At 60.2% G+C, this 40,702-nt stretch carries 42 protein-coding genes and 1 pseudogene; 29 read left to right on the forward strand and 14 right to left on the reverse strand.

The genetic code is table 11. From position 1 onward, the window contains the following. Together VFL62_RS24145 and VFL62_RS24150 are read right to left on the reverse strand one after the other, a co-directional pair. Positions 1–581: pseudogene (locus tag VFL62_RS24145) on the reverse strand (hypothetical protein); the annotation flags it as partial. Between the two features lie 27 nt (positions 582–608). Next, entirely contained in the window at positions 609–1,403 is a 795-nt protein-coding gene (locus VFL62_RS24150) for an FkbM family methyltransferase (protein WP_325174946.1), read from the reverse strand. A 256-nt stretch (positions 1,404–1,659) separates the two neighbouring features. Between VFL62_RS24150 and VFL62_RS24155 the strand changes: the two genes are divergently transcribed. Both VFL62_RS24155 and VFL62_RS24160 read left to right on the forward strand, forming a co-directional pair. Further along, entirely contained in the window at positions 1,660–2,250 is a 591-nt protein-coding gene (locus VFL62_RS24155; RefSeq protein WP_325174908.1) for an NAD(P)H-dependent oxidoreductase, read from the forward strand. Positions 2,251–2,343: 93 nt separating this feature from the next. Then, positions 2,344–3,690, forward strand: coding sequence for a PLP-dependent aminotransferase family protein (locus tag VFL62_RS24160; protein WP_325174909.1), 1,347 nt, complete (start codon positions 2,344–2,346; stop codon positions 3,688–3,690). Between the two features lie 24 nt (positions 3,691–3,714). Here the strand turns inward: VFL62_RS24160 and VFL62_RS24165 are convergent, their stop codons facing one another. Continuing rightward, positions 3,715–6,171: a TonB-dependent receptor gene (locus tag VFL62_RS24165; protein WP_325174910.1), complete on the reverse strand. Its 2,457-nt coding sequence runs from the start codon at positions 6,169–6,171 to the stop codon at positions 3,715–3,717. A gap of 120 nt (positions 6,172–6,291) precedes the next feature. Then, entirely contained in the window at positions 6,292–7,656 is a 1,365-nt protein-coding gene (locus VFL62_RS24170; RefSeq protein ID WP_325174911.1) for a sensor histidine kinase, read from the reverse strand. Between the two features lie 171 nt (positions 7,657–7,827). Between VFL62_RS24170 and VFL62_RS24175 the strand changes: the two genes are divergently transcribed. The 7 genes from VFL62_RS24175 to VFL62_RS24205 all read left to right on the forward strand — a co-directional run bounded on the left by VFL62_RS24175 (position 7,828) and on the right by VFL62_RS24205 (position 14,040). Then, on the forward strand, positions 7,828–8,448 hold the full coding sequence (locus VFL62_RS24175; RefSeq protein ID WP_325174912.1) for a response regulator transcription factor: 621 nt from the start codon (positions 7,828–7,830) through the stop codon (positions 8,446–8,448). Between the two features lie 31 nt (positions 8,449–8,479). Further along, positions 8,480–9,325 (forward strand): S-formylglutathione hydrolase, encoded by an 846-nt coding sequence (gene fghA / locus VFL62_RS24180; RefSeq protein ID WP_325174913.1) that lies wholly within the window; start codon positions 8,480–8,482, stop codon positions 9,323–9,325. 288 nt (positions 9,326–9,613) lie between these two features. Next, complete coding sequence (locus VFL62_RS24185) at positions 9,614–10,795, forward strand: ABC transporter substrate-binding protein (protein WP_325174914.1); 1,182 nt, start codon at positions 9,614–9,616, stop codon at positions 10,793–10,795. 14 nt (positions 10,796–10,809) lie between these two features. Continuing rightward, positions 10,810–11,778 carry a YVTN family beta-propeller repeat protein gene (locus tag VFL62_RS24190; RefSeq protein ID WP_325174915.1) on the forward strand — a complete coding sequence of 323 codons (969 nt, stop codon included), beginning with the start codon at positions 10,810–10,812 and terminating at the stop codon, positions 11,776–11,778. A gap of 32 nt (positions 11,779–11,810) precedes the next feature. Next, positions 11,811–12,587, forward strand: coding sequence for an ABC transporter ATP-binding protein (locus tag VFL62_RS24195; RefSeq protein WP_414644833.1), 777 nt, complete (start codon positions 11,811–11,813; stop codon positions 12,585–12,587). Further along, positions 12,584–13,432, forward strand: coding sequence for an ABC transporter permease (locus VFL62_RS24200; RefSeq protein WP_325174917.1), 849 nt, complete (start codon positions 12,584–12,586; stop codon positions 13,430–13,432). The genes VFL62_RS24195 and VFL62_RS24200 overlap by 4 nt, the downstream gene beginning before the upstream one ends. Continuing rightward, positions 13,429–14,040 carry a hypothetical protein gene (locus tag VFL62_RS24205; protein WP_325174918.1) on the forward strand — a complete coding sequence of 204 codons (612 nt, stop codon included), beginning with the start codon at positions 13,429–13,431 and terminating at the stop codon, positions 14,038–14,040. The genes VFL62_RS24200 and VFL62_RS24205 overlap by 4 nt, the downstream gene beginning before the upstream one ends. A gap of 13 nt (positions 14,041–14,053) precedes the next feature. Here VFL62_RS24205 and VFL62_RS24210 read toward each other — a convergent pair whose 3' ends face one another. After that, positions 14,054–14,623, reverse strand: a complete 570-nt coding sequence (locus tag VFL62_RS24210) for a PQQ-dependent catabolism-associated CXXCW motif protein (protein WP_325174919.1) — start codon at positions 14,621–14,623, stop codon at positions 14,054–14,056. Then, positions 14,620–15,453, reverse strand: a complete 834-nt coding sequence (locus VFL62_RS24215; RefSeq protein WP_325174947.1) for a substrate-binding domain-containing protein — start codon at positions 15,451–15,453, stop codon at positions 14,620–14,622. Before VFL62_RS24215 ends, VFL62_RS24210 begins: the two co-directional genes overlap by 4 nt. A gap of 177 nt (positions 15,454–15,630) precedes the next feature. On the opposite strand from VFL62_RS24215, the gene VFL62_RS24220 reads away from it, so the two are divergent. Both VFL62_RS24220 and VFL62_RS24225 read left to right on the forward strand, forming a co-directional pair. Beyond that, on the forward strand, positions 15,631–16,575 hold the full coding sequence (locus tag VFL62_RS24220) for a quinoprotein relay system zinc metallohydrolase 2 (protein ID WP_414644834.1): 945 nt from the start codon (positions 15,631–15,633) through the stop codon (positions 16,573–16,575). A gap of 58 nt (positions 16,576–16,633) precedes the next feature. Next, positions 16,634–17,458, forward strand: coding sequence for a quinoprotein dehydrogenase-associated SoxYZ-like carrier (locus tag VFL62_RS24225; RefSeq protein WP_325174921.1), 825 nt, complete (start codon positions 16,634–16,636; stop codon positions 17,456–17,458). Positions 17,459–17,484: 26 nt separating this feature from the next. Here VFL62_RS24225 and VFL62_RS24230 read toward each other — a convergent pair whose 3' ends face one another. Then, a complete protein-coding gene (locus tag VFL62_RS24230; RefSeq protein WP_325174922.1) occupies positions 17,485–17,841 on the reverse strand; it encodes a hypothetical protein in 357 nt (118 codons plus the stop codon). Between the two features lie 109 nt (positions 17,842–17,950). On the opposite strand from VFL62_RS24230, the gene VFL62_RS24235 reads away from it, so the two are divergent. Next, entirely contained in the window at positions 17,951–18,304 is a 354-nt protein-coding gene (locus VFL62_RS24235) for a hypothetical protein (RefSeq protein ID WP_325174923.1), read from the forward strand. 11 nt (positions 18,305–18,315) lie between these two features. Here VFL62_RS24235 and VFL62_RS24240 read toward each other — a convergent pair whose 3' ends face one another. The 4 genes from VFL62_RS24240 to VFL62_RS24255 all read right to left on the reverse strand — a co-directional run bounded on the left by VFL62_RS24240 (position 18,316) and on the right by VFL62_RS24255 (position 20,200). After that, positions 18,316–18,549, reverse strand: a complete 234-nt coding sequence (locus tag VFL62_RS24240) for a hypothetical protein (protein WP_325174924.1) — start codon at positions 18,547–18,549, stop codon at positions 18,316–18,318. Between the two features lie 86 nt (positions 18,550–18,635). Beyond that, positions 18,636–19,520, reverse strand: coding sequence for a hypothetical protein (locus tag VFL62_RS24245; RefSeq protein ID WP_325174925.1), 885 nt, complete (start codon positions 19,518–19,520; stop codon positions 18,636–18,638). Between the two features lie 203 nt (positions 19,521–19,723). Then, positions 19,724–19,804 carry a pyrroloquinoline quinone precursor peptide PqqA gene (gene pqqA / locus VFL62_RS24250; protein WP_072824652.1) on the reverse strand — a complete coding sequence of 27 codons (81 nt, stop codon included), beginning with the start codon at positions 19,802–19,804 and terminating at the stop codon, positions 19,724–19,726. Positions 19,805–19,894: 90 nt separating this feature from the next. After that, entirely contained in the window at positions 19,895–20,200 is a 306-nt protein-coding gene (locus VFL62_RS24255) for an EF-hand domain-containing protein (protein WP_325174926.1), read from the reverse strand. Positions 20,201–20,238: 38 nt separating this feature from the next. Between VFL62_RS24255 and VFL62_RS24260 the strand changes: the two genes are divergently transcribed. After that, positions 20,239–20,673, forward strand: a complete 435-nt coding sequence (locus VFL62_RS24260; RefSeq protein WP_325174927.1) for a hypothetical protein — start codon at positions 20,239–20,241, stop codon at positions 20,671–20,673. A 10-nt stretch (positions 20,674–20,683) separates the two neighbouring features. Here VFL62_RS24260 and VFL62_RS24265 read toward each other — a convergent pair whose 3' ends face one another. Next, on the reverse strand, positions 20,684–21,652 hold the full coding sequence (locus tag VFL62_RS24265) for a helix-turn-helix domain-containing protein (protein WP_325174928.1): 969 nt from the start codon (positions 21,650–21,652) through the stop codon (positions 20,684–20,686). 392 nt (positions 21,653–22,044) lie between these two features. Between VFL62_RS24265 and xoxF5 the strand changes: the two genes are divergently transcribed. From xoxF5 to VFL62_RS24315, 10 genes are all read left to right on the forward strand, one after another. Beyond that, positions 22,045–23,847 carry a lanthanide-dependent methanol dehydrogenase XoxF5 gene (xoxF5, locus tag VFL62_RS24270; RefSeq protein ID WP_325174929.1) on the forward strand — a complete coding sequence of 601 codons (1,803 nt, stop codon included), beginning with the start codon at positions 22,045–22,047 and terminating at the stop codon, positions 23,845–23,847. Positions 23,848–23,944: 97 nt separating this feature from the next. After that, entirely contained in the window at positions 23,945–24,448 is a 504-nt protein-coding gene (locus tag VFL62_RS24275; RefSeq protein WP_414644835.1) for a c-type cytochrome, methanol metabolism-related, read from the forward strand. Positions 24,449–24,472: 24 nt separating this feature from the next. Beyond that, complete coding sequence (locus VFL62_RS24280; RefSeq protein ID WP_325174930.1) at positions 24,473–25,582, forward strand: S-(hydroxymethyl)glutathione dehydrogenase/class III alcohol dehydrogenase; 1,110 nt, start codon at positions 24,473–24,475, stop codon at positions 25,580–25,582. A 35-nt stretch (positions 25,583–25,617) separates the two neighbouring features. Beyond that, a complete protein-coding gene (gene gfa / locus VFL62_RS24285; protein ID WP_325174931.1) occupies positions 25,618–26,181 on the forward strand; it encodes an S-(hydroxymethyl)glutathione synthase in 564 nt (187 codons plus the stop codon). Positions 26,182–26,495: 314 nt separating this feature from the next. Next, a complete protein-coding gene (locus tag VFL62_RS24290; protein ID WP_325174932.1) occupies positions 26,496–26,711 on the forward strand; it encodes a hypothetical protein in 216 nt (71 codons plus the stop codon). Positions 26,712–26,991: 280 nt separating this feature from the next. Continuing rightward, positions 26,992–29,055: a PQQ-binding-like beta-propeller repeat protein gene (locus VFL62_RS24295; RefSeq protein ID WP_325174933.1), complete on the forward strand. Its 2,064-nt coding sequence runs from the start codon at positions 26,992–26,994 to the stop codon at positions 29,053–29,055. 163 nt (positions 29,056–29,218) lie between these two features. Beyond that, positions 29,219–29,782 (forward strand): SCO family protein, encoded by a 564-nt coding sequence (locus VFL62_RS24300; protein ID WP_325174934.1) that lies wholly within the window; start codon positions 29,219–29,221, stop codon positions 29,780–29,782. A 37-nt stretch (positions 29,783–29,819) separates the two neighbouring features. Beyond that, a complete protein-coding gene (soxC, locus tag VFL62_RS24305; protein WP_325174935.1) occupies positions 29,820–31,094 on the forward strand; it encodes a sulfite dehydrogenase in 1,275 nt (424 codons plus the stop codon). A gap of 19 nt (positions 31,095–31,113) precedes the next feature. After that, positions 31,114–31,611: a cytochrome c gene (locus VFL62_RS24310; protein ID WP_325174936.1), complete on the forward strand. Its 498-nt coding sequence runs from the start codon at positions 31,114–31,116 to the stop codon at positions 31,609–31,611. Positions 31,612–31,742: 131 nt separating this feature from the next. Beyond that, the gene (locus VFL62_RS24315) at positions 31,743–33,179 is read left to right on the forward strand and encodes an NAD-dependent succinate-semialdehyde dehydrogenase (protein ID WP_325174937.1); all 1,437 of its coding nucleotides are present in this window, start codon (positions 31,743–31,745) and stop codon (positions 33,177–33,179) included. An 80-nt stretch (positions 33,180–33,259) separates the two neighbouring features. Here VFL62_RS24315 and VFL62_RS24320 read toward each other — a convergent pair whose 3' ends face one another. After that, positions 33,260–33,514, reverse strand: coding sequence for a PilZ domain-containing protein (locus tag VFL62_RS24320; protein WP_325174938.1), 255 nt, complete (start codon positions 33,512–33,514; stop codon positions 33,260–33,262). 265 nt (positions 33,515–33,779) lie between these two features. On the opposite strand from VFL62_RS24320, the gene VFL62_RS24325 reads away from it, so the two are divergent. Both VFL62_RS24325 and VFL62_RS24330 read left to right on the forward strand, forming a co-directional pair. Beyond that, positions 33,780–35,153 carry an MFS transporter gene (locus tag VFL62_RS24325; RefSeq protein WP_325174939.1) on the forward strand — a complete coding sequence of 458 codons (1,374 nt, stop codon included), beginning with the start codon at positions 33,780–33,782 and terminating at the stop codon, positions 35,151–35,153. Between the two features lie 50 nt (positions 35,154–35,203). Next, positions 35,204–35,605, forward strand: coding sequence for a VOC family protein (locus VFL62_RS24330; RefSeq protein WP_325174940.1), 402 nt, complete (start codon positions 35,204–35,206; stop codon positions 35,603–35,605). 273 nt (positions 35,606–35,878) lie between these two features. Here the strand turns inward: VFL62_RS24330 and VFL62_RS24335 are convergent, their stop codons facing one another. Continuing rightward, on the reverse strand, positions 35,879–36,643 hold the full coding sequence (locus tag VFL62_RS24335) for a Spy/CpxP family protein refolding chaperone (protein WP_325174941.1): 765 nt from the start codon (positions 36,641–36,643) through the stop codon (positions 35,879–35,881). Between the two features lie 409 nt (positions 36,644–37,052). On the opposite strand from VFL62_RS24335, the gene VFL62_RS24340 reads away from it, so the two are divergent. The 4 genes from VFL62_RS24340 to VFL62_RS24355 all read left to right on the forward strand — a co-directional run. Next, positions 37,053–38,393 carry an ABC transporter substrate-binding protein gene (locus VFL62_RS24340; RefSeq protein ID WP_325174942.1) on the forward strand — a complete coding sequence of 447 codons (1,341 nt, stop codon included), beginning with the start codon at positions 37,053–37,055 and terminating at the stop codon, positions 38,391–38,393. 128 nt (positions 38,394–38,521) lie between these two features. Next, the gene (locus VFL62_RS24345) at positions 38,522–39,460 is read left to right on the forward strand and encodes a sugar ABC transporter permease (RefSeq protein ID WP_325174943.1); all 939 of its coding nucleotides are present in this window, start codon (positions 38,522–38,524) and stop codon (positions 39,458–39,460) included. Further along, a complete protein-coding gene (locus VFL62_RS24350; protein ID WP_325174944.1) occupies positions 39,460–40,371 on the forward strand; it encodes a carbohydrate ABC transporter permease in 912 nt (303 codons plus the stop codon). The genes VFL62_RS24345 and VFL62_RS24350 overlap by 1 nt, the downstream gene beginning before the upstream one ends. A gap of 5 nt (positions 40,372–40,376) precedes the next feature. Then, positions 40,377–40,702: ABC transporter ATP-binding protein (locus VFL62_RS24355; protein ID WP_325174945.1), on the forward strand; the 326-nt coding region annotated here is incomplete at its 3' end.

A 40,702-nucleotide genomic window follows, 5' to 3' on the forward strand; every position in this document is an offset into this window, starting at 1 on the left:
ATAACGTTGCCCATCGGGCATGGCGAAAAGATCGTGTTCTCAAGAACGTCGTCGAACTCGGACTTGCTGAGCTTCTTACCGCCATCCTTGTATATGGATGTGGTGCCGGTGAGGAAATTCGGCTCCAACGGCGCCAGCGCCGCGGCCATGTTGACGCGAGAAGCCTTGATCTCGCCAGTAAAGGACCAGACGTATTGCCGTTCGGCAACAGGACGCGGCGGGAGTCCGGTTCGCGTGCCGTTCGCGTATCCCTCCGGCACGGTCCAGATGCCTTCGTGTCTTGCGAGAGTTGTTGCGAAATTCCGGATGACCGCATCGAAATGGCGGTACAGTGCATAGCCGCCCGAGAACCACTCGTCGCTGGTATGGAATAGCACCAGGCGACGGCATCGCGCCCGGCACTCGCGAAAGTAATCCTCGTATGCGGGCAGCGGCAGCCAATTGCTGCTGACGACATGAATGCAATCATCATCGAAGCACGTCAAATCAAGATCGGTGCATTCTTCTTCGATCAGATCGCCAAGGACCATCCGCAGCCAGTCGACCTCCAACAGATTGTCGGCGTGCCAGACGAGTTTCACGGGGATGGCGCTCCGAAATCAGCGGACCTAGGCATTCAGAGGACGGGTGTAAAGCGACAAGCCGTTCTGCGGCTGATGGCGATAGCCGAGCGAGGTCATTTGTCGATTGAGCTCGTCGACGTCGTATAAGTCCGACGTGGTTTCGACGATGATCCGGCGAATCTTGCGCGCGTCCACCTCTGCAAGGCCCATCAGGATATCGAATTCCGCTCCCTCGCAATCGAGCTTCAGCAGATCCACCTCGCCGCGAAGTCCACCAAGGATCGTCGGCAGATCGATAACCTCCACGTCGACATGATCGGTGTTCAGCGCTTCGCCAGCATAGAAGCTGTGACCGCCCATGTTGCGTCTGTGGATGAAGAGTTTGGCACGTCCTGGGCGCGCACCGACCGCTTTCTGGAGCGGAAGGACCCCTTCAAGCCCGTTGACGGCGATTGTGTTCTGAAGCTGCGCGAAGTTCGGCGGAAATGGTTCAAAGCACGCGATCTTTGCCGATGGATAGAGTTGTTTGATCCTCAGCGCGAACAGGCCGCTATTGGCGCCGACGTCGAGGATGACCGGCGCGGCCAGATCAAAGTTCAGGTCGTAACAGCGATCGATGAAAATCTCCTTGTAGATGTAAAGGGTCATGAAATCTTGCACTGGAATGACGTGACCATCCGTCAGCGCAAGATATTTCATCTCGGGCGAAAGGCCGGGAACGAGCTTGTTCAGCGCGGTCAGATAAAAGGCGGGGGCCGACCGCAAAACGGCTGAATGCTTGCGATATTCGGCAAGTTGCGCAAATTGGGCCAGCGTCCACTTCAGCCGCCAAGGAACCATCCGCACGGAGTCCTCCCTCAAGTAGGTCCATCAAAATAAAGGGCGAATTGCCCCGATTTGCCGCCTGTCGTGGCGTCCACCCGCGCGATTGTGCGTTGCGGCACGTACCGAACGCGCCGCGACCTCCATTGTTCCTAGATCATGAATCCAGAGTAACTCTTCTCGTGTCGCCCAAGTTGCGAGCGGCTCAAGAATGGTGCTCTTCTTGCGCGTGCCAAGGCGATACATTCACTCTTCGCTCGATCGGAACCCGCCCATGAGCTATCGCATCCTCGTCTTCTACGGATCTTATCGTTCCGACCGAATGGGCATCAGGCTTGCGGATTTTCTTGTCAGCCGGTTGCGTGAACGCGGCGCGGAGGTCGAGCTGATCGATGCGAAAGCCGTCGATCTGCCGATGCTCGATCGGATGTATAAGGAATATCCGCGGGGACAGGCGCCCGATGCACTCGAACGTCTCGCCGGTCAAATTCGCGATGCCGATGGCTTTGTCTTTGTCACCGGCGAGTACAATTGGGGAATTCAGCCGGGCCTGAAGAACCTAACCGACCATTTCCTCGAAGAGTGGTTCTGGCGTCCGGCCGCAATCGCGAGCTATTCCGCCGGGCGATTTTCCGGCGCACGCGCCGCGACCGCCTGGCACGGCATCCTCTCGGAGATGGGCATGGTCGTGATCTCCAGCACCATTGCGGTCGGCCAGATCTCGGGCGCGCTCACGGCCGAAGGTGCGCCTGTCGGCCCGGGAGGCAAGGCGCTGACGGATGCATACCCGCGGTTCGTGGACGACCTGCTGTGGTGGATCGAGGCTGCAAAGGCCCAGCGACAACGAAAGCCCCCGCCGTACTGACGCTCTTTCGAGCTACTCGGTACAATTGGATTGATGTCGGTGCAATGTTCCGATAATGATCGGAGCAACTAGGCCCTCATCCCCGGTACAATCATGTCGAAATCCGAATATTTACGACTGGCGGATGCGATTGCCGGAGAAATTTCCGACGGTACGCTCAAGCCGGGCGACCGCCTGCCTCCCCAACGCAACTTCGCCTATGAGCGCAAGATCGCGGTTTCGACAGCGAGCCGCGTCTACGCTGAGTTATTGCGGCGCGGACTGGTCGTGGGCGAAGTCGGAAGGGGCACCTTTATCTCCGGCGATGCCAGACGGGGTGTTGCGGCACCGAACGAGCCGCGCGGCGTCCGGATCGACTTCGAGTTCAACTACCCGATTCTCCCCGATCAGACCGGAGCGCTGGTCGCAAAAAGCCTGGATGGCCTCGAGAAGCCTTCCGCGCTTGATGCCGCCCTGCGGCAGGCAACCAGCGTCGGGACGCCGGCGGTTCGAAACGCCGCAGCCGCGTATTTGTCTCAAGGCTCCTGGTCTCCCGGCCCTGACCAACTGGTGTTCACCGGTAACGGGCGGCAGAGCATTGCGGCCGCCCTCGCCGCGGTCGTACCCACCGGCGGCCGCTGTGGCGTGGAGGCTTTGACTTATCCTTTCATCAAGGGCATTGCCGCGCGGCTCGGCATCTCGCTCGTGCCGCTGGCGATGGACGAAGGCGGCGTGCGGCCCGACTCGGTACAAAAAGCGCACCGCGAGGCGCAACTCTCGGCCATCTACGTTCAGCCGGCGATGCACAATCCGCTCGGCATGACGATGAGCCCGGCGCGCCGGGCCGATCTGTTGCGCGTCGTCGAAAAACTCAACCTCCCGGTCATCGAGGATAACGTCTATGGCTTCCTCGACGACGAGCCGCCGCTCGCGACGCTCGCGCCGGATCGCTGTATTGTCGTTGACAGTCTTTCCAAGAAAGTCGCACCGGGCCTGACGTTGGGCTTCATCGTGACGCCAGACCGATTGCGCGAAAGCATGATGGCGTCGGTGCGTTCGGGCGGATGGACCGCCTCGGGATATGCATTCGCGGCCGCGCAGCGGATGATGAGCGACGGCACCGTTGCCGAGCTTACAAGATTAAAGCGGATCGATGCGTGCGCACGTCAGAAGCTTGCGATCGAACGCCTCGCGGGTTTCGAAATCCAGACCAACGAAAAATGCTATCATCTCTGGTTGACGTTGCCGGCGCACTGGCGCTCGCAGACCTTTGTCGCAGTCGCAGCCAGGCGCGACATTGCGTTGACGCCCTCGACCACCTTTGCCGCCTCTCCTGGCCATGCACCGAACGCCGTAAGGCTGGCGCTGGCAGCGCCTTCGATGGCTCAACTGGATGCCGGGCTTCGCACTATCGTGGCGATGCTCAACGCCAGCGAGCATGATTTTGATACGACGGAATGACCGGGGACGCAGGGGGCACTTGCTTCAGAACGTCGCTTTCAGACCGGCGTAGAAAGCCCGAGGCCGCGCCGGCGCGAGTGAGCGCGGATCGGTGAAGTTCGCGCTTGGGACGGCGTTGGTATCGAAGAAGGTCGCGTAGGTCGCATAGCGATTGTCGAAGAGGTTATCGATTCGACCGAATAGCTGGTAGTTCTTGTCTAGCTGGTAAGAGGCGTGCGCGCTGAACACAGCATAAGAAGGCAGTTGCGGCGCCTGGTTCGATTCGTCACCGAAGAAGTACTGGCTGCTCACGAATAGTGCGTCGCCGCCGATCTTGAAGTCGTCGGTGACCGAATAGTCGAAACTTGCCTTGATCCGATGGCGCGGAATCGTCGGAACGATGTTGCCTGGCGAGACCTGAATGTCGCCGTTGCTATCGGCGAACGGGCTGTTCGATTGGAGCCGCAGCGAGTCGAGAAAGCGCGCGTCGATAAAAGCATAGCTGGCGCGAGCCTGCCACTTGGCCGATTTCAGGCTGGCTTCCGCCTCGACGCCCTGCCGGCGCGTATCGCCGACGTTTTGGAAAAAGCCGAAGCCCTGCAAGACCGGACTGGGAATTGCAAGAATGTCGTCGGTGTTGGTGGCGCGAAAGCCGCCGACCTTCCAGTCGAGCGTTGCGAAACTGAAATCGTGGGTGCCGCGGAAGCCCGCCTCAAAGGTACGAGACACAACCTGTTTCAGCGGCGGGTCGGAGACCAGAAATGTTGCGATGATGCAGGGCTGATTGGGATTGGCGCAGCCGAGTTCGAGCGGCGTCGGGGCACGGTTGGCCTCCGAGTAGCCGGCATAGGCGGTCAGCCCCGACGTGATCTTGTAGGTCGCCCCGATGATCGGATTGAAGCGCTGGTAGACTTCATTGCCGTTGAGAGCCGTGCCGATCTGGTCCTGCAAGGAAATGCGCGCATCGTTGAAGCGTCCTCCGGCGGTGACCGAGAAGGCTTTGGTGACATCGAAGGTATCGAGCGCGTAGAGCCCGGTATATTGGTTGGTCGTTCGTAGCGAGACCGGTCCGTCCGAGACCGGAACGCCGGACTGGCCGAGAAAGATGCCGCCGCCGCTGACGACCAGATCGTTCCCGATCGTTCCAAGCTCCGCGGTAGCGCCAAAATGCGTGACGCTGGCATCGAAGCTGGTGCCGACGACAAAGCGGTTTTCGTGACCGAATAGCTGGTCGGTGTTTGTGGCCTGCAGCGAGAAACCGCCGGTATTGGTGTTGGTGGTGGTCCGGTCGATCTCTCCAAGTGTCGCACCGGCCGGGAACGGATTGGCAAGCTGTTGCCCGTTGAGTCCGTTGGCAGGCGTGCTGCCATTGCCAAAACAGAGTAGCGTCTGGTTAGGAGGATCGCAGGCCTGCGTTCCCGTCGGATTGCCGTCGACTGTATGCTGATTGAAAGCGCGATAATGGCCGATCGCGTCGATGGTCCATGTGGGCGTGACCTCGAACTTTCCGGTCAGGTTCAGGTAGCCGACCTGGTTTTGCGTAGTTTGCGGCGAGGTATAGATCGCGCCCCAATATTGCTGCAGGAGTTCGATAGGGGTCGTCGCATTGGCGCCGAAATTGTTCTGGGCCGCGCCGACGTTGAGGTGGATTTCGTTGCCGTCATATCGGTAACCGACGTCGCCGTAGAACCGACGCACATCCGACGTCCCGAAACGGCGATATCCGTCGTCGTGCACGCCCTCCAGCGCGCCATAGACCGCCCAATTGCCGTATTGCTGGCCCCACTGCGCCGCGCCCTGGATGCGGCCGAACGAGCCGCCCATGATATCGACCTCCGTGCCGTGATAGTTGAAGCCGTTTTTCATCTGGATCGCGACAGCGCCGCCGAGCGCGTTCAGCCCATAGGTCGGATTGTTGGTCACGACCGCGATCGACTTGATCGCCAAGGTTGGAATCAGGTCCCAATTGACCGTGTCTCCGAAGGCTTCGTTGATGCGGACGCCATTTTGATAGACGGCCAATCCTTGCGGCGTTCCGGAGACAGGGGACGCGACGAAGCCGCGAAATTCGATGTTCGACTGAAATTCGTTTCCAGCGACATTGCTGATATTGACGCCAGCCACGCTCTGCTGGAGCGCGTCCATCACGTTGAGCGAATTGGTCCGCTCGATTTCCGGTGTATTTACGAAGTTAATGCTGGACGGAACCTTGTCGGCGTCGAGCGCAGTCCCCGGCGTGCTCGCCGGTGTCGTTGGAAAGACACGAACCCGCGTGATAGCCGTTGAATGGCCGCCCGTCCCTGAACGCGCTCCGCTCGAGATGGTGGGGGCGGTCGACGCGGCGGGTCGGCGCCGCGGCACAGGCTTGTTTGGATGCTCTGGCGGATTGATTTCGACGGGCGGCAGTTCCGTGGTGTAGCTGCCGCTGTCCTGCGCGGCGAGGACGCTTTCCGCCACCACGGCCGCCGACAGCGAAGCAAGAACCAATACCCGAGCGCGCATCCAGCCCCCAACCCGTCCCAGCCTTTCCGCACCGGTTCGGATTCGCAATACTAATGTCGAGGCTATAGCGCGCCAGCCGCAAAAGGTCCCGAGGCGTTCGGGAATATTCCCGACGCGGTTTTACAACGCTTGCGTCGGAACCATCGCCTCGATCGTGACACCGCCCTCACCCGAAGCCACCGTCAAGGTACCCCCCAGGGCCAGGATACGCTCCCGCATGCCGGTCAGACCCAGACCGAACTTCTGGTCGGCCTTCAGTCCACGGCCGTTGTCACGCACGCGAACCAGCGCGTAGTCCCGAACGCCGTGCGGTCCCATGGGGCGTTCCGCGGGCTCGATACTGACGTTGACGGCCGTAGCGCGGGCATGACGGAATACATTGGTCAACGCTTCCTGCACCACGCGATAGATCGTCAGTTCCGCCGTTTCGCCGGTTTCGCCCAGCGCGGGCGAGATGGTTGTCTCGATCGCAATCTGCGGATTGGAGTCGTTCCAGAGGCGCTGCAGCGCGCCTAAGGCTTCCCGCAGCCCCAGCTCGGCGAGACCGACCGGCCGCAGCCGCTCCAGAATCCGCCGCGTGAATTGCTGCAATTCGTGCACTTGTTCCAAAATGGCGCTGCCATGTTTCCGCACGCCATCGGGGTCTGGCGTCGGCTCCTTCGCGAGGCGCATCAGCGCGCCAGCGTGCACCCGCAGGGCAAACAAATATGGACCAAATTCATCGTGCAATTCCCGAGCAATCTCCTCGCGCTCCAGATCCTGCAGCGATACGGCGCGCTCGGCCAGCTGACGCTTCTCCTCGACCGCCGTGCCCAGTGTCGCTGCCAGGTGATTGAGCCTGGTGCAAATCGCTGCAAATTCGGGCGCGCCGCTCGGCTCGATCTGCACGTCGTAGGAACCGGCTTCGATCTTCTTCATGGCTCGCGCAAGCGCATCCAGCGGCGCCAGCGCCCTGCCGATGACGATCATCGTGATGACAAAAAGCGCCAATGCGACCGCGGACCCAACTTCGATCTGGGTCACGATCCCGTCCCAAATCTCCGCGATCTCGTCGTTTGGAATAGAGGTAATAACGAGCGCGCTGGCTTTGCCGCGGACCGAAATCGGGACACTGACGGACGTACGCTCGGGATGGATCAGCGCGGCAAACCACGCCGGCACCCCGCGCGCTTCGTCGCCGTCGGCGCTGTCGTCGGCGAAGGCTCCAGCCGTCTCCTCCGTCTGCTGCGTAATGCTGACGTGGCGCAGCCGCTTGAGATCGCCGACGATCTGGGTCAAGCGGACTTCCGGGTCAGCCGTTTCGTTCAATCCCGCGACAATGGTTTCGACAAATTCGCGCGCCAGCCGCGTCACGCTTTGGTCTTCGGCCTGGACGCGAGGACCGGCCTCGAATACCAGGCGAGCAACATTTGCGGCCAGTCCCAACGTCAGCACCAGCGCCAGAAGCACATTGATGCGGGAACGCAACGATAATCTCTGCCACATGACGACCCTCATTGCGCCGATTCCAACTCCTCATCAGCAGCGTTGACAGGCCGGGGAGGCCTCTGTCTAATCGAAGCCTATCGTATTGTTGCCGAAGTTGCATGGTTGATTGAATTTTCGCCATCATACGATGCGGTGCAACAACAAGGCGGACCGCGCGAGGCGAGATGCATGCGGATTCTGATCGCTGATGATCACCCGATCGTTGCTTCCGGCTGCCGCACCGTGCTCGCCGATGAGCCCGAGATCGACCTCCTTGAGGCATCCGATGCGGAAAGCGCTGAGCAGCTCTTCCTTGCCCAACAGCCCGACATCGTTCTGATCGACATCAATCTGCCGACGGTGTCGGGATTTGAATTGGCGCGCCGTGTACTGGCGAAGGACCCTCAAGCCCGGATCATCATGTTCAGCATGAACGACGATCCGGTCTATGTGGCGCGTGCGATCGAGGTCGGCGCCAAAGGCTTTGTTTCCAAGACCGGCGATCCCCAGGATCTGGTCGAGGCGATCCGCGAGGTGGGAAAGGGCGGCACGTATCTTCCATCCGCCTTGGCGCGAAGCGTGGCCTTTGCCGGCCCGACCGTGGCCCGGAATCCGCTATCCAGGCTTAATGCGCGCGAGATGGAAATTCTGAGGCTGCTCAGCACAGGCAAGAGCCTGTCCGAGATCGCCTGGCTGGTCCACTCGCCCTACAAGACCGTCGCGAACACTTCGGCGATCATCCGCCAGAAGCTTGGCCTGCGGACGTCGGCTGAGTTGGTGCGCTTTGCCATCGAAAGTGGCGTGAGCTAAGAACAGAACTATTCGATGGTGGAGGCGCAAGATGGCGCTGCAGACGATTTCGCTTAACCGATCTTATGGCGGCACTCAGGGCGTGTACAAGCACGCGAGCGATCAGACCACGACCGACATGACCTTCTCGGTTTATGTGCCCGAGCATCGCGTGGGCGCGAAGCTCGCCGTGGTCTGGTACCTGTCGGGATTGACCTGCACTCACGCCAACGTCACCGAGAAAGGCGAATTTCGCAGCGCATGCGCCCAACACGGGCTCGTCTTCGTTGCGCCCGATACAAGTCCGCGCGGCCAGGGTGTGCCCGGCGATCCCGCCAATTCCTACGATTTCGGACTTGGAGCAGGGTTCTATGTCGATGCCACGGAAGCACCCTTTTCCGTCAATTACCGGATGTGGAGCTATGTGACCGAAGAATTACCCAAGATCGTCGCCGAACATTTTCCGATCGATACCGGCCGCCAATCGATCATGGGACATTCAATGGGCGGACACGGCGCGCTGACCGTCGCGTTGCGTCATCCCGGCCGTTACCGCGCGGCCAGTGCTTTCGCGCCGATCGTCGCTCCCTCTCAGGTTCCCTGGGGCATCAAGGCGCTCGGCGGATACCTCGGTGAGGACAAAAGCAAGTGGCGCAAGCACGATGCGGTCGCCTTGATCGAGGATGGCGCCAAATTCCGCGAGTTCCTGGTCGACTATGGCGATGCCGACCAGTTCCTGACCCAGCAGCTTCGTCCCGAATTGCTTAAGACGGCATGTGAGAAGGCGGGTATCCCCCTCACCTTGCGCCGGCAGAGCGGCTACGATCACAGCTACTATTTCATCTCGACCTTCATGGCCGATCACCTGCGCTGGCACGCGCAGCGGCTGGGGGCCTGACGGCTGCTGCTGGCCTCTGCGGCGCGCCATAGTTGGGAGCAAGCAGTCGTTTCCAGATGAGATGGCGCTGGCGCGCGTCCGGACTCGTCGGTGTTACCGCGCATCTCGGCACTTGCTGCGGCGACGCGGCGCCGTAGATATCAGCATGAAAACAGCACGCTTCGCATCATCGTGACCTGGATCGTCTGTGCCGATCCGATAACAAAAGTAGGCTTGCAAGCCAGGACAATCTGGTCTTGGTTCGAGACAAGAATTCTCCCGTTCGAGGAGAACCGCAAGGGAGACGCCATGATCCGCGCATGGATTGGCGCAATCGGCCTGAGCCTCATGGCAACGCAAGCATTGGCGGCCGATCCGCTCGAGATCGGGGTCGGTTACCTGCGCCATGCCGGCGTCAAACCGACCTTGTCGTTGGTCGCGCAGCCTGCCGCGAATGACGGGGTTGCCGGCGCGCTTCTGGCGATTGAGGACAACAACACCACCGGCAAGTTCCTCAACCAGCATTTTACCCTGACCGAGGTCCGCCTCAAGGAAGGTGAAGATGTCGCGGCCGCCGCTAGCCAACTGGCTGAACACGACGGCTATATCGTGCTGGATCTGCCGGCCGATGAGGTTTTGAAAGTCGCAGACGCACTGCGCGCGCGCGGCACGGTATTGTTCGACGCGGGCTCGATCGACGATCGTTTGCGCGAGCAGGATTGCCGCGCCAACGTGGTCCATGTCGGCCCCAGCCGTTCAATGCTCGCGGACGCGCTGGCGCAATATCTCGTCTGGAAGCAGTGGAAGCGCTGGCTGCTGGTAGTCGGTTCGCACGAGAACGACAAGCTTTACGCGGACGCGCTGCGCCGCTCGGCGTCCCGCTTCGGCGCCAAGATCGTGCAGGAGCGAACCTTCGAGGACACTGGCGGTGCCCGTCGCACCGATAGCGGCGTCACGCTGATCCAGCGCCAGATGCCGGTATTCACCCAACAGGCCCCAGCGTATGACGTGCTGGTCGCGGCCGACGAAAGCGAAGTTTTTGCGGCTTATTTGCCGTACCGAACCTGGGACCCTCGTCCGGTCGCCGGCTCTGCAGGGCTTGTCCCGACCAGTTGGGATGCCGCGCACGACCAATGGGGCGCCATCCAGATCCAGAACCGCTTCCTGAAGCTCAATTCGCGGCATATGACCGCGCTCGATATGCAAGCCTGGACGGCCACCCGCATGATCGGCGAAGCCGTCTCGCGCACAGACTCCGGTGATCCGAAAGTCGTCTTCCAATTTATCAAAGGCAAAGACTTTTCCGTTGCCGCCTTCAAGGGGCAGCGTTTGACCTTGCGGGACTGGAATTTGCAACTTCGCCAGCCGATCCTGCTCGCCGACGGCCGTATGGTCGTGTCAGTATCGCCGCAGGAAGGCTTCCTGCATCAGGTGTCAGAGCTCGACACGCTCGGTGTCGATCGTCCCGAAACCAAATGCAAGCTGCAATGACGGAGAGCGCATCGATGTGGCGTCGTTGGGTGTTGTGCTTATCGCTCGCCTGTCTGGCTCCGGCGAACCCTGCACGCGCCTACACCGCCTTCGTCTCCAACGAAAAGGGCAATACGGTTTCCGTCATCGACACAGACAAGTGGGCCGTTAAGGCGACCATCAAGGTCGGCCAGCGGCCGAGAGGTATCGAATTCACCCGCGACGGCAAGTTCGTGATGGTCGCCGTCGGCGACGACGACACGATCCAGATGATCGATGCTAAGACCATGCAGGTCGTGGACACCCTGCCCTCTGGCCCTGATCCCGAACTGTTCACCCAGGATGCGGCCGGCAAAGTACTTTATGTCGCGAATGAAAACGACAACACCGTCACCGTCATCGACCTTCAGAAGCGAACCCGGCTCGGCGACATTCAGGTCGGGGTCGAGCCGGAAGGCATGACGGTCAGTCCGGATGGCAAGATCCTGATCAACACGTCCGAGACGACCAATATGGCGCATTTCATCGACACCACGACGCGCCAGGTGGTCGCCAATGTGCTCGTCGACTCGCGTCCGCGTTTTGCCGAGTTCAAGCACGACGGATCCGAGCTGTGGGTTTCGTCGGAAATCGGTGGCACGGTTTCGATCATCGATCCCGTCAAGCACGTGGTCACCGGCAAGGTCACCTTCAACATTCCGGGCTTGCGGAGCGAAGCTATTCAGGCGGTGGGAATAGGTATCACCAAAGACGACAAGACGGCGTTCGTGGCGCTCGGCCCCGCCAATCGGATCGCCGTGGTCGATGCAAGCACCCATGCGGTGATCAAATATCTTCTGGTCGGCCAGCGCGTCTGGCATATGGCCTTCACGCCGGACGAGAAATATCTCCTCGTCACCAACGGCGTCTCCAACGATGTTTCGGTGATCGATGTCGCCGCGCAAAAAGTTATCAAGACCATCCAGGTCGGCGAGTTGCCATGGGGCGTGACGATATCGCCATGACAGCCACCAACATATACAGCGAGACTCGGCCATTGAACGATTCGGCCCAGCCTGAAGCCGCGGCGACGCCGGCGCTCTCGATCTCAGGCGTCAGCCACTCCTACGGCACCAGGCGTGCGTTGGCCGACGTCAGCTTCGACGTGCCGCCTGCGAGTTTCACCGCCTTGCTCGGGCTCAACGGCGCTGGAAAAAGCACGCTGTTTTCTCTCATCACACGGCTGTTCGGAATCCAAGCGGGGCACATCGGCATCTTCGGTCGCGACATCGGACAGGCCCCAGGTGAGGCCTTGCGGCTGATGGGCGTTGTGTTCCAACCGCGCACGCTGGATCTTGATCTCTCGGTGGCGCAAAACCTGCTCTATCACGCCGCCCTGCATGGCATTGGACGGCGCGATGCCCGCGCAAGAAGTGACGAAGTGCTGGCGCGGATTGGACTGGCCGATCGTGCCGGCAGCAAGGTCCGCGACCTCTCGGGCGGGCAGATGCGCCGGCTTGAAATCGCGCGTGCCTTGTTGCATCGGCCACGGCTGCTCTTGCTGGATGAGGCAACCGTTGGTCTCGACGTCAAGGCGCGCGCCGATATCCTCGGCCATGTGCGTCAGCTGGTGGCCGCGCAAGGCATCAGTGTCTTGTGGGCCACTCACCTGTTTGACGAAATCATCTCGGACGACAATCTGGTCGTCCTGCATCAGGGCCGGGTCCTTGCCTGCGGTGCGGCCGCGGAGGTTCTGGCGCGAGCTGGCGCGCATGACATCAACTCGGCTTTCATGCGCCTGACCGGCCTTCAGTCGGGGAGCCTCGCACCATGAGCTCTGCCACTTTCGATCGATCCCGTCGCGGCTTTTCTCTCGCCGAATACGCCACTTGCCTCAACGGCATCGTCTGGCGTGAGGCGCTGCGCTTCCTGCATCAACGCGAGAGATTCATTTCGGCGCTGGTCCGGCCGCTGGTCTGGCTGTTCATCTTTGCCGCCGGATTCCGGCAGGTGCTGGGCATCTCGATCATCCCGCCCTACGAGACCTACATCCTCTATGAGGTCTATATTGCGCCGGGTCTGATGGCGATGATCCAGCTCTTCAACGGCATGCAATCCTCGTTGTCGATGGTCTACGACCGCGAAATGGGCAACATGCGCACTTTGCTGGTGAGCCCATTACCGCGCGGTTATCTGCTGTTTTGCAAATTGCTCGCAGGCACTGCGGTTTCGCTGCTCCAGGTTTATGCGTTCCTGTTGATCGCCTGGTTCTGGGACATCACGCCGCTCCCACTTGGCTATCTCACCGTGTTGCCAGCCTTGATCCTCTCCGGTTTGATGCTCGGTTCGCTCGGCATGCTAATTTCTTCGGGAATCAAACAGCTCGAGAATTTCGCAGGCGTTATGAACTTCGTGATCTTTCCGATGTTCTTTGCTTCGTCCGCGCTGTATCCGCTCTGGCGGGTTCAGGAAGGCAGTCCGATGCTCTACTATGTCTGCCAGTTCAACCCCTTCACCCATGCCGTTGAATTGATCCGTTTTGCCCTTTACGGGCAGATGAACTGGATATCGCTGGCGGTCGTCGGCGGATGCACCATAGTCTTCATGGTCGGCGCCATTTTCGCCTATGATCCGTCGCGCGGGCTGGCCCGGCGGGGCCCCGCGGGAGGAGAGACATGATTTCGCGGATTGGGCTCGTGCTGCTTTTATTTGCCGCCTCGACACGATTTAGCGCGGCCGCCGATCCGCGCTATCCCGACTGGCCATGCGCACAGGCGAAGGTTCCTGAAATCTCGCTCGCCGCGGTTTGGGCGGGGCCGTCGCTCGACGACGCCGAGCAGAACTGGAAGAACGATCCCAAAGTCAGCGCACTGGTGGAAAAGACAGCCGCGCGAAAACTCGCCATTGAGGACGCGCAAAAGGCCATAACAGAGTTCCTGGCGACGCCCGGAACGGACAAGGTGGCGGCGGGAAAACTGATCTTTGCCGGTCTGTTCGAACGGCTCAATGCCGAACGCGCGTCGGTTATGAGCGGGCTTGAGCGGGTCACGCGCAAGCAGCGCGAGGCAGCAGAGAAGGTCCGTGCCGACACGATCGCGTTGCAGGCGCTTCAGGATGCTACGCCGCGCGATCAAGCCAAGGTCGATGAGCTCGGCAACACGCTGGTATGGGAGACGCGGATATTCGAGGACCGGCGGCGGGTGGTTAAATTCGTCTGCGAAGTGCCTACCGCGATCGACCAGCGGCTGTTTGCGCTTGGCCGCACCATTCAACAGGAAATCGAATAGCTCTCAAGCTGGCTCATTTGGTGCTTTGCTCCGTCGGCCTCGGCTCCGGCTGGGCCTCTGATGTTGGCAGGTTGGCCTGCTCCCAGCCATCCGTTCCATCAGGGTACCAGGCAACGTTGCCGTAGCCCAACGAGAGCGCGCGCTTCGCCGCGTTCCACGACATCCAACAATCGGACTGGCAATACACGACAAGCAGTGTGGCGCGGTCATCATGCGTGGCGCGGCGCAATCCTTGCCGCAGATAGTCTTCAGTTGCAGGCGCCAACTCGCCGTAACCCGTGTCCGGCAGCCAGATGCTGCCAGGAATATTGAAGCGCGGCTTATCGCGCCAAACAGTGCCTGCAGGAAGGTTTGGCGGCCGTGGTGGCCGCGGCAGGACGTCAACGAACACGGCTGTCTTGGCCCGCCAGATCGCTTCAGCCTCTTTGGTGGATAGCACACGGGCGCCCGCAAGCCTATCCGGAACAGGCGCGCGGTAGTTTTCGGTGCGATAGCCGCTGGGCTCCGGTACAAATTCGTCTGCGCGCGCCGCCCCGGCCAAGATCATGACCGCAAGGCTTGCGCGCGCGATGATGCCCGTCATGGCGACTTGGTAGCCGTCTCCGCTGATATCGGCTGATTGTTCTCGTCCAGCAGCGGGACGCCGTACTCGAACAGGATCTTGTTGATCTCGCCCTGATTCTCCTGGATTAGGCGGTTAAGCAGCCGTTTCCAGTTCTGGTCGGCGCGCCGCACGCCCATGCCGATCCGGTAGATGAGTTGAGGGCCGGTCTTCTCTTCGACCAGCGGCGTCACGTGAAGCGGCGGACTGGACTTCTTGGCATAGAATCCAGCCATTGGTCCCCAGAGAATGGCGGCATCGATCTCGCCCTTGTTCAGATCGTTGATCATGGCCTCGGCCGATGAATCGACGCGGGTGTCGATCATCAGCGGATAAGGCTTTGCATTCGGCATGAGGCCGTTGACGGCCATGTCGGTGGCCGGAGGCGTGCCGGCGACAATCCCGATATGCTTGCCCTTGAGGCGCGCATCGTTCAGCGCGGTGATGTCATCGAGGCCGGAGCCCTGTTTGGCAATCAGCGCATAGGCCGTCCGGTAATAGGGGTTGGTTCCCTGGACGAGGTCGTCGCCCTGCGGGAAGCCCATGATGACATCGCAACGATGCGCGCCCAGCGTCATGCGCACGAAGCCCGTTGCCTGGGGGAAATACATATAGTCGATTTTCTTCTGCAGCTTTGCCGCGAACAATTCGGCGAGCTTGTTCTCGAATCCCTCGCCTTTCTCGTTCGAAAACGGAAGATTGCGCGGATCGGCACAAACCCTCAGCACCTTGGGGTCGACAAGCTCGATCGAGAGATCAAGACCACCTTCATTGTCCGATTGCGCGCGCACCCAATGTGAGCCGGCCACCATTGTGGCAAGCGCCAGAAACGGAATGAACAGGTAAGGTTTGAGCGGGGCATGTATCATCGATTGCTGTCCTCAGCTTGCGCCACTCTCCCATCAAAATGCTATGCTCCTCAATCGGGGCGCGCAACAGGATATTCCGCAAGGAGAATTTCCAGCGCCTGTTGCGGCGCAAACGGAACCATGTGCATCGCCGTCAGAACAAAACTCGTGCTTTTCACCGTGGCGCTGCTTGCGGCGTTAGGCACTTGCTTGCCCGCAGGCGCCCAACCGGCGGCATTAGAGGTAAGTGAGATTGCGCCCGGCGTATTCGTTCACGTCGGGCTCATCGCGCTGATGACGCGGGAGAATGAGGGAGCGATTGCCAATGTCGGATTCGTCATCGGCAATGACGCGGTCGCGGTCATCGACACCGGCGGCAGCGTTCGCGAGGGCCGGCAACTCCTCGCCGCCATCCGATCGCGAACCGACAAGCCCATCCGCTATGTGATCAACACCCACGGCCATCCCGACCATGTGTTCGGCAATGTCGCGTTTTCCGAACAGGGCGCTGTTTTCGTCGGGCACAAGAACCTTCCGGAGGCCCTGCGCTCGCGCGGCCCATTCTATCTGGAAGCCTTCCGCAAGATCATGGGCGACGATCTGATCGGCGAAGTCCGGATCATTCCACCGACGCTCCTGGTTGATGGGACCCTCGAACTCGATCTCGGAAGCCGCAGGCTCAGGCTACAAGCCTGGCCACCCGCTCACAGCGACAACGACCTCACGGTGCTCGACGAGACATCGATGATCTTGTTTGCCGGCGATCTCGTCTTTCTCGATCATATCCCCGTTGTGGACGGCAGCATCCGCGGCTGGTTACGCTTGATGGACGACCTGGGTGACGTGCGGGCGCTGCGCGTAGTACCCGGTCACGGTCCCGTGAGCGCGTGGCCGGAAGCTCTGGTCGATGAGCGCCGCTACCTCGAAAGGCTTGCGACCGACATCAAGGCAATGGTGGCAAAGGGAACCACAATCAAAACGGCCGCGGATCAGGCGGCCACCTCGGAACGGCCGCGTTGGCAGCTGTTTGACGACTACAACGCCCGCAACGCAACTGCAGCATTTTCCGAGATTGAGTGGGAGTAGCGCGCGGAGTAGACTGCGAGCAGATCGCTGCTGCTTCGGACCCGATAAGGAGCGCGCCATGTCCCATCTTCGCTTGCTCTGCGCCTTGACGTTCTGCGGTCTCGCTTTGGGAGTGCACGACGTCGCGCCGATCATGGCTGCCGAACCGGCCGACCCCTGGCCGGGCCTGGTCCAGGACATTTTCAACAACCGCGCAATGAACGACGGCGCCGACGTGCTTGCGATCGAGATGCCGTACCGCGCGGAAGACGCCGCGATCGTGCCGGTAACCCTGCGGTCAAAACTCGCGCCCGACGATACCAGGCGCGTCAAAACCATCACTTTGGTGATCGATCAAAATCCGGCGCCGATGGCGGCGAAATTCGAACTCGGATCCGATGCGAAGGTGTCGGAAATCTCAACGCGTGTTCGCGTGAACAACTACACCAACGTACATGCGGTGGCCGAACTCAGCGACGGTCAGCTCTATATGGTCAAGACCTTTGTCAAAGCGTCGGGCGGCTGTTCGGCGCCGGCAGCCAAGAACCTAGAAGCCGGAAATCATCTCGGCCAGATGAAATATCGCCAGTTCGTGCGCGACGATCAAGGTCCCGCTAGCGGGCCGCGTGAAGCCCAGATTATGATCGGCCATCCCAACAACTCCGGACTGCAGATGGATCAAATCACGCATCTGTACATTCCGGCCTTCTTCATCGATCAGTTGCACATCTGGCAGGACAACAGCCCTGTGCTGTCGATGGAAGGCGGCATTTCCATCTCGGAAGATCCCAATATCCGCTTCACCTATGTCTCGAACGGAGCGAAGACGTTCCGCGCGGAAGCCAAGGATACTTCAGGTCATGTCTTCGCGAAGGAATGGAAAGTCGATAATTCCGGCAGCTGATCCCCGCCTCAGCCGCCGCCCCTATCCTAGAAGCATCTGACTTCGGCCTCGGCCTGAGCGCGCCTCAGATCGTCGAGCGCGCCCTTGGCTTGCTCCGACGAGCGAAACTGGGTGCCAAGATTGCCGCGGACCTGCGACATGCTGAGCACTGTTTCCGCGGTCACGTAACGGTCGTAAGGCAACAGCGAGGCAATGATGTCGATCGAGCAGGAACATTGTTCGATCGATTGCCGGGTTTCCCCGTTGGCCTTCATGCAGCCGAATACATATTCGGAACGCGCCGATGTCGGATAGTCGTTGGCCTCATCGGCACGGGCGATTGCAGCTGTCGCCGCAAAGCCTGCGAATGCAGCGACAAGCAGTATGCTCCTGACCGACGCCATGACAGTTCTCCCAAAGACAAAAGCTATGCTATCGCTGACGAACTGAAAAGCCGACATCTGCAGGAAGCGTCAAGAGACGTCGGCAAGAAGCTGATATGTTGGAGGTCAAATGCGCCACGCGCTGATTGCGATTTGCTTATGCTCAATGGTGCTGCCCTATCAGGCGATGGCCCAGAGCAAAGGCAAAGGCATCCGTTTCTGGAACCTGACGACAGCGACCATTTCGGGCCTCCAGCTATCGCCCGCTGGCAGGAATGAATGGGGTCCGAACCAGACCTTGAATGACAAGGACAAGGAAGTCGACCACGACGAGCGTCTTCGCATCACCGGGGTCGAACCCGGACGCTACGATGCCAAGGTTAGCTACCCCGATAACAGACAATGCGTCGTCCGCGATATCGAAATCAGGGCCGACGCCGTGTTCTCGTTCGCCGACAAGGATCTGAAAGACTGCAGCAAATAGCGGTGACAAGCTCAGCCGGCGGGAATCTCGCCCCGATCGGCCTTCTCGCGGCTGTGCGGATATTCGCAGCGCCATTTCACGGCGGTCCATTTCGGATGCTCCCCGATCCATTGCGCAATGTATGGCGGCGCACGCATTGAGCATTGTTGCAACGAGAAATCCGACGAAAATGACAGGTGACGTTCCTCGCACATGTTCGGCGAGAGAACGGCACAGACCGTGATGATCAGTTCGATCGTATTCATTGCCGTATTCCTCCGGCGCCGTTCGTGTATCGAAAGTTACGAACTGCTCCAGTACGAAGTTTCAACCGAATGCGAGCGGCCGGCCCCTAGAAGTTCACGCCAAATATCAGGCGCGCCTGCTGGCGCTCGAAATTCACGAGATCCAGCGTATTGCCCGATCCGGCAGGACGCCCCCACGCCTGAAAACTCCAGCTTGCCGTTAAACGCGCGCGCTCCGAAAGTTTGAAATAAGCGGTCGGACCGACAAAGAACGCTTGCCCTGAAAGTTCCTCCAGGCCGATCCCGTCATATTTGCGGAAGTAGCGCGCCTCGCCGCCGAGCAAAATGTCTGGACGCACTTGCGCCATGAAACCAAATGCGACCGCCAGTGCGGACTCCCGATCCTGGATGAGCGCGCTGGCCAACTGCGTCCATTCCGGCTGGTAGCTTAGGTTGACTGTAGCGACCGCGAGCCCCGGGATCACATCGCGCTCGAACGCAAGCGTCAGTTCGGTTCCATACTTGCGCGCCTGCGATCCCGACAGGTCGTCGAAGCGGTTTCCGTGGCTCTCAAGGGCGAGCGTCGCGCCGAACGGCGCGCTCTCCCGATCGAGCAGGCGGTAACGCAAATCCAGTGCGGCTCCCTGCCATCCCGAGTCGGTGCGGTTCGCCAAACCAGGAACGGCCGTCATGTCGAATGCCGCAAAGGTCGTCCCGATCTCGACCCGGAAGTTCTTGAAAGGCACAAACTCCATCTCAAGCTGCTGATCCAGCGCGCTGTAGTTGCCGGCCTGCTTGGAAAACCGTCCGGTGGCGGTGGTCTGGAACTCCCGTTCACCGGCATTGCCAACGTCAGATCCGATCATAAAGCCGTAGATATGTTCGGTATCGATTCCTTCCTCGGCGGAGCCGCAAGCGGGTTGCAGCAATAACCACAGCGTTGCCGCCCAGTGTATTCCTGCCGAAATGCTGGTTCGCCTGGCGAAATTCATCGATCCGAATCTGACGGGGCAGACGGAGGACAGCTTAACACGAGCGGCGAACCAGAGATCGCTGCAGGTTGCAAAACCTACGGGATCGAATTTCGTTTGCCGGTGTCTGGTGCGCGTCTGAGTGTCGAATGGATCGGGAGGGTCGCAACGCCTGCCACGGCTCTCGACAGGTGACTGTCGGAGCCGGGCAGAACGCCGTGCAACTACTTGCGCGCTGCGCAAGCGTACATGTTGATCTCCATGCCAACCGGCACTTCAACGATCTTCGGAGTTTTCCAAGACATTTGGCTCTCCTAGGTGGTGATGCGAACACTCGCACCGATGCGAACCTAAAACCGACGGACGTTCGGCGCAAGTGTCGGCGGCGTGATCGGCTACTTCAACAAACGTAGCAGTGCGCGACCGGCAGGTGTCCGCAATTCCTTGGCATCCAATGTTCCATCGTTATCGCGATTGGCAGCGTTGAAGCGCTTCTCCACGACGGCAAGGTATTCATCCAGCGACAACGTGCCATCATGGTCGGGATCGGCGGCTGCGAGTTCGCCTGCGCTCAAGCGGCCGGCCAGTTCGCGCTTGCTAAGCGTGCCGTCATGATCCGGGTCGAGCCGGGCAAATAGTTCCGCAGCAGCCTTTTTGGCCTCTCCGAGGTCAATCGTGCCATCGGAATCGAGGTCGAACATTTTGATCGGTCCGGACGCTGCATTTGCCAGGCCGGGCCATGCAGTCGCAGCCAGGAAGACCGCAGGAAGAAGAAGGGCTGAACGGCGTGATGTCATTGCTAATCTCCGACGTAAGGCTCTTTCGGCAATTGCCTGAAAGGATCACAGGTTTTCAGGTTTCGGGTGGTCGTGGCCATCTCGTATCCGTAAGAAATGGCAAACTTATTATGGAGACATCCATGAGATTGTTACTGCGAGTTTCGGTCTATGCCTTGATGCCGATCGCATTGGAGCCGTGCGCGTTGGCCGAGGATGTAACGAGCACCTCCGCAAGCATGTCGGCGAAGCTGGCGCCCAAGCCGGGGCTGACCGGGAAGGAGCGGCTCGGTCCAAAATGGACCGATGAGCAACGAATCGACAACTGCCATGTTCCGCCCGACAAGCGCGGCAGCAAACATCGCCCGGATAACTGCCCGAGCACACCCTCAAGCTAACTGGATACGATCAGCTCGGGTCCGGCGCGACGACTGCAGCCTGCCCCTTGTGAATGGCTGATGGTGAAACGCCAAAGCACTTCCGGAACACGCGACTGAAGTGCGATGAGCTCGAAAATCCCCAGGAGAAGGCGACGTCGGTGATCGTCTTTCCTCCATAAGACTCAAGCTCCTGGCGGCAATGCTGCAACCGCGCCCGCCAGATGTAATCACTGACGGTGATCCCTCTCTCACTGAACAGCATGTGCAGATAGCGCTTGGTGCAGCCGAGTGATGCAGAGATCTGGTCGATGCACAGGTCCGGGTCGCGCAGATGCTCGCGGATGAAGGCTTGCGCCCGCACATACATCGCTTCGGGGCCGGAGCGGTCAAAGGCCGTGTCGGCCTCGCGCAAAGGCAGCAGCAACAAATCGATCAGCGATTCGGCGACGCTCGCAGCGCTGTTCGCCGAGAGCTTGGCAGCCTCGCCAAACGCTGCATGGACAAAATCGTGGGCGATGCGGCCCGTACCGGTCAGTGCAGACAACTTGCACGCCGACATCTTGTCGAAATTGAACCCGCGTTCTCGCAGCAGCTCCTTCGGTACGATGACGACCTCATGGCGCGTCAAAGCCGGACTGATGATCGTGTGCGGAGAAGAAACGTCATAAGCGAGGCAATCGCCCGGCCTGATCTGAATTTGGCAGCCGTTCTGCTCGAAATACGAAATCCCATAGGTCTGGAACAGGATCTTTACGTAGGGATGTTCGCTGGTATGGCTCGGCGATTTGGCGTGCGCGATCCGATGCTGGCTTGCTTCGATTTGGCACAGTTTCAATTTCGAAACTGTGGTGAAGTTAATTCGTGCTTCCAACGTCGAGGCTTCGAGCGGATCGACAGCAAATTGCCCGCAAAGATCGGTCAGTGCATCTGACCAATACTGGATCTGCCGCTTCGGCCCCAATCCCGCGGTACTCAGCGAATGGACTGTGTCAGTCATTTCCTGTCACCGGTTGATGACCGATCGCGATCTCTCGCAAACAATCACGGATAGGCAATTTCCAAGGCCAAGTTGAGGCAGCCAATTCGGAATCGCCGGACGTTCCTCTCAGTATTGTTGGCTGATCCTCCGTCTAAGTTTTGACGACGTCAAGATAAACCTCTCGCGAGCCGCCAAGGCCGGCATCCTGACGCCCGGCACATCTTCCGGTCCGGACCTCGCTATCCCAACGCGTATGGCGAAAAAGTCGCTTCCGCTTCCCTTTCAAGCAAATGGGATTCTCTCTCGGGCAAGTTTCAGCCTTTCGAAGCAGATAGGGATACAGGTCAACGATAATTCGAAAACTGGGCCGCGCCCGCGGAACCCATAGTTCAAAACTGGGAGGAACCACGATGCGAAAAGTCTTACTCGCGACTGGTCTTGGTGCGATGGCGGCGGTCGCCGCAGGAAGCGCCGGAGCCAACGACGGCCTGAATCGGATGTCGCAGAATCCGGCCCAGTGGGCGATGCCCACGGGCGATTATGCCAACACGCGCTACTCCAAACTCAAGCAGATCAACTCTTCAAACGTCGGCAAATTGCAGGTCGCCTGGACCTTCTCGACCGGCGTGTTGCGCGGTCACGAAGGTGGGCCGCTCATTATCGATAACATAATGTACGTTCACACCCCCTTCCCCAACAAGGTCTACGCTCTTGACCTTTCCAACGATAACAAGATCGTCTGGAGCTACGAGCCGAAGCAGGACCCGAACGTCATTCCGGTGATGTGCTGCGATACGGTCAATCGCGGCGTCGCTTACGGCGATGGCAAGATCTTCCTGCATCAAGCCGATGACAAGCTGGTGGCGCTCAACGCCAAGAACGGCAATGTCGAATGGAGCATCGCCAACGGCGATCCGACCAAGGGGCAAACCGGCACCTCCGCGCCGATGGTCGTCAAGGACAAGGTCCTGGTGGGAACTTCCGGCGGCGAATTCGGCGTCCAGTGCAGCATGACCGCCTACAACATCAAGGACGGCAAGCAGGTCTGGAAAGCCTATTCCGAAGGTCCGGACGATCAGATCCTGTTCGACGACAAGACCACTTCGCTCGGCAAACCGGTCGGCAAGGACTCGAGCATCAAGACCTGGGAAGGCGATCAGTGGAAGATCGGCGGCGGCTGCACCTGGGGCTGGCTCGCCTATGATCCGTCGCTCGATCTCGTTTATTACGGATCGGGTAATCCCTCGACCTGGAATCCGAAACAGCGACCCGGCGACAACAAATGGTCGATGACCATTTTCGCCCGTAACCCGGATAATGGTACGGCGAAGTGGGTCTATCAGATGACGCCCCATGATGAGTGGGACTATGACGGCGTCAACGAGATGATCCTCACCGATCAATCGATCGACGGAAAAGCCCGCAAGCTGTTGACCCATTTTGACCGCAACGGCCTCGGCTATACGCTTGATCGTACCAACGGCGAACTGCTGGTCGCCCAGAAGTATGATCCGAAGGTCAACTGGACCTCTGGCGTCGACATGAACAAGAGCTCGCCAACCTACGGCCGGCCCAAGGTGCTCGACGAATATTCGACCGACAAGCAGGGCGAAGACCATAACGTGAAGGGTATCTGCCCGGCCGCGCTCGGTTCGAAGGACGAGCAGCCGGCAGCCTACTCACCGGACACGCAACTGTTCTACGTGCCGACCAACCACGTCTGCATGGACTACGAACCGTTCAAGGTGAGCTACACCGCAGGTCAGCCCTATGTGGGCGCGACGCTGTCGATGTATCCGCCTCCCGGCGAGACCAACATGGGCAACTTCATCGCCTGGGATAACAAGACGGGCAAGATCGTCTGGTCGAACAAGGAGCAGTTCTCGGTGTGGTCAGGCGCGCTCGCGACCGCCGGTGGCGTCGTGTTCTACGGCACGCTGGAAGGTTACCTGAAGGCTGTCGACGCCAAGACGGGCAAGGAACTCTACAAGTTCAAGACGCCGTCCGGCATCATCGGCAACGTCACGACCTATGAGCACAATGGCAAGCAATACGTTGCCGTGCTCTCGGGTGTCGGTGGCTGGGCCGGCATCGGTCTCGCGGCCGGCTTGACCGATCCAACCGCGGGTCTGGGCGCTGTCGGCGGCTACGCTGCGCTGAGCAACTACACGGCGCTCGGCGGAACACTCACCGTGTTCACATTGCCGCAGTGAGCTGAAGGCTCTCGTTCCGGCGCGTTGGGTTTCGTCCCGCGCGCCGGATCACGCGACATCGACAGCCGAGGACAAGCTCTTGCGTATCGTCTACCTCATGACCGCAGCGGCCATGCTGTTCGCTGCTGGCGGGTCCGCCTTCGCCGATGGTTCGGGCGATCCTGCAGCGGTGAAATCGGAGAACGGAAAGTATCTCGATAAACAGGGCAACCCGACCTACAAGATCCAACAAGACGGCACGGTCGATTGGTACACCTATTCGGGATACCGCCGCTATCACTCCGAGTGCCACGTCTGCCATGGCCCCGACGGCATGGGATCGACCTACGCACCGGCGCTGAAAGACTCGCTGAAGACGATGAGTTACGGCGAATTTCTCGCGACGGTCGCGAGCGGACGCAAGAATGTCAGTACGGCGCAGGAAAACGTCATGCCCGCGTTCGGCGATAACCCGAACGTCACCTGCTATCTGGACGATATCTTCGTCTATTTGAGAGCTCGGGCCAATGATGCGGTCGGGCGGGCACGCCCAGCCAAACACGAAGATAAGACGCCTGCCTACACCCAGGCCGAGAATTCCTGTATGGGCACCAAGCACTGAAGCCGAGCAAAACAGGATCAGACCATGAAGACACGTGCCGCCGTCGCATTCGAAGCCAAGAAGCCGCTGGAAATCGTCGAACTCGATCTTGAAGGACCGAAGGCCGGCGAAGTCCTTGTCGAGATCAAGGCCACAGGCATTTGCCATACCGACGCCTACACGCTCGACGGATTAGACAGCGAAGGCATCTTTCCATCCATCCTCGGTCATGAGGGGGCCGGGATCGTGCGCGAGATCGGCCCCGGCGTCACCTCGGTAAAGGCTGGCGACCACGTTATTCCGCTCTACACGCCGGAATGCCGCCAATGCAAAAGCTGCCTCAGCCAGAAAACCAACCTCTGCACGGCGATCCGCGCCACGCAGGGCAAAGGGTTGATGCCGGACGGCACCTCTCGCTTTAGTTACAAAGGCAAACCGATCTATCACTACATGGGATGTTCGACCTTCTCGAACTTCACGGTGCTGCCCGAAATCGCCGTTGCGAAAATTCGTGAGGACGCGCCGTTCGACAAGAGCTGTTATATCGGCTGCGGCGTTACGACCGGCGTCGGCGCGGTCACCAACACCGCCAAGGTTACGCCGGGCGCCAACGTGGTCGTGTTCGGGCTCGGAGGCATCGGGCTGAACGTCATCCAGGGCGCCAAGATGGTAGGCGCCAACAAAATCGTCGGCGTCGACATCAACGATTCCAAGGAAGAATGGGGCCGCAGATTCGGCATGACCGACTTTGTGAATCCGAAGAAGATTTCAGGCGATATCGTCCAGCATCTCGTCACCCTCACCGATGGCGGCGCCGATTTCACCTTCGACTGCACCGGCAACACGACCGTGATGCGCCAGGCGCTCGAGGCCTGTCATCGCGGCTGGGGCGTTTCCGTCATCATTGGCGTTGCGGAAGCCGGCAAGGAGATTGCCACGCGGCCGTTCCAGCTCGTCACCGGTCGCGTCTGGAAGGGTACCGCGTTCGGCGGCGCGCGCGGCCGCACCGACGTTCCCAAGATCGTCGACTGGTACATGGATGGAAAGATTCAGATCGACCCGATGATCACCCACACCCTCAAGCTCGAGGACATCAACAAGGGATTCGATCTGATGCATGAAGGGAAATCGATCCGCTCGGTCGTCGTGTACTGACTGCCAGAATTACAAACGCAAAGGAGGATAGGCCCATGAACGTTCATATCCATCCCTCGGTCGACAATGGTGTGAAGAAAGGCTCAGGCAGCTTTTCCGGTGGCACGCTGGTCTGCAAATGCAAGGACAGGCCAGTCAAAGTCGGGATCAAGGGTGACGTCGCTCACAACCATGCCTGCGGCTGCACCCAGTGCTGGAAGCCGGACGGCGCGGTCTTTTCGGTGGTGGCCGTGGTCCCACGCGAAAATGTCACCGTGCTGGAGAATGGCGACAAGCTGCATATCGTCGATCCCTCGAAGACTATTCAGCGTTACGCCTGCAAGGCGTGCGGCACGCACATGTACGGCCGCATCGAAAACAAGGGGCATCCGTTCTACGGCCTGGACTTCATCCATCCCGAGCTGTTCCAGGAATCCGGATCGGCGGCCCCGGGATTTGCGGCATTCGTATCCTCGGTCATCGAGTCCGGCGTCAAGCCGGAGCAGATGGATGGCATTCGGGCGCGTCTGAAAGAGCTGGGGCTTGAGCCCTATGACTGCCTGTCTCCGGCGCTGATGGACGCCATCGCCACCCACGTCGCGAAATCCAAAGCGGCTTGAGGTCGACAGCCGCTTGGAGGGCGGCCTGGCTGAAGGACAAGGATCAAATGACCGCGGGACACATCGAAACGAGGTGCCCCGCGCGACTGAAAGGGAAAAAAGCCGGCACTCTCCCAACCGGCAAATCGGGTCTAGACGCAGCCTCCTCCCGGACCCGTAACTGAAGGCCTCGCTTGCAGTGTGCAGCGAGGCCGCCTTTTGCGCGAATCAGCCACGCTCCGTGCTTGTACGGGGCGGGAATAGCTGTGGATTGGCCAATTGGCACGAACGCTGCATGGTAAAACCAGCCGGTTACTTATTCGGATGGAGATTCCATGCTCGTTACCCTCGTCGCGCTTTTGTGCAACGGCCAGGTCTGCCTGGAAAAGGTCGTTACCAACAGCGAACAGTCCAGCATCTCAATGATGGATTGCTCGGTTCACGCCCAGATGGGCATCGCCGAATGGCTTCAGAATGGTCCCTACAGGACCTGGCGCCTTGAAAGCTACAAGTGCGTCTTGGGCAAATACACGCCGAAAGGTCAGGCCTGACGTATCAGGCGCCATCCACTCGTCGAATCAGCTCCCTTCGCCTGAAGGTCGCAAAGTGCCGCATGAAGCTATAGTCGCGGGGCAATTTTCGCGACGTCGAGCCTTGGCCTTTGGTACACCACATGCATGCCAAATCGCCTATCACGCGAAATCCGCCGAGCAAAAAACAGAAATCTTTGCAGTTCAGACTCTTTCAAACAGCATAACTAAAATCGAAGCGCCGACGATACGCTGACCCGAACTGGCCCGAAGGCCGGCACAAAAAAATGGGGAGGCAACAATGCATCGTCAGGCATGGCGGGCGGCCGCGACTCTTATCATCTTCGTCTTGTGGGTTATTGGGCCGGCGCGAGGCGCCGATTCCGAAATAGACAAGCTGCTTCGAAGCCCGGTCGGCAAAGACTGGGTGACCAACGGCGGCAACCTGACCAACAATCGCTATTCCACGTTAAAGCAGATCGACACCACGAACGTCGGCAAGCTCAAGGGCGCCTGGATGACCCGACTGAAAGGGTCGGGCGTTGGCGGCAAATATTCTCTCGAGGCATCGCCACTGGTGAAAGACGGCATCATGTATGTCGTCACCGGCAACGACGACGTCTTCGCGCTCAACGCCAAAACCGGCGAGATCATTTGGGAATACTGGTCCGGCATCGAGCAGAACATATCGACGGTATGCTGCGGCTGGGTCAATCGCGGTCTGGCGATGGGTGACGGGCTGATCTACCTCGGACAACTCGACGCTAACGTCGTTGCGCTTGATATGAAGACGGGCAAGGTCGCCTGGAAGACGGCGATTGAGAAATGGCAAAACGGTTACGGCATTACCAGCGCGCCGCTCTATTACGACGGCATGATCTATAGCGGCATCACCGGCGGCGAATTCGGAGTCCGCGGCCGGCTGACGGCGCTCGATGCCAGGACCGGCGAGATCAAATGGCGCTGGTTCACCCTGCCCGCTCCCGGCGAGAAAGGCAGCGAGACCTGGCCTGCCGGCACCGATCACTCGATGCGCGGCGGTGCCGCGATCTGGAACACGCCAGCGGTCGATCCTGAGCTTGGTCTGCTCTATTTTGCGGTCGGCAATTGCGGCCCCGACTACGATGGCTCGATGCGCGAGGGCGATAACCTGTTCTGTACCTCCATGGTCGCCCTGAAAGCCAAGACCGGGGAATATGCGTGGCACTTCCAGCAGGTGCATCACGACATCTGGGACTATGACGCCGCGAGCCCGGTTGTGCTGTTCGACACCGTCATCGATGGTCAGCCGCGAAAGGGCATAGCCGAGGCTGGCCGCACCGGTTGGGTCTACATCCTCGATCGCACCAATGGCAAACCGCTGATCGGCATCAACGAGAAGCCTGTGCCGCAGGAGCCGCGGCAGAAGACGGCGGCGACGCAACCGATTCCGGTGGGTGACCCCGTCGTGCCGCAATGTGCCGAGAAGATTCCGGGCTACGACGATGTTGGCTGTCTCTATACGCCATTCTGGGAAACCCCCGTGCTGATCCAGCCGTCCGGCGTGGGCGGCACCAACTGGTCGCCAATGCCGTACAGTCCGGATACCGGCTATCTCTATGTGCCAGGCACGGTGCGAACTAGCGCGTTCTTGCGTAACAGCAGCCAGTACACGAACGGACAACGCTACACCGGAGGCAGTCAGGCGGCGCCAATCGGCTCGCCGATGACCGGCACCTTTACGGCGATCGATGCCAAAACCAACAAGATCGCCTGGCAAACCAAGACGCCCTATCGTGTCGGTGGCGGTGGCGGCTCGACCGTGACCGCCGGTGGACTGGTGCTTCGCGGCGAGCCTGATGGCAACTTCCTCGCGCTCGATGCCAAGACCGGCCAGGAGCTGTTCCGCTTCCAGACCGGATTTGGCGCGGACGCGCCGCCCGTTGTCTACGAGGTCGATGGCGAGGAATTCATCGCGATCGCGACCGGCGGCAACCAGATGCAGGGCAGTGCCTACGGCGATGCCATCTGGACCTTCTCCCTGAAGGGCCAGCTGGGCCCGTTGTGGGCGCCGCCGCCGCCGCAGACGGTGGCCGGTCCGACCGGGCCGATCGCAGCAGGGGCCGATACGATCAAGATCGGCGCCAACAATACCGAGTACAGCTTCTCTCCAGCTCGCACGCGGATCAAGAGTGGCACAACGCTGACCTTCACCAATGTCGGTGACATTCCGCATGACGCCAGCGGATTGCAGCCGAGCAACAGTTGGAGCACAGGTGCCTTGGCCCAGGGCGAAACGAAGACGGTCAAGTTCGACAAGCCCGGCATCTACTACTACATCTGCTCGCCACATCCCTGGATGTACGGTCAGGTGATCGTCGAGTGATCAACCGGCATTGAGTACGATCCATGCGCCTTCTCGGGGGTTTCTCGCGAGAAGGCGTTGTTTTTCGGGAGTTCACGGCGTGACGTTGTCCGATCGTAAAGTGCGTTCAACTATTGGAGTGGCGCGCGGACGCATTTGGCTTGCGGTCGCGGCTTGCGCGTTCTTGTCCACGCCTTTGACCGCGAACGAGGCCGCCGAACCCTCCCCGACAGAATTGATCGAGGGCCTGATATCCGGCCGCGCGCCAGTCGGCGGTCCATTCGAACTGACCGATCAGGCGGGACATCGCCGCACCGATGCCGATTTCCGCGGCAAGCTCGTCGTGCTGTATTTCGGCTATACCTATTGTCCGGATGTATGTCCGACCGAACTGCAATCGATTTCGCTTGCGCTCGACAAGCTCGGGACACTCTCCGAGGCGGTGCAGCCGCTGTTCATTACTGTCGATCCCGAGCGTGATACGCCGGCACGGCTTGCCGAATTCGTCTCTTCGTTTCACCCGCGATTGATCGGTTTGACCGGATCGGTTGCCGATATCAAGAAAACCGCAATCGCGTACCGGACGTTCTTTGCCAAGAACAGCGCCACCGCGCCGGGCGAGTACTCGGTCGATCACACTGGCTTCATCTACCTGATCGGCAAGGACGGAAAATATCTCGGCTTTCTGCCGCCCGGCGTGACACCTGACGAAATTGCGGATGCCATTCGCGCGCGACTTGAGCCGTAATGGCGTGACTTGGTGCTTTGCCGATTTGGAGGACATGATGCGCAGGAACAAGCGGCCTAGCGGGGCGGAACAAGCCGCCGGAAACGGACTTCTCCACCGGCGTCTTTTTCTGAGCGCTGGTGCGGCGGCGATCGGAAGTTCGGCGCTGCCCGAGACCACCGCCGCGGCCGAAACACTAGCGATCGAACCCTGGATGAAAACGCCGGGTTCACCCTTTACGGCTTATGGACAGCCTTCGAAATATGCCGGCAAGATCATACGCACATTCGCAAGTGCGCCGGGCACCACAGGAACCGGAACCTCGCGCACGCCGCACCACCTCCTCGAGGGCACGATCACGCCGAATGGGCTTCATTTCGAGCGCCACCATGCCGGCATCCCCGACATCAATCCGGAAGCGCATCGGCTCCTGATCCACGGCCGCGTCAAACGGCCGCTGGTCTTCACGCTCGATTCTCTGATGCGCTACCCGATGGAGTCTCGTGTCGCTTTCATCGAATGCGCCGGCAACAGTTCTGTGCTCTATCAAAAGGAGCCGGCGCAGGCCGGTGTTCAGCCAATTCACGGGCTGCTATCATGCGCCGAATGGACCGGCGTGAGGCTCGCCACGCTCTTGCAGGAGGCTGGTGTTGAGCCGGGTGCGCAATGGCTTCTCGCCGAGGGCGCGGACGCATCCGGCATGAGCCGCAGCGTTCCGCTTGCCAAAGCAATGGATGATGCGCTGATTGCGATCTACCAGAACGGCGAACCCGTGCGGCCCTCCAATGGCTATCCGATGCGGCTGCTGCTGCCGGGCTATGAAGGCAACATGAACGTCAAATGGCTGCGGCGGCTCAAGCTGACCGAAGGGCCGACGATGACCAAGGACGAGACCTCGAAGTACACAATCCTGCTCAACGACGGAAAATCGCTGCAGTTCTGTTTCGCGCAGGAAGCCAAATCAGTCATCACGCGTCCCTCCCCCGGCCTGACCATGGGTGCCGCCGGTCTCTATGAGATCGCGGGGCTTGCCTGGTCCGGCTATGGAAAGATTACGAAGGTCGAAGTCTCCGCGGACGGCGGCGCGAGTTGGACGTTGGCGGCGCTTCAGGAGCCGGTACTGCCGAACGCGATCACGCGTTTCCGTGCGCCCTGGCGTTGGGATGGCGGACCCGCCGTTCTTCAGAGCCGGGCAGCCGACGATTCCGGATATGTGCAGCCGTCGCGGGCCAAACTGATCGCCGACCGTGGCGCCAGAGGCGCCTATCACTTCAACGGGATCACCAGTTGGAGCGTGGCGCAAGGCGGCGAGGTCAAACATGTCTACGCATAAGGCGCGCCTTGCGGCCTGGTTGGCTCTCTTTGTCTGGCACAGTGCGGCGCTGGCGGAGAGCCCCAATCTCGGAAAGGCTGTCAGCGCCGAGGAGATCACCTCGTGGGATGTCAGCATTGGTCCTGATGGTGCAGGTCTGCCGCCGGGCAGCGGTACACCGCAGCAAGGTGAACAGGTCTATGTTGCGAAGTGTCTTGGCTGCCATGGCGAGAAGGGTGCAGGCAAGCCAAACGACCGGCTGGTTGGCGGACCCGACCTGCTCGCGCCGGGCCAGGCGCCCGTCAAGACGGTCGGCAATTTCTGGCCCTATGCCACCACCGTGTTCGATTACGTTCGCCGCGCGATGCCGTTGAACGATCCAAAATCGCTCAGGGATGAAGAGGTCTATGCCGTCGTCGCCTATCTGCTTTGGCAGAATGGAGTGATCGGTGAAAACGATACGATTGATGCCAAGACGCTGCCGGCGGTGCGCATGCCTAACCGGGACGGATTTGTGCGGTTCTCCCGGGGGCAATAACCCCTGCCTGAGGTCCGCATGCGGTCTTCAGGCAGCCGCTTGACGCCGGTCCGGCCCTTGAAATCAGGGCACTGAACGTGTTGTTGTCCCGCGCGGCAGAGGGGAAGCCCAAAGGAACCGGAGACAGCAGAATGACCTACCCGAATGTGCAGTTGTATATCGATGGCAGATGGCGTCCCGCCGCTTCCGGAAAGACCATACCCGTCCTTAATCCCGCAACCGAAGAGGTAGTCGGCACCGTCGCCCATGCCGCGAAGGCCGATCTCGACGAAGCGCTGCAAGCAGCCGAAAAAGGCTTCAAAGCCTGGCGCATGGTCTCCTCCCTCGAGCGCTCCAAGCTGATGCGCAAAGCGGCCGAGTTGATCCGCGAGCGTGCCGAAAAAATCGCGACCATCATGACCACTGAGCAAGGCAAGATCCTGGCCGAGGCCAGGATCGAGACGCTGTCGGCCGCCGACACCATCGAGTGGTTCGCCGAGGAGGGCCGACGCGCCTATGGACGCCTGATTCCGGCGCGCGCCCCCGGCGTCTACCAGATGGCCATCAAGGATCCCGTCGGTCCGGTTGCCGCCTTCACGCCCTGGAATTTCCCGATCAATCAGGTGGTGAAAAAAATGAGCGCCGCGCTGGCTGCCGGCTGCTCGATCATCGTCAAGGCACCGGAAGAGACACCGGCCTCGCCCGCCGAACTGATCCGGGCATTCGCCGATGCGGGCGTGCCGGCCGGCGTGATCAATCTGGTCTATGGCGTGCCGTCCGAAATCTCCGAATATCTGATTCCGCATCCGGTGATCCGGAAGATCTCCTTCACCGGCTCGACCACCGTCGGCAAGCATCTCGCGGCCATGGCGGGTCAACACATGAAGCGCGTAACCATGGAACTCGGCGGTCACGCTCCCGTCATCGTGTTCGACGATGCCGACGTGGAATCCGCCGCCAAGATCATGGTCGCCGCCAAGTATCGCAACGCCGGTCAGGTCTGTATCTCGCCGACGCGCTTCCTGGTGCAGGAAGGCGTCTACGACAAGTTCATCAAGCAGTTTGTCGATGGCGCCAAGGCGCTCAAGATCGGTAACGGTCTCGACGCCGGATCCACGATGGGGGCGCTTGCCAACGACCGCCGCGTCGCGGCGATCGAGACCATGGTGCAGGATGCCGTCGGCAAAGGTGCCAAGGTTGCGACGGGCGGTAATCGCGTCGGCAACAAGGGGTACTTTTTCGAACCCACCGTCGTGACCGACGTGCCGAAGTCGGCCCGCGCGATGAACGAGGAACCGTTCTCACCATTGGCACTCATCTCGCCGTTCTCGAAATTCGATGACGCCGCGGAAGAAGCCAACCGTCTGCCGTTCGGCCTGGCATCCTATGCCTTCACCAAATCTGCCAAGACGGCGACCGCAATCGGTGCGGCGGTCGAGGCGGGCATGATGTCGATCAACCATTTCGCTTTGGCGCTGCCGGAGACGCCGTTCGGTGGCATGAAGGACTCTGGCTACGGTTCGGAAGGCGGCATCGAAGGGCTCGACGCCTATCTCAGCACCAAGTTCATCACCCAGACCGGCGTGTAAGCCGATAACGAGGAGCAAGCCACCGTCGGGTGGCTTGCTCCTCATCAACGATCATGCGGACAGATGCTGGAAACGGCCAGCTATTGAGCGGCGGATTTTGTGAAGGCGACGCCGATCCGCTTTTCGCGAATCCAGATCACGCGGCAGTTGTGGGTCGAGGAGTCCTTTGCCATCACCAGGCGAAATTGACCGGGAACGAAGGCAGGATTTTCGACATCAAGCGCGGCCCCGTCCGGCGAGATATTCCGCACCACGCAACGCATGACCGATCCGCCAGCCGACACGTAGGCTGGTTCGTTGATCTCAGTTCGCTGGTGTTTGCGCTTCTCTTCCATGGGTGCCGTCAGAATCCCTCTAACTCGCCAATCTAGCTCCAAAACCTAAAGAAAATATCCGTAGTGATGCGGGCCTGGCCGCGAGCCCCGGTCCCAAGGTCAGGTCCCGCCCGATCGCAGCGCTGCCGAATAGCAGAATTGAGGCGGCTTGGCTTCCGCGAAGCGGATCAGCGAGCTAGCCTTTCGACCCCGGCCGGCACTTCAGGCGCAATCCCGGTTCGGCAAAAACAAGCGCCACGGAAACGCTGCTCCCCAAGGAGATGCCATGTTCGAGATTCTCGATCGGCAGACGCGCCTGACCGGCAATCAAATCAAGATTCTTGTCGCAGCCATTTTCGGCGATGCGCTCGAATTCTTCGACTACTTCCTCATAGGCTTTGTGCTCGCATTCCTGATTGGCCCGTGGAAACTGACGTTCGGCCAGTCGGCAACCGTGCTGATGAGTTCGGGGATCGGCGCCATCGTCGGCGCTTTCGGTTGGGGCTGGCTCGCTGATCGCATCGGCCGGCGCAAGGTCTTCATCGGCACGGTTCTGAACTTCTCGTTTGCGACCGGCCTTCTGTATTTCACGCCAGACAACGGCTGGATCTATCTCGCGGTCATGCGCTTTTTCGTCGGACTTGGCGTCGGCGGGCTTTACTGCGTCGACCTGCCGCTGGTGCAGGAATTCATGCCGTCATCGAAACGCGGCTGGACCGGAGGTCTGGTGACCTGCGTCATCCCGCTTGGCGTCGGCCTCGGCGCGGTGCTGGGTTCCGCAATCGGCTCCGGCGAGTGGCGGCTGCTGTTTGCCATCGGCGTGTTGCCTGCGCTGCTGGTACTTCTGGTTCGTGTCTGGGTTCCGGAATCGCCGCGATGGCTTTGCCGACAGGGTCGCTACGAAGAAGCGCGAAAGTCGCTGGCCTGGGCCCTACGGATAGACCCCGCATCCTTGCCGTTGCCGACCGCGGCGGACGCCGGATCAATCCGCCGAAGCAATTGGCTTGATCTCTTCAAATACCCACGAAGCCTGCTGGTATCGTGGCTCGGCAATGCCGGAGCACAGACCGGCGTCTATGGCATCACGCTGTGGGCGCCTGCGCTGTTCGTGCTGCTGCTGAAGGTCTCGCCACAAGAGGCTGCAAAGATGATGATCCTTTTGAGCGTGTTCGGTTTCGTCGGACGACTCTCGTTTTCGTTCTTCTCGGAATGGTTCGGTCGACGCACTGCCGGCGGACTGCTCGGCTTCGGCGCCGGCCTGCTCACGATCCTCGCCGGCTACAACTACGACGCCACGGTGATGGGAATTTCTCTGTTCTGGCTGTTGCTCGCTGCAGGCTTCTTCTTTGCAGATGGCGGTTTTGCGCTCGTCGGTCCTTATGCAGCCGAGGTCTGGCCCGCGCACCTGCGGACTTCCGGCATGGGATCCGCCTACGGCTTTGGTGGAATCGGCAAGATCATTGGTCCGGTCGGCCTCGCTTTGATCGTTGGCAGCGGCAATTATCTCAAGCCTGACGTACCCTTAACCCAGATTCCTCTGGCTTTCCTTTATCTCGGATGCTGGTTCTTGATGGCCGGCTCGGTGTACTATTTTTTCGGCTTGGAGACCCGTGGCAAATCTATTGAGCAGATCGATGCGGAACTGGCGTTGAAGGCCTGACGCGCGCTCGCTCATGCGAACCAAAAAGAACACTTCGAAGGAGAACGACCATGCCGCTCGGCGGACTACAGCATTACACGATCGAACCTGCAGACCTCGAACGCACCAAGGACTTCTATTGCGATGTGCTTGGACTGGAGAACGGCGATCGGCCGCCGCTCGGTTTTCCGGGCTACTGGCTCTACTCGGGAGGCGTCGCGACCGTCCATTTGATGGGCACGCGCCAGCCACGCGAGGGCATCGTCGTTCGCGGTACCGAGAAGAAATTCGAGAACACCGGGCGGCTGGATCACATTGCGTTCGCGGCGTCCGACGTCGAGGGTATGCGCAAACGTTTACAGTCCAATAACGTCAAATTTCGCGAAAGCATCGTGCCGCGTACCGGAGACACGCAATTCTTTCTCTACGATCCTGACGGTGTCGGCGTGGAACTGAATTTTCCGAAGGCTTGACGCTGTTGCGAACGCCAACCCCGCTCCGCTGGCCACGAGATTCCTGGTTCTTCCTTGAATCCAGACAAGGTCATAAGGCGGCCATATCTCGGGCGCGAAGCGGTCAGCTTTTCCTCAATTTTGCATGACGATTTGGGCTCCGCCGCCGCTGCGGCAGGATAGCCGGGTGCCTAGCCTTCCACCTACCCCAGGGCCTGAGTACCCGGCTATTCGCCGCCGCTTGAAATGGAAACGGCGGCAGATCCTTCTGCCGCCGCGATGTCCGTTGATGGCCTAGTCCAGCCCACGTTCGTGGCTTAGCCGCACCATTTCCGCAATGAATGTCGTTTTCTGCCTGTCGTCCAGGCTCATGAACAAGGGCTCGGCGGCGTCCGCCACCGCGCGCTGGTCAGCGGCACGGTCCACCAAAAACTGGGCCTCATTGCGCATCTGTTCCACGATATCGTCTGGTGGATCGCGCTTGGCGCGAGCAATCCGCAGATTAAGGCGCTCGGCGCCATTGTGGCCGAGATAGTGCATGGCGCTGTTGAAAGCCGACCAGTTCTTTTCCTGCTCCGGCGTCAACTTCAGTTCTGCCTTGATCCGGTCAATATAGGCGTCGCTGTTGGCCACAATCTGCTCGGCAGTCAATTCCGGCTCGCCGGGCTGTGTCAGGACCTCAATCGGTTTGGCCGAAGCGGTCGTGGCCGGCACCGGCACTGGAGAAGCCTTGGCGGTTTTCGTGGCTTTCGGTTTTGCCGACGTGGCTGGCTTGGCGGCATTGGCGGAGGGTTGTTGTTGCTGCTGCGGGGGCTGGTTCTGCGGCCTTTCATTGCCCACGCCCAACGCGCCACCAAAGACTCCGCCGATCGCGCCGATCGCTCCTCCCAATACGCCGCCAACAGGGCCGGCTGCCTTGTTGCCGGCCTCCGCGCCCTCCTGCATGCCCTTGACCAACCCTTGGGCAGAGGCCGCTTGAGGCGTACCCAGAAGCAGAACAACGATGGCCCCAAGGAACAATCCTGGTCGCAGATGCGTGGCCGGAATTGCGCGGATCATTTCGGACTCCATTTGATCGGCGTCGGGTGATGCGGATGATTGACTTTGAATCATCCACGATGACCGACATTATCGCTACCAGCGCAGACAAGTCCACGGTGGCCCAGGCGCCTGGGAGTCCAAGTTAGGTCGGCGGCCCCGACCAGCTCTGATGCACTTCCGAAAGCGCGCGCTCCGTGGTTTGCGGCGCAACAGGGCGCCGCTTGCCCGACGTGACCGTCGAAGCCGGCGCTGCAGGGGTGCGGCGAAACGCAACGATAGTTCTAGAGGCTCCGGTAGCCTCATTTCTCGACACCGGCTGCCAATTCTGGTCTGATCGGTCAAAACTTCGCGCCGACTTGTGAATGCAGGACCCGCCAGTGGTCTCGGCCAGACGAAGAAAAAACAGCAGAACATTGGAGGGAATGCGATGTCCAGGAGAAGGCTTTCTCGGCGGCAGTTCGTAGCCGCCACTGCGTTGTCATCCGCGGCCCTGATTTCGGCGCCCTATGTCAGATCGGCGCGGGCGGCCGGTACAGTTTCGATCGGCTTCTGGGACCACTGGGTTCCCGGCGCCAACAAAGCCTCCACCGATCTGGTCAATGAGTGGGCGGCCAAGGAAAAGGTCGAAGTTTCGATCGACTACATCACCAGCAACAACAAGAAGATTGAGCTGACCGCGGCGGCCGAGGCCCAGGCCAAGTCCGGCCACGACATTCTCCAGATGCCGTCCTGGTGGCCGCAGGCCTACGCCGAGCAGCTCGAGCCGCTCAACGACATCATGGAACCGCTGATCAAGCAGAATGGGGCGGTCAACGGCACGACCTCTTATCTCGGTCAATCCGGCGGCAAGTGGCTGGCCGTACCGGCGACGCCCGGCAGCCAGATCAAGGGGCCCTGCTCGCGCATCGATTTGATGAAGAAATTCGCCAACATCGACGTGCAGGAGATGTACCCGGCGGGCGCGCCTCCGAAAGACGACAACTGGACGCTCGATACATTCCTGAAAGCCGCGGAAGCCTGTCACAAGGCTGGCGCATCGTTCGGGATCGGTCTGGGCGAGACCACCGACAGTGTCGATACCGCGGGAGCCATTTTTCAGTCCTTTGGTGCCGAGCTTGTCAACGCCAAGGGCGACCTTACGGTGAAGACCGATGCGGTGCGGCAGGCGCTCGAATACTACAAGCAGCTGATCGCCGTTCTTCCACCCGACGCACCGTCCTGGGACGATGCCTCCAACAACAAGTGGCTGATCTCCGGCAAGGGCGCGCTCATCATGAATCCGCCAAGCGCCTGGGCGGTGGCCAAGCGGGATGCCCCGCAGGTCGCCGAGCAGTGCTGGACCCACGGCTGTCCCGCCGGTCCAAAAGGCCGCTTCGCACCCTTCCTGCCCTACTTCTGGGGCCTGTGGAGTTTCAGCAAGAACAAGGCGGCGGCCAAGAGCCTGCTCACCCATCTGTCGCAGCCGTCTTCGATCGAAAAATTCGTTCAGGTGAGCGGCGGTTACGACCTGCCCGCCTACGCGAACATGACCAAGTTCAAGACCTGGGCCGAGGAAGGGCCACCGAAGGGCACGCTCTACCACTACCCGGACCCCTACAATCGTCAGAAGATGTCGATCGCGGCGTCACCCGCGCCGCCCAAGATCGCCCAGCAGATCTATTTCCAGGCCACGTTGACCAAGATGGCGCTCCGTTACGCACGGGGCGAGAAGATGGAAGCAACACTCGCCTGGGCTGAGAGCGAGTGCGAGGGCTTCATGCGAAGCTAGAGTGGACATGACCGGAGCGGTTCAGGTTTCGTGCATCAACTGCTCCGGCATTCCATCCTTCGCTTTGCCTGATCGAAAGAAGCCGGCAAGCGCCGCAGGCTTCGCCACTCTGCAAGGAAGTTAACTGCATGGCCGATGTCGTCGTTGAGCAAGGTCAGGTTGCTGCCGCTCCCAGCGCTCGCAAGCGAACAGGCCTGCACAACGCGCTAAAGCGAAAGTCGACCGTGGCGTTCTTCCTGACGCTGCCTCTGATCGTCCTGATCGCGCTCCTTGTGCTTTATCCGGCGATCTATTCCGTCCACCTTGCAACCCTCAACAAATCGATGCAGCGGTTCGTCGGGTTCGGCAATTTCACCTTCCTGTTCAAGCGCGAAACGTTCTGGATGGTGGTCGAGCAGTCCTGCATCTTTGCGATCACCGCGGTGATCTTCAAGGCGCTGATCGGCTTTATCGTCGCCCATCTCGTCCACAACACGCCGGCAAAAGGACAGCGGAAATGGCGGGGCATGCTGCTGGTGCCCTGGGTGATACCGCCGGCCATGAGCACGCTCGCCTGGCTCTGGCTGTTCGATCCTTCCTACAGCGCCTTCAACTACACGCTTTCGTTGTTCGGCATCGGGCCGATTCCATGGCTTGGCGAAACCGGATGGGCGCGCTTCTCGGTCATCCTTGTCAACGTCTGGTATGGCGCGCCGTTCTTCATGATCATGTATCTAGCGGCGCTGAAGTCGGTTCCGGACCAGCTCTATGAAGCGGCCGCGATCGACGGCGCCAATTGGTGGCAGCGGATCTGGTACGTCACCTTGCCGATGATGCGCAATATCATCGCCATCACCACGCTGTTCTCGCTGATCGTGACGTTCGCTAATTTCGACATCGTGCGCATCCTGACCTCCGGCGGTCCGCTGGATACGACGCACTTGTTCGCCACCTGGGCGTTCCAGGTGGGCATCCAGAGCAGCGATATTCCGCTCGGCGCCAGCGTCTCGCTGTTCATGGTGCCGATCTTGGCTATTGCGGCGATATTCATCCTGCGCGATGTCAACAAACGCGGGAACGAAGCCTGATGAGCACCCTTGCAATCGACAAGGCTGGTCCTCGCCGCAAGGTCAAATACGGCAGCATGAGCCGCGACCGCGCTTGGGCGCTGCGCTGGTCGTATTTCTTCCTGATCCTGTTTGCGATCTTTTCGCTGACGCCGCCTGTCTACATGCTGATCACCTCGCTGAAGAGCAGCGCGGAAATCGGGGCCGCAACCAATCCGTGGTGGGTGTTCCATCCGACGCTGTCGAACTATGTCGAGCTTCTGACCTCGGATCAGTTCTTGCGCTTCTTCTGGAATTCCGCTGTCGTCTCCGTCGTAGTCGTGATCGTGACCATGCTGATCAGCGTACCGGCAGCGTTCGCGCTCGCCCGGATGAAATTCTGGGGCTCGGCAACGCTCGCGACCGGCGTATTCCTCACCTATCTCATTCCGGACAGCCTCTTGTTCATTCCCCTGTTCAAGATGCTGGCGGTCTTCCAGGACCTGACCGGCATCACACTGCTCAACAGATGGTACGTGCTGCTGTTCATCTATCCGACACTGACGGTGCCGTTTTGCACGTGGATCATGATCGGATACTTCGCGTCGATTCCCAAAGAGCTGGATGAAGCCGCAATCATCGACGGGGCGTCCTGGCTGCAGACGCTGATCCGGATCTTCATTCCGGTTGCCCTGCCCGGATTGATCGCCGCAACCATTTTCGCCTTCACCGTTTCCTGGGCTCAGTTCCTTTACCCGTTGGTGCTCACGACCTCGGTCGACCAGCTCGTGCTGCCCGTCGGCATCACGACCACGCTGATCAAGGGTGATGTGTTCAACTGGGGCCAGATCATGACCGGCGCCCTGCTCGGCGCTGCCCCGCCGCTCATCATCTATGCTTTCCTGATGGACTATTACATTGCCGGCCTTACGGCAGGCGCGACGAAGGGTTGAAGCCGATGGCCGAGGTGAATTTGCGCAAGGTGGTGAAGCGCTACGACGATGTGGAGGCCGTCCGTGGCATCGATCTCGACATCGCGGATCACGAGTTCGTCGTGCTGGTCGGCCCATCGGGCTGCGGCAAGTCGACGACGCTGCGGATGATCGCGGGGTTGGAAGACATTTCCGACGGCGACATCATGATCGGCGGCGACATCGTCAACGACGTGCCGCCGAAGGATCGCGATATCGCGATGGTATTCCAGAACTACGCCCTCTATCCGCATATGACGGTTGCGGAGAACATGTCATTCGGGCTGCGCCTGAAGCGCTATCCGAAGGCTGA

The organism is Bradyrhizobium sp., assembly GCF_035701725.1.
Taxonomy (GTDB): domain Bacteria; phylum Pseudomonadota; class Alphaproteobacteria; order Rhizobiales; family Xanthobacteraceae; genus Bradyrhizobium.

Bases quoted from the DNA above. Each gene is read 5' to 3' on its own strand.
- VFL62_RS24345 (WP_325174943.1), top strand. From the start codon at position 38,522: ATGGCCGATGTCGTCGTTGAGCAAGGTCAGGTTGCTGCCGCTCCCAGC.
- VFL62_RS24165 (WP_325174910.1), bottom strand. From the start codon at position 6,171: ATGCGCGCTCGGGTATTGGTTCTTGCTTCGCTGTCGGCGGCCGTGGTG.
- VFL62_RS24330 (WP_325174940.1), top strand. From the start codon at position 35,204: ATGCCGCTCGGCGGACTACAGCATTACACGATCGAACCTGCAGACCTC.
- gfa (WP_325174931.1), top strand. From the start codon at position 25,618: ATGAACGTTCATATCCATCCCTCGGTCGACAATGGTGTGAAGAAAGGC.
- VFL62_RS24215 (WP_325174947.1), bottom strand. From the start codon at position 15,453: ATGGTGGCCGGCTCACATTGGGTGCGCGCGCAATCGGACAATGAAGGT.
- VFL62_RS24255 (WP_325174926.1), bottom strand. From the start codon at position 20,200: ATGTTCGACCTCGATTCCGATGGCACGATTGACCTCGGAGAGGCCAAA.
- VFL62_RS24295 (WP_325174933.1), top strand. From the start codon at position 26,992: ATGCATCGTCAGGCATGGCGGGCGGCCGCGACTCTTATCATCTTCGTC.
- VFL62_RS24265 (WP_325174928.1), bottom strand. From the start codon at position 21,652: ATGACTGACACAGTCCATTCGCTGAGTACCGCGGGATTGGGGCCGAAG.
- VFL62_RS24280 (WP_325174930.1), top strand. From the start codon at position 24,473: ATGAAGACACGTGCCGCCGTCGCATTCGAAGCCAAGAAGCCGCTGGAA.
- VFL62_RS24155 (WP_325174908.1), top strand. From the start codon at position 1,660: ATGAGCTATCGCATCCTCGTCTTCTACGGATCTTATCGTTCCGACCGA.
- VFL62_RS24185 (WP_325174914.1), top strand. From the start codon at position 9,614: ATGATCCGCGCATGGATTGGCGCAATCGGCCTGAGCCTCATGGCAACG.
- VFL62_RS24200 (WP_325174917.1), top strand. From the start codon at position 12,584: ATGAGCTCTGCCACTTTCGATCGATCCCGTCGCGGCTTTTCTCTCGCC.
- VFL62_RS24150 (WP_325174946.1), bottom strand. From the start codon at position 1,403: ATGGTTCCTTGGCGGCTGAAGTGGACGCTGGCCCAATTTGCGCAACTT.
- VFL62_RS24205 (WP_325174918.1), top strand. From the start codon at position 13,429: ATGATTTCGCGGATTGGGCTCGTGCTGCTTTTATTTGCCGCCTCGACA.
- VFL62_RS24245 (WP_325174925.1), bottom strand. From the start codon at position 19,520: ATGAATTTCGCCAGGCGAACCAGCATTTCGGCAGGAATACACTGGGCG.
- pqqA (WP_072824652.1), bottom strand. From the start codon at position 19,804: ATGTCTTGGAAAACTCCGAAGATCGTTGAAGTGCCGGTTGGCATGGAG.
- VFL62_RS24170 (WP_325174911.1), bottom strand. From the start codon at position 7,656: ATGTGGCAGAGATTATCGTTGCGTTCCCGCATCAATGTGCTTCTGGCG.
- VFL62_RS24290 (WP_325174932.1), top strand. From the start codon at position 26,496: ATGCTCGTTACCCTCGTCGCGCTTTTGTGCAACGGCCAGGTCTGCCTG.
- VFL62_RS24220 (WP_414644834.1), top strand. From the start codon at position 15,631: ATGTGCATCGCCGTCAGAACAAAACTCGTGCTTTTCACCGTGGCGCTG.
- VFL62_RS24320 (WP_325174938.1), bottom strand. From the start codon at position 33,514: ATGGAAGAGAAGCGCAAACACCAGCGAACTGAGATCAACGAACCAGCC.
- VFL62_RS24175 (WP_325174912.1), top strand. From the start codon at position 7,828: ATGCGGATTCTGATCGCTGATGATCACCCGATCGTTGCTTCCGGCTGC.
- VFL62_RS24230 (WP_325174922.1), bottom strand. From the start codon at position 17,841: ATGGCGTCGGTCAGGAGCATACTGCTTGTCGCTGCATTCGCAGGCTTT.
- VFL62_RS24240 (WP_325174924.1), bottom strand. From the start codon at position 18,549: ATGAATACGATCGAACTGATCATCACGGTCTGTGCCGTTCTCTCGCCG.
- VFL62_RS24315 (WP_325174937.1), top strand. From the start codon at position 31,743: ATGACCTACCCGAATGTGCAGTTGTATATCGATGGCAGATGGCGTCCC.
- VFL62_RS24340 (WP_325174942.1), top strand. From the start codon at position 37,053: ATGTCCAGGAGAAGGCTTTCTCGGCGGCAGTTCGTAGCCGCCACTGCG.
- xoxF5 (WP_325174929.1), top strand. From the start codon at position 22,045: ATGCGAAAAGTCTTACTCGCGACTGGTCTTGGTGCGATGGCGGCGGTC.
- VFL62_RS24225 (WP_325174921.1), top strand. From the start codon at position 16,634: ATGTCCCATCTTCGCTTGCTCTGCGCCTTGACGTTCTGCGGTCTCGCT.
- VFL62_RS24190 (WP_325174915.1), top strand. From the start codon at position 10,810: ATGTGGCGTCGTTGGGTGTTGTGCTTATCGCTCGCCTGTCTGGCTCCG.
- VFL62_RS24325 (WP_325174939.1), top strand. From the start codon at position 33,780: ATGTTCGAGATTCTCGATCGGCAGACGCGCCTGACCGGCAATCAAATC.
- VFL62_RS24210 (WP_325174919.1), bottom strand. From the start codon at position 14,623: ATGACGGGCATCATCGCGCGCGCAAGCCTTGCGGTCATGATCTTGGCC.
- VFL62_RS24275 (WP_414644835.1), top strand. From the start codon at position 23,945: ATGACCGCAGCGGCCATGCTGTTCGCTGCTGGCGGGTCCGCCTTCGCC.
- VFL62_RS24335 (WP_325174941.1), bottom strand. From the start codon at position 36,643: ATGATCCGCGCAATTCCGGCCACGCATCTGCGACCAGGATTGTTCCTT.
- fghA (WP_325174913.1), top strand. From the start codon at position 8,480: ATGGCGCTGCAGACGATTTCGCTTAACCGATCTTATGGCGGCACTCAG.
- VFL62_RS24160 (WP_325174909.1), top strand. From the start codon at position 2,344: ATGTCGAAATCCGAATATTTACGACTGGCGGATGCGATTGCCGGAGAA.
- VFL62_RS24260 (WP_325174927.1), top strand. From the start codon at position 20,239: ATGCAGTCGCAGCCAGGAAGACCGCAGGAAGAAGAAGGGCTGAACGGC.
- VFL62_RS24350 (WP_325174944.1), top strand. From the start codon at position 39,460: ATGAGCACCCTTGCAATCGACAAGGCTGGTCCTCGCCGCAAGGTCAAA.
- soxC (WP_325174935.1), top strand. From the start codon at position 29,820: ATGCGCAGGAACAAGCGGCCTAGCGGGGCGGAACAAGCCGCCGGAAAC.
- VFL62_RS24235 (WP_325174923.1), top strand. From the start codon at position 17,951: ATGCGCCACGCGCTGATTGCGATTTGCTTATGCTCAATGGTGCTGCCC.